Source organism: Rhizobiaceae bacterium (assembly GCA_023953845.1).
Classification (GTDB): domain Bacteria; phylum Pseudomonadota; class Alphaproteobacteria; order Rhizobiales; family Rhizobiaceae; genus Arvimicrobium.
Window position 1 is genome coordinate 2,610,172 of the sequence record JAMLJC010000001.1, and the last position, 57,671, is coordinate 2,667,842.

Below are 57,671 nucleotides of genomic sequence, written 5' to 3' on the forward strand. Positions count from 1 at the left end.
CGTCGCGAACTTGCGGCAGGCCTTCACGAGCAGATCGCCGATAGAGCGGTCTTCGAGCGGGCCGATCTCGGCGGCGAGCCCTTTCGGATAGTTCTTCAGCCACGGCTTGTCGGCGCTGCGCAGCGGCGCGAGCCCTTCCGGCGCGGTCGCCTTCGGCATGGCGACCGCCGCAGCCTTCGCCTTCGACGCATCGGATGACGGAGCGGTTACGGCGGCAACTTCCTTCGCGGGCGTTTCCTGCCGCGGAGCCGGTTTCGGTTTTGGCGCTGCCTTGGGTCTCGTAGCCACCTTCGCCTTTGCTGGCGCCTTCGATGTGGCTGTGGTCTTCGGCTGGGCTGTAGGCTTCGACTTGGTCGGCGCCTTTGAGGCGGCTGTCGTTGGCTTGGTGGTCGTCGTCAGCTTGGGGGAGGCTTGCGGTTTCGCGGGCCTGGCGGCCGCGGGTTTTGACGTCGGCGCTTTTGGCGGCTTGGCCGCCGCCGGGGCCGACACTGCTGCCTTCGCCGCCGGCTTCCTTTTCGGCGCTTCCGCCTTTCCTGTGGCGCCGGCCTTGGGCGCGGCAGCGTTCGCCTTCGCGGCGGCTGTCTTCGCGCCCGCTGACGCTTTCTTCGCCTTCTCCGGGCTGGATTTGGCCATTTTCGCCTCCCTGTCAGCGGTGCGTTCCACCTCTCGCGCCGGCTATGCCGGCTGCCCGCACCTGAATGTATATGTATGGTGTGAAGCTGCGTGAGGCGCAAGTCGCGGCGGAATCGCTCCGCCATCGAGCCCTTTTGCCGGAGATCCGGGAAGTTTGAAGATTTCCGAAATGCACCCGCCGGCCGCAACAAACGACCTGTCGGCAGTGCACTGTTGGAATAAAGTTGCGGTTCGCTAACGTAAACTATGCGGGGAGTTCCAAAGCGCTTGGAACTTTGCTTATATGCGCCCTTCTCGAGCCTAAGAGGGGCTTCGAAAACGCATAGGGAGTGCTCAAGAATGAAAAAATTCACTTTCGCCGCCGCGTTGCTGGCAGCGACGATGCTGAGCGGCGTGGCGAGCGCGAAGACGTTCGTCTATTGCTCGGAGGCTTCGCCGGAAGGCTTCGACCCCGCCCTGTACACCGCCGGCACCACTTTCGACGCGTCGGCGCATCCGGTCTACAGCCGTCTGCTCGAATTCAAGAAAGGCACCACCGAGACCGAGCCGGGCCTCGCCGAAAGCTACGAGGTGTCGGATGACGGCCTCCAGTACACCTTCAAGCTGCGCAAGGGCGTCAAGTTCCAGACCACCGATTTCTTCACGCCGACGCGGGAATTCAACGCCGACGACGTCGTCTTCTCGTTCGAGCGCCAGTGGAAGGAGGACAATGCCTGGAACAAGTATGTCGAAGGCGCGTCTTGGGAATACTTCGCCGGCATGGGCATGCCCGAACTGCTCGACAAGATCGAGAAGGTCGACGACTACACGGTGAAGTTCACGCTGAAGCGCAAGGAAGCGCCGTTCCTCGCCAACATCGCCATGTCGTTCGCCTCGATCGTGTCGAAGGAATATGCCGACAAGCTGCAGGCCGACGGCAAGATGAACGAGCTGAACCAGAAGCCGGTCGGCACGGGTCCGTTCACCTTCGTCGGCTACCAGCAGGACGCCGTCATCCGCTACAAGAAGAACGCGGACTTCTGGGGCGAGGCGCCGAAGATCGATGACCTCGTCTTCGCCATCACGACTGACGCCTCGGTGCGTTTTCAGAAGCTGAAGGCTGGCGAGTGCCACCTGATGCCGTATCCGAACGCGGCCGACGTCGAGGCCATGAAGGCCGATCCGGCGCTCAAGGTCTCCGAGCAGGAAGGCCTGAACGTCGCCTATCTCGCCTACAACACGACCCAGGCGCCTTTCGACAAGGTCGAGGTGCGCAAGGCTCTGAACATGGCGATCAACAAGCAGGCGATCGTCGACGCCGTGTTCCAGGGCGCGGCTTCCGTCGCCAAGAACCCGATCCCGCCGACCATGTGGTCCTACAACGACGCCATCGAGGACGACAAGTACGACCCCGAAGCGTCCAAGAAGATGCTGGAAGAGGCCGGCGTCAAGGATCTGGCGATGAAGGTCTGGGCGATGCCGGTGGCGCGTCCATACATGCTGAACGCCCGCCGCGCGGCCGAACTCATCCAGTCGGACTTCGAGAAGGTCGGCGTCAAGGTCGAGATCGTGTCCTATGAATGGGCCGAGTATCTCGACAAGTCCAAGGCCAAGGACCGCGACGGCGCGGTGATGCTTGGCTGGACCGGCGACAACGGCGATCCGGACAACTTCCTCGACACCCTGCTCGGTTGCGACGCCGTCGGCGGCAACAACCGCGCCCAGTGGTGCAACCAGGAGTTCGACGATCTGGTGACCAAGGCCAAGGAAGCGACCGACCAGGCCGAGCGCACCAAGCTCTACGAAGAGGCGCAGGTGGTGTTCAAGCGCGAGGCGCCGTGGGCCACCATCGACCATTCGCTGGCTATCGTTCCGATGCGCAAGGAAGTCGAGGGCTTCGTCCAGAGCCCGCTCGGCGACTTCACCTTCGGCACCGTCGACATCAAGGAATGATGTCGAGGCCATAGACGGGAAGGGGCGTTCGCGGCGCGGACGCCCCTTTTTGCTACTTCTTGTTTGCCGGCCGGGGAGGCCGGCCGCGGCGTGGCCTCGTTATCGTCGAGGTTCTGACCCCAGGGGCTCAAAACATGTTTCGCTTCCTGCTTGGAAGGCTGGCGGTCCTCATTCCGACCTTCATCGGCGTGTCGATCATCGCGTTCTCCTTCATCCGCCTTTTGCCGGGCGATCCGGTCGCGCTGCTCTCCGGCGAACGGGTCATGTCGCCGGAGCGGCATGCGGAGATCAGCCACGCGCTCGGCTTCGACCGGCCGATCATCATCCAGTACCTCGACTATCTCTGGGGCGTGCTTCACGGTGATTTCGGCACGTCGATCTCGACCAAGGATTCGGTGCTGAGGCAGTTCATGGAACTGTTTCCGGCGACGCTGGAACTGTCGCTCTGCGCCATCATCTTCGCCGTCGTTCTCGGCATTCCGGCCGGCGTGCTCGCCGCCGTCAAGCGCGGCTCCCTCATCGACCAGATCGTCATGGGCACGGCGCTGATCGGCTTCTCCATGCCGATCTTCTGGTGGGGCCTGCTTCTCATCATTTTGTTCTCGGGCATCCTGCAGTGGACGCCTGTCTCGGGCCGCATCTCGCTGATGTACTTCTTCCCGTCGGTCACCGGCTTCATGCTGGTCGACTCGCTCCTGTCGGGGCAGGCGGGTGCGTTCAAATCGGCCTTCAGCCATCTGATCCTGCCGACGATCGTGCTCGGCACCATTCCGCTTGCGGTGATTGCGCGCCAGACCCGCTCGGCAATGCTGGAGGTGCTGTCGGAGGACTACGTCCGCACGGCGCGCGCCAAGGGGCTTTCGACATTTCGCGTCGTCGGCGTCCATGCGCTGCGCAACGCCATGATCCCCGTCGTCACCACCATCGGCCTTCAGGTCGGCGTGATGCTTGCCGGGGCGATCCTGACGGAATCGATCTTTTCTTGGCCGGGCATCGGCAAGTGGATGGTGGATTCGGTCTTCCGGCGAGACTATCCCGTGATCCAGGGCGGCCTGCTCATCATCGCCGGCCTTATCATGCTGGTGAACCTGATCGTGGACCTGCTCTACGGTCTCATCAATCCGCGCATCAGGCACTAGGAGGCGAGTGTGGCACAGGTTGCGAACGCGCCCGTTTCCGTCGATCCGTCGCGTCGCGCGCGGTTTGCGGAGTTCTGGTACTATTTCTCGGAAAACCGGGGAGCCGTCATGGGCTTCTGGTTCTTCGTCTTCCTCGTCGTTGTGGCGATTTTCGCGCCGCTCATCGCGCCGCATGCGCCGAACGCGCAATACCGCGATGCCGTGCTGGTGCCGCCCTTCTGGCAGGAGGGCGGGCGGGCGGCTTATCTTCTGGGCACCGACGCCGTCGGCCGCGACATCCTCTCGCGGCTGATTTACGGCACCCGCTTCTCGCTCTTCATCGGCGTCATCGTCACCACCATCTCGCTGGTCGGCGGCATCGTGATCGGCGTCATCGCCGGCTATTTCCGCGGCTGGGTCGACACGGTGATCATGCGCCTGATGGACATCATCCTGGCGTTCCCGTCTCTGCTTCTGGCGCTGGTGCTGGTCGCCGTGCTCGGCCCCGGTCTCACCAATGCGATGATCGCCATCGCGCTCGTCTTCCAGCCGCATTTCGTGCGCCTGACCCGCGCCGCCGTCATGGCCGAGAAGACGCGCGATTACGTCGTGGCGGCGAAGGTCGCGGGCGCCGGCAATCTCAGGCTGATGTTCAGGACCATCCTGCCGAACTGCATGGCGCCGCTGATCGTGCAGGCGACGCTGTCCTTCTCCAACGCCATCCTCGATGCCGCGGCGCTCGGCTTCCTCGGCATGGGCGCGCAGCCGCCGACGCCGGAGTGGGGCACCATGCTCGCCGAGGCGCGGGAATTCATCCTGCGCGCATGGTGGGTGGTGACGCTGCCCGGCCTCGCCATCCTGATCACCGTCCTGGCGATCAACCTGATGGGTGACGGCCTGCGCGACGCCCTCGATCCGAAGCTGAAGAGGTCGTGACCATGGCTCTCCTGGAAATCGAAAATCTCGTCGTCGAGTTCCAGACCGCGACCGGCCCCTTCCGCGCGGTCGACGGCGTCTCGCTCAAGGTGCACGAGCGGGAGGTGCTCGCCATCGTCGGCGAATCCGGCTCGGGCAAGTCGGTGTCGATGCTGGCGGTGATGGGCCTTCTGCCCTGGACGGCGAAGGTGACCGCCGACAGGATGAGCTTCAACGGCCGCGACCTCCTGAAGATGCCGCCGGCGGACCGGCGCAGGATCATCGGCAAGGATATCGCCATGATCTTCCAGGAGCCTGTCGCCAGCCTCAATCCGTGTTTCACCGTCGGCTTCCAGATTGAGGAGGTGCTGCGCGTGCATATGGGCATGGACCGCGCCCGGCGTCGCGCCCGCGCCATCGAGCTGTTCACCGCCGTCGGCATTCCGAACCCGGCCGAGCGCCTGTCGTCCTTTCCGCACCAGATGTCCGGCGGCCAGTGCCAGCGCGTCATGATCGCCATCGCGATTGCCTGCAATCCGAAGCTGCTGATAGCCGACGAGCCGACGACCGCGCTCGACGTAACCATCCAGAAGCAGATCCTCGACCTCTTGATGAAATTGCAGACCGAGCACGGCATGGGGCTCATCATGATCACCCACAATATGGGCGTGGTGGCCGAGACTGCCGATCGCGTCATCGTGCAGTACAAGGGGCGCAAGATGGAGGAGGCGGACGTGCTTTCCCTGTTCGAGAACCCGAAGAGCAACTACACTCGCGCGCTGCTCTCGGCGCTTCCCGACAATGCGGTCGGCGACCGCCTGCCGACCATCGATTCCTTCCTGCTCGAAGCCGACGCCGCTGCCGTCGTCACGCCTGCCATGGAGCCGCCGCTATGAGCACGACAGTCCTCGAAGGGAAGAATCTCGTCCGCGACTACCACGTCCCGGGCGGCCTCTTCCGGCCGGCCAAAACGATCCACGCAGTCAAGGGCGTCAGCTTCTCGGTGGAGAAGGGCAGGACGCTGGCCATCGTCGGAGAAAGCGGCTGCGGCAAATCCACGCTCGCCCGCATCATCACGTTGATCGACCCGGCGACCTCCGGCGACCTGTTCATCGACGGCAGGAAGGTCGACATCGCCAGGGACCCGATGACGCCCGAAATGCGTCGCAAGGTGCAGATCGTCTTCCAGAACCCCTACGGCTCGCTCAACCCGCGCCAGAAGATCGGCGACGTTCTGGCCGAGCCGCTCATCATCAACACCGACACCCCCGCCGACGAGCGGCGGGACCGCGCCATGGCCATGCTGAAGAAGGTCGGCCTCCAGGAGGTTCACTTCAACCGCTATCCGCACATGTTCTCCGGCGGCCAGCGCCAGCGCATCGCGATCGCCCGCGCCCTGATGCTCAATCCGAGCCTGCTGGTGCTGGACGAGCCGGTCTCGGCGCTCGACCTCTCCGTGCAGGCGCAGGTGCTGAACCTGCTCGCCGATCTGCAGGACGAGTTCCAGCTTACCTACGTCTTCATCAGCCACGACCTTTCGGTGGTGCGCTACATCGCCGACGAGGTGATGGTGATGTATTTCGGCGAGGCGGTGGAATACGGCTCGCGCGACGCGGTATTTTCCGACCCGCAGCACAGCTATACGAAGACCCTCTTCGCCGCCACCCCCCGCGCCGATGTGGAATCGATCCGCGCGAGGCTTGCCCGCAAACGCGCCGCGTAGAGCCCGAGATTCGACATAAGCAAACAGTAGGAGCAGTTCGGTCGATTCGGTGGAAATCGGGACCGCTCTGGCGTCGGCCGGGCCGGCCCATGGACTCCACGACGTGGTTGTGCCAGCCTCCCCGTCTCCGTTAGAATTGAGGAGGGAACGCGCTCATGGGTATCGAAAGTCTCATCATATTTCTTATCGTCGGCGCTGTGGCGGGCTGGCTCGCGGGCCTGCTGGTCAAGGGCTACGGCTTCGGACTGATCGGCAACATCGTCGTCGGTATCGTGGGCGCCTTCATCGCTGGCTGGCTGTTCCCGGTGATCGGCATTCAGCTTGGCTCGGGAATCGTCGCAGCCATCATCCACTCGACCATCGGCGCGGTGATCCTGCTGGTGCTGCTGAGGGTGGTGAAGCAGGCCTGACCCGCACGGGACCGTTCTCGGCGTCGCGAGGGGCATTGCCGGCGAAGCCGCGAAGAATTGTTAGCCCGCGCTTGGGAGACATCCGTCTCTGCCGAGACGCTATCCACAAATCGCTGTCGTCGCTATAGGCTGCGACCCCTTGGAACGGTGCGGCGGGAGTTTTGGCGCCGGAGCTTCTGGAGGACCATGTGAAAAAGATACTTAACGACCCCTACGCCTATGCCGAGGAGACGTTGCAAGGGCTCTGCCGCGCCTATCCGCAATATTACCGGCTGGCGCCGGACACGACGCGCGTCATCACGCGCCCCGACGGCCCGGTCCAGGGCAAGGTGGGCATTGTTTCCGGCGGCGGCTCGGGACATTTGCCCATCTTCACCGGCTATGTCGGGCCGGGCTTCCTCGACGCGGTCGCCTGCGGTGACGTCTTCGCTTCGCCCTCCGCCGACGAGATGGCGACGGCCATGCGCTCAGCCAATGGAGGCGCAGGCGTGCTGCGTCTCTACGGCAATTATGGCGGCGACATCATGAATTTCGACATGGCCGGCGATTTCGTCGAGATGGACGGCATCGAGGCCACCACCGTGCTGCTTGCGGACGATGTCGCCAGCGCTTCGCTCGCCGAGCGTGAGAAGCGTCGCGGGGTTGCCGGCATGGTGCTCACCTTCAAGATCGCCGGCGCGGCCGCCGATGCCGGGCTCGACCTTTCAGGCGTCACGTCGGTCGCGCAGAAGGCCGCCGACGGCTGCCGCACAATGGGCGTCGCGCTTTCGTCCTGCACCGTGCCGCAGGCGGGCAAGCCGACCTTCAGCATCGGCGACGACGAAATGGAGATCGGCATGGGCATCCATGGCGAGCCGGGCGTGAAGCGTGGCAAGCTGCGTCCCGCCAACGAGATCGCCGATGCGCTGCTCGATCCCATCCTGGCCGACCTGTCCCTGCCGCGCGGCGAGCGCGTCACGGTGCTGGTGAACAGCCTCGGCGCGACGCCGGTCGAGGAACTCTTCATTCTCTTCAACCGCGTCGCGGACCGGCTGGAGGATGCTGGCATCTCCATCGCCCATCCGCTGGTCGGCCGCTATGCCACGTCGATGGAGATGGCGGGCGCCTCGCTCACGCTGCTGCCGCTCGACGGCGAGCTGGAAAAATACCTGACCGCGCCGGCGGCCTGCGCCTTCTGGAAGGTCTGACAATGGCGATGACGACGGCGTCGCTGCGCCATGCCATCGGGCGCAATCTGGCGGCACTGGAAACGGAAGCCGAGCATCTGACCAGCCTCGACGGCCAGATCGGCGATGGCGACCTTGGCATCACGCTGTTGAAGGCGTTCCGCGAGCTGGACCGCATCAAGGATACGCTGCCCGAGGACATCGGCGCGGCGTTGATGCAATGCGCCGGAGCGGTATCGCGTGTGTCGAGTTCGAGCTTCGGCACGCTGCTGGCCACCTGCCTCATGACGGTGGCGAAGCAGACCAAGGGACATACGTCTGCTCCCTGGTCGGATGTGCCGGACTTTCTCGAGAAATCCGTGAACGCCATGATGCTGCGCGGCAAGGCCAACCTCGGCGACAAGACGGTGATGGATGCTGTCATCGCTGCCTCGAAATCCGCGGCCGGCGGGGACGATCCCGCCGAACTGCTCGCCGCGGCGAAAGCCGGTGTCGATGCCGCGATGGTCGAGTTCCGCGACAAGCCGAACAGGATCGGCCGTGCCCGCATCTTCGCCGAGCGGACCGTCGGCATGGACGATCCCGGCATGGTCGCCTTCAAGGTGATGGTCGACGCGCTCTGAGGCTGTTGCCCCTTCGTTCCGCTGCCCCTGGAGCATTTCCAGCAAAAGTGTGAAACGGTTTTGTGTCCGGAAATGCGGTTAAAACAAAGAGATAGAGCGGTTCCGCCGATTCCGTAAAAACCGGAGCCGCTCTGGGAAAGCGGCAGTATGGAGGGAAAGATGGTTCAGCAACCCGGTGGCATCTTTGATCTGACCGGCCGCAAGGCGCTCGTCACCGGCGCCAGCCGTGGCATCGGGCAGGCGCTCGCCGAGGCGCTTGCTTCCGCCGGCGCGGAGGTGGCGCTGACGGCGCGTGATGTCGCATCCCTCGAAGAAACGGTGTCCCGCATCGAAGCGTCTGGCGGCAAGGCGTTCGCCCATGCGCTCGACGTTCGCGACAGCACGGCCTGCGGCAAGACGATCGAGGCGGCGGCGGCGGAAATGGGCGGCCTCGACATCCTCGTCAACAATGCCGGCTACGAGGAGGTCCGCCCGTCGCTGGAGGTGGACGAGGCGCTCTGGGAGCGCATCGTCGACACCAATCTGAAGGGCGCTTTCTTCTGCGCGCAGGCCGCCGCCCGCGTGATGGCGAAAGGGGGCCGGGGCTCCATCGTCAATCTCTGCTCGCTGACCTCCTATGTCGGCATCCCGACCGCCGTTCCATACGGCTCGTCCAAGACCGGCCTGCTCGGCATGACCCGCGCGCTCGCCGCCGAATGGGCGCCGCTCGGCATCCGCGTCAACGCCATTGCGCCCGGCTACTTCCGCACCGCCATGACCGAGGGCTTCTATGCCGACGCCGGCTGGGAGCAGGCGATGCTCGGCAAGATCCCGCAAAAGCGCTTCGGCAGGATGGACGATCTGGCAGGGCCGGTGCTGTTTCTCGCCAGCGACGCTTCGGCGTATGTTACAGGCCATTGCATTCCGGTCGATGGCGGCATCCTCGCATCGATTTGAATACCGCAGCCGGGTTGTCACCTCAACTTGTACATGCTTGTATATACGAGTTTAGCGATCTGTGTTCATGCCCGCCACCGCCAGAGCATCATCGTCTGACCGACAAGAGGGACCGGAAGGCACGCCGGCCGTCTCGGTGCGCGATGTCAGCATGGTGTATGACGGCTTTCATGCCGTCCGCGACGCCTCTTTCGATCTGCCCAGGGGCCGCTTCCTCACCATCCTCGGGCCGTCCGGCTCCGGCAAGACCACTCTCCTGCGCCTGATCGCCGGCTTCCTGCGGCCGACGCGCGGAGAGATCTTCATCGGCGGCGAGGCGGTGAGCGCGGTGCCGGCGCACAGGCGCTCGATCGGCATGGTGTTCCAGCGTCTTGCGCTGTTCCCGCATATGACGGCGGCGGAGAATGTCGCCTTTCCGCTGAAGATGCGCCGCGCCGATGCCCGCACCATACCGGATCGGGTCGCGCATTATCTGGACCTCGTGAAGCTAGGCGGTCTTGGCGGCCGTCGTCCGCACGAACTGTCCGGCGGCCAGCAGCAGCGCGTGGCGATCGCACGCGCGCTGGTGTTCGAGCCCGACCTCCTGCTTCTCGACGAGCCGCTGGCCGCGCTCGACCGCAAGCTGCGCGAGGAGATGCAGCTCGAATTCCGCCGTATCCAGCGCGAACTGGGCGTGACCACCATCAACGTCACGCACGATCAGCGCGAAGCGCTCGTCGTCTCGGACGAGGTGATCGTCATGGATGGCGGCGAGATCCGCCAGAACGCCTCGCCCGTCGACACCTATCGCAGCCCGGCGACCGCCTTCGTCGCGAACTTCATCGGCGTCACCAACTTCATCGCCGGCAAGGTTCGCTCGGCCGATGGACAGCGCGTGGTCCTGGAGCGGGATGGCCGTGAAATCCGGGGCTGTGCCGCGCAGGTCGGCGACCTTTCCGTAGGCGGCACGGCCTATGGCGCGATCCGCGCCGAGCAGGTCAGGATCGCCGCCGCCGGCGCGCCGCTTGCAGGCCTCGACACCATTGTCGATGGCGCCGTCGCCGACGTCATTTTCGAAGGCGACCGCGTCGTCTACGAGATTGCCGCGCCGGCCGCCGGCGAAACGATGCTGCGCGTTTTCGATCACGATCCTGCCGGCCACAATCAGTTCGAGCCGGGCAGCAGCGTGCAGCTCGGCTGGAATGAAAGCGATGTTCTTGTGTTCAGTGCCATACCGGACGGCATCAGGATCCGGGCAACCAGAGGAGAATGACAATGAGTGAGGCGAAGTTTCCATCGATCATCATGCGCCGTCGCAGCTTCCTGCAGGGCGCGGCCGCCATTGGCGGCGCAGCCGGCCTGTCGACGCTCGGCATGTCCCGCGCCTTCGCGCAGGAGCCTGCCAAACCCGCCGAGATCATCGTGCGCGCCTGGGGCGGCAGCTGGGTGGACAGCCTGAAGGCCGGTGTGTCGGATACGTTCACTGCCAAGACCGGCATCGCGGTGCGTCACGACCTGACCGAGGACAACGAGATCCAGCCCAAGGTGTGGGCCGCCGTGGCGCAGGGCCGCGTGCCGCCGATCCACATCAACTGGGACACCACGACCAACGCCACCAAGTCGGCGCTGCGCGGCGTCACCGAGGACCTGTCGGACCTGTCGAACCTCAAGGACACCACCGATCTCGCCAAGCCGGTCGGGCTCGACGGCTATCCGATCGTCAACACCTACGGTTACGTCTACGTGTTGGCCTATCGCCCGGAGGCGTTCCCGAACGGTGCGCCGACATCGTGGAAGGATCTGCTCGATCCGAAATACAAGGGGCGGCTCGCCTTCTACAATGACGGCATCGGCTTCCACTTCCCGGCGCAGGTGGCCGGCGGCGGCAAGCTTGAGGACATTCCGGGCAACATGCAGCCGGCCTGGGATTTCATCGCCAAGATGAAGGAGCAGCAGCCGCTGCTCGGCGAGGACCCGGATTTCACCACCTGGTTCCAGAAGGGCGAGATCGACGCCGCCTGCACCATTTCGACCAACGCCCGCGAAGCCAAGAAGAACGGCATCGACATCAAGTGGGTGGTGCCGGAAGAGGGCTGCAAGTTCGACACGGACGGCCTCTGGATTCCGAAGGGTTTGCCGGAAAACGAGCTCTACTGGGCCAAGGAATACATCAATCACGCCCTGACCAGGGAGGCCCAGCAGGTCTGGCTCGACGGTCTTGGCCTTCCGGGCGTCGTGCCGGGCGTCAACCCGCCGGCCGATCTCGTCGGCGATCCCTCCTATCCGACCAAGGAAGAGGACTTCAAGCACCTGATCCGCATCTCCTCGAAGGTGCAGGTGGAGAACGAGAGCGAGTGGTTCTCGAAGTTCAAGTCGATCATGCAGGGGTGAGGAGCGGTCGGCCGGAGGCCGATCGATCGACAACGATTTGTCGATCGAAGCGACGAACGCCCGGAGCGATAGCGAAGGGCAGGGCGGTCGGCTCACTTTGCCGTAACAGCGAAGTGAGCCGTCGCAAGCGCTGAGCACCGGTTGTTGGAATGGTCGGACCTGCAGATTGATGCGCACATCCCGAACCGCCTATCCACTGAGCTGGCGCGTCATGGATGCGGCCGAAGCGGTCGCGGCCGCGCTGTGGCCGGCGCGGTTCGGGCCGGCCATTCCGTATCTGCTGCTTGCGCCGGCCATCCTGCTCGTCGGCCTGCTCGTGCTGGGGCTGGTCCAGATCGGCGATTCGAGCCTGCGGACGCTGGATACCTCCACCTTCCTGCAGTCGGATTACTGGACGCTCGCCAACTACCGGAAGGCGCTGACGGAATCGCTCTTCCGCACCGTCGCAACGCGCAGCCTGATCGGAGCGCTGATCGTGACGGCCGTGACGCTGATGCTGGCCTTCCCTTATGCCTATCTGATGGTCCGCACGCCGTCCGCCGTGCTGCGCAAGGTGCTGCTCATCGCGCTGTTCCTGCCCTTCTTCATTGGCCAGGTGGTGCGCGCCTATGGCTGGCTCATCATCCTCGGCAATCAGGGCATGGTGAACGAGGCGCTCGGCCTCGTCGGCGTGCCGCCCATGCGGCTTCTCTACAACTACTCGGCTGTGCTGTTCGGCCTCGTGCAATACATGCTGCCCTTCGCCGTGCTGATGCTGGCGCCGGCCATGACCGCCATTCCCGAAGAGCTGGAATCGGCCGCGCAATCGCTCGGCGCGAACTGGATCCGCACCTTCCGCCATGTCGTGCTGCCGCTGGCCCGTCCGGGCCTCGTCGGCGCGGGGCTGGTGGTGCTGACGCTGTCGCTCACCGATTTCGCGATGCCGGCCATCCTCGGCGGCGGCTCGCAGGATTTCATCGCCAACGCCATATACGACCAGTTCTTCCGAACCTCGGATCAGGGCCTCGGCTCGACGCTCGCTTTGCTGCTCGTCGCTGTCGGCTCGCTGCTCGTCGGCATCGTCTTCACGCTGTTCGGCGCCGGCACGCTGGCGATGGGGAGGGCGCGCCGATGACCGCGCCGCTCTCCAAGACCATTTTCCTCTGGACGGTCGTCGTCTGCGTGCTGGTCATCCTGTCCGCGCCGACCGTCGTCGTGCTCGGCGCCTCCTTCACCGCCGGCAACATCATCGCCTTCCCGCCGGAAGGGCTTTCCCTGCAATGGTATTCCAAGATCGCCGGCGCGCGCGACCTCTGGAGCGCCTTTCTGCGCTCGCTCTATGTCGCCACGGTCTGCACGATCATCGCCGTCCCGGTCGGCACGCTCGCCGGCATCGCGCTGGCGAAATATGCGGTGCGCTTCGAGAAGACGATCCAGATCTACCTGCTTCTGCCCTTCACCATTCCGCTGATCGGCTCGGGTATCGGCCTGATGCTGATCTTCGGCGAGGCGCGGCTTCTCGGCCAGCTCTGGCCGGTCGGCGTCGCCTGCTGCGTCATCAACCTGCCTTTCATGATCTGGGCTGTCATGGCGAGCGCGTCCGGCCTTGATTCCGATCTCGAACTCGCCGCCGCCAATTGCGGCGCGCCGCCGCTCTCGACCTTCCTGCATGTGACGCTGCCGGCGGTGGTGCCCGGCGTCATCAGCGGCGCGCTTTTGATGTTCATCCTCGCGCTGAACGAGTTCCTGGTCAGCCTGTTGCTGGTCGATGCGCGCATCGTCACCCTGCCGGTCCAGATCTACAATTCGATCCGCTCCATCATCACGCCCGACCTCGCGGCCATCTCGGTGGTCTTCATCGCAAGCGCGGCCATCGCCGTGCTGCTGCTCGACCGGCTGGTCGGCCTCGAAATTTTTCTCAAGTCGAAGTGATCCCGATGTCTGAAGTCTCCTTCCACGAACTCGCGAAACTCGATGATGCGGCCCGCGCGGCGCTCCTGCGCCGTTCCGAGACGGATCTGTCGTCCTTCACGGAAAAGGTTGTTCCGATCGTCGAGGCGGTGCGCAACGAGGGTGATGCCGCGCTGCTGCGTTTCGGCCGCGATCTCGACAGGGCCGACCTGAAGGAAGGCAGCCTGAAGGCGACCGAAGCAGAGTTCGACCGCGCCTTCGATCTGGTCGACAGGGAGGTAGTGGAGGCGATCCGCTTCGGCATCGAGAACATCCGCCATTTCCACGAGGAGCAGAAGCCGGAAGCCATGTGGCTGAAGGAGATGCGCCCCGGCGCCTTCGCCGGCGACCGCTTCACGCCGATAAAATCGGTGGCGCTGTACATCCCGCGCGGCAAGGGCGCGTTTCCGTCCGTGACCATGATGACCGCCGTGCCGGCCGTCGTCGCGGGCGTGCCGGACCTTGCCATCCTGACCCCGCCGGCGCCGGACGGCTCGGTCGATGCGGCGACGCTGGTGGCGGCCCGCATCGCCGGTGTCGAGACGGTCTACAAGGTCGGTGGCGCGCAGGCCGTCGCGGCTGCCGCCTACGGCACGGAAACGGTGAAGAAGGCGCTGAAGATCGTCGGCCCCGGCAGCCCGTGGGTCGTCGCGGCCAAGCGGCTGCTTGCCGGCGTCATCGATCCCGGCCTGCCCGCCGGCCCGTCGGAGGCCGTCATCTTCGCCGACGACACGGTGAAGGGCGGGCTGGCCGCGCTCGATCTCCTGATCGAGGCCGAGCATGGGCCGGATTCCTCCGCCTATCTCGTCACCCACAGCCGCCGCGTCGCCGGGGAGGCGCTGGCCGCCCTGCCGGAGCACTGGTCGCGCATGACCGAGCAGCGCGTCGCCTTCTCGCGCGCCGTGCTGACCGGCAGCTATGGCGGCATCGTGCTGACGGGTTCGGTTGAAGAGAGCTATGCCTTCGTCAACGATTACGCGCCGGAGCATCTGGAAATCCTCTCCACCGATCCGTTCGCGCATCTCGGTCGCATCACCGAGGCGGCCGAGATCCTGCTCGGGCCGCACACGCCGGTGTCGATCGCCAATTTCGGCCTTGGTCCGAACGCCGTCCTGCCGACCAGCCGCTGGGCGCGCACCTGGGGGCCGCTTTCGGTAACGGATTTCGTCAAGCGCGCCTCCATCGGCTACGTGACGCAATCGGCCTATCCGGAATTCGCGAAGCATGCCTGGACGCTGGCGCGCTACGAGGGCTTTTCCTCGCACGAACATGCCGTATCCGACGTGCGCAAGGCCTGGCTCTGAGCCGGCGCGATGAAGGCGGCGAGGCTCTACGCGGTGGGTGATCTCAGGGTCGAGGACATCGATCCGCCCGGCCCGCCCGTGCCCGGCTGGGTCGGCCTCAGCGTCACCGCCGCTGGCATCTGCGGTTCCGACCTGCACAATTTCCGCACCGGCCAGTGGATCAGCCGTTCGCCCTCCGTCGCCGGGCATGAATTCGCGGGTATCGTCACGGAGATCGGCGACGGCGTGGAAGGCTTCGCCGTCGGCGACGCGGTGGTGGCGGATTCGCGCTTCTGGTGCGGCGAATGCGCCAATTGCCGTGCGGACCGGCCGAACATCTGCGAAAAGCTCGGCTTCGTCGGCGAGGTCTGCGACGGCGGCTTTGCCGAGCGCACCGTGCTGCCGGCGCGGCTGCTCGTCAGGCACGAGCCGTCGCTCGATCCCGCCATCGCCGCGATGGCAGAACCTCTGGCGGTCGCGCTCCACGCTGTCCGCAAGCTCGCAGCACCGGCCGGCGAGCCGATCCTCGTCGTCGGATGCGGGCCGATCGGCGGCCTGGCGGCGCTGCTTCTGTCGCACCGGCATGACGGCCCGCTTTTGGTGGCGGACCGCAACGCCGCCCGCGCGTCTCTTGTCGCGGACGTTTCGGGTGCATCGAGCGTCGATCTCGGCCCGGATTGCGTCGCGGCTGTGCTCGGCGGCAGGCCGCTGCGCTACGCCCTCGATGCGACCGGCGCGGGAGCCGTGGTCAAGGCCGCTCTCGGCCTGATGGCCGGCGGCAGCTTGCTGGCGTTGGTCGGCATCAGCCATGCCCCGCTCGATCTCGATCTCAACATCCTTGTCGAGCGCGAGATTTCGCTCGTCGGCTGCCACGCCTTCATCGATGAGCTGCCGGAAGCGGTCGCCATGCTGCCCGGCCTCGCGCCGCAACTGCAAAGGCTGATCGAAGCCGAAATCGCCATCGACGACATACCCGCCGCCTATGCCCGCCTTCTCGACGGAAAGGCGGAGGGTCTCAAGACCATCATACGCGTCCCGAGGCCGGCTTCATGAGCGGCGCGGACCGCCAGAACGGCCGGCCCGCTCCGCTGCCCAGCTCGGCCGGGCCGCTCTACGAGAAGGTCAAGGATTACGTCCTCGACAATATCAGCAGCGGCAAATGGGACCGTGAGCGCAAGCTTCCCTCGGAGAACGAACTCGTCGCCTCCCTCGGTGTGTCCCGCATGACCGTGAACCGCGCCTTGCGGGAACTGACGTCGGAGGGGCACCTGTTGCGAATCCAGGGCGTCGGCACCTTCGTCGCCCCGCCGCGCCCGCAATCGACGCTGATCGAGATCAACAACATCGCGACCGAGATCAGGGGGCGCGGCTCGCGCTATGCCGCCCGCGTCATCGTGCTGGAAACGATCACGCCGTCCGCCGAGCTCGTCGCCGCCTTCGAGTTCGCCGGCATCCAGCCGGTCGGCCATTCGATCATCGTGCATCACGAGAACGACGTGCCGGTGCAGCTGGAGGAACGTTTCGTCAATTCCACGCTGGTCCCCGACTACGACAAGCAGGACTTCGAGGCGGTCACCACCTATGACTATCTGCAGAAGAGCACGCCGTTGACCGAGATCGAGCATGTCATCTCGGCCGTCGCCGTGGACCCGCAGACGGCAGGCCTGCTGCATCTCGATCCCGGCGAGCCCTGCCTCCATCTCTATCGCCGCACCTGGACCGGCAGCGCGGTGGCGACCGTGAACCGCCTCATCTACGCCGGCAGCCGCTATTCGCTCGGCAGCCGCTACGCGCCGGCTACCACCGGTTGAACGCGCACGGCGCGTTGCAGGAAGGATACCATCCGCCGGTTCGACGCACCGTAAAGTGAATTTGAGTGTCAATTGTACTTGATGGCGCGCGGTCAGTGCTGCAATGGTCGCCGCACACGAGGAGAATTGAATCATGGCGATAGTACGCGCCCATGTCGGGCTGGATTTCCTGGGTGGCATCCAGTTGGGTTCCAATGTCAGCATACAGTCCGCGACGACGACTGAGCTTGCGGTGAGCGATGGAACGTCCGTCATCAGGATAACGGGAACTGGCTTCGCATTTAGCGCTTCCGGCGTCACCGGCGGTACGGTGAAGGGGTTGAGCATCGCCAGCAGCGGTACGCCGATCCTTGACGTTACCGGACTGAGCGTACCGCTCAAGGATGCGGCCGCCTTTCTCATGGCCGGAAACGGCGAGGGCTTGCTCGCCGCGATGTTCGGTGGCGCCGACGAGGTTTTCGGTTCCAACGAGGACGACATCCTGGCGTCCTTCGGCGGCGATGATCTTTTCCGTCCCGGCAAGGGCGACGACACCTTCGATGGCGGTGGCGGCACCGATACGGTGGTGTTGACGGGCTCCCTGCTCGATTACGACATCACCCTGCTGGCCACCGGCGGCATCGAGATCGTCAACACCGTCGATCCGTCCGAGGGCAAGAAGCTGCTCACCAATGTCGAGGTCGTCCGGTTCGGCGACGCCTCCGAATACGATCTGGCGGCGCTCGCCGCCGAAGGCTGGCAGAAGCATGTCGCGGACGTGGAACTGGTCGCCTCGACCTACCAGTTCTTCACCGACCGCGTTCCGACCGCGGGCGGCTTCGGGTATCTGATCGATTCCGCCCAGAATCCGAACGATCTCAACGATCCCTATTACGAGCAGTTCAACCGAGAGAACCGCTACATCAACTTCGCCAGCAATCTCGGCACGGAAGGCGAGGGCGCTGCGGCATTCGACGCGAAGTTCGGCGCGCTGGATTTCGAGGCCACGGTCAAGGCGGCCTATCTCGAAATCATGGGCAAGGCGCTCACCGGCGGCGCGCTTAACTTCTTCCTCAATGCCGAGGGCTTCTACGAGGCGGTGGCGGAACAGCGCGTCGTCCGTCCCGGCGTCGATCTCGCCGAGGCGACAAAGATCGTGGCCATCGGCTCGATCCTCAACGAGGCGCTGAAGGGTGGAACCGGCGTCTATGCCGAGGCGGTCGCGGATCTCGTTTTCGACGTGCGGCCCGACGGTCAGTCGACGCTTCTGGGCGAGGATCTCTTCGCAATCGCCTGACGGGCGTTACCCGGGGCTGGCCGCGCCTTCACGGATGGCGCGGTCCGCATCTCAGGGGATGAATTCGAGCACTTCGACCCGTTCGACCGGGCGCGACAGCGCCAGGGCCGTTATATGATCTTTGCCGATATCGACGGTGCGGAGAAACCAGTCGCGGGTAATGCCGTCGTGGCTTCGATGCGGAATCGGCACGCTTTCCGGGCATGACATCGGCACCGGCGTCCCCAGCGCCTCCGCGATGCCGTCGCCGGCGGCTTTCGCTATCGCTTCCTTCCGCGTCCATGCCGTGAGGAATGCGGCCAGTCCATCGTCATGCGGTGCCGCCGCGATCGCCGCCGCCTCGGCGGCGGGAAAGAAGCGCACCGCAAGGTCGAGGAAATCCACCTTCTGATGGGCGACCTCGACATCGATCCCGATTTCGAGATCGCGACCAACCGCGACCAGCGACAGATCGATGGCGTGCGAGATGCTGAAGGCCGTTGCCGGACGGCCTCTCTGCGACGGCTTGCCTTCGGCTGAATACACGAACTCCAGTTCTTTGGCCTTGCCGCCCGTGCGTGCCGCAAGGATGCGCCTCAGCGCGCGCCGTGTCGCGATGAAAGCATCGCGCCGGCCCGGCAGTGCAAACCGGCGCGCCCGCGCCGCCTCGTCTGCCGACAGCCCATCCTCATCGTCCGGCAACCCCGATGGATGGCGAACGATCCAGACGGAGACGCTGTCAGCATTGGACCGAGGTTCCATCGCTCCCGGCCCATCGCTCCCGAAGCGTCAGGCCGCGCCGTCGAGACGCGACTCCGCGGACGCCTCTCCGTTCAGCCCGCCGGTTCCGCGCACATACCAGCTCGTGCGCGGCGCTTCGCCGTTGAGAGCCTTGGCCAGATGCCTCGCCACCTTGTTCACGTGCGGCTCGAAGCCCATCAGGAAGTGATTGCACTTGATCCGGATGTTGTAGATGCCGGCCGTGGTATAGGGACCCCAGTTGTAATCCCAGTTCCCCAGTTTCTCGAGCGCGCGGAAATGCAGGATCGGCGCCTTGATGACGCCCGCTCTGTAGCGGCTGAAGATGACAACGCAGTTCGAGAACACCGCCATCTTTCGCTGCATGTCCTCGGGCGTATAGCCCTTCGGCACGACGCCGAAGCGCTGGAAATTCTCCATCACGTCGCTCCAGGTGAGCTGCTCGACCTGCGACCCCGTCGTCTCGACTCCGAAATGGCCGCCCAGCACGCGGATCTGTGCGGTGAGACCGTCAAGCAGAAGGTCGTCCGTCATCTCGAAATCTTCGGCATGCTGACCGCTGAGATCTGGCGCGACGCTGTCCATGAAAGCCAGCACGCCGACTTCCTGCCCCGCTTCCTCGATCTGCCGCGCCATCTCGAAGGCGAGGCCGCCGCCGAAGGACCAGCCGATCAGGTTGTATGGCCCGGAAGGATAGGCCGTGATCATGGCCTTCACATAGACACGCGCCATTTCCTCGACGGACGTGGCGAGCGGTTCGCCCGGCGCCAGCCCGGAAGCCTCGAAACCGTACACCGTCTGCTCCGGCCCCATGGCGTTGGCAAGCCGCATGTAGCCGACGGCGTCGCCATTGCCGGGATGGCAGCAGAAGAGCGGGTTCAGACCGTTGCCGACCTGCAGCGGCACCAGCGGCTGGTATCCCGAACCGCGTGTATCGCTGTCGATCTCGGCTGCGAGCTTCGCCACCGTCGAGGACTCGAACAGCGAACGGACCGGGATCTGGATGCCCAGCCGTTCGCGCAAGCGCGACACGAGCTGAACCGCGAGCAGCGAATGCAGTCCCAGCTCGAAGAAATCGTCATCCGCGCCGATGCGGTCGAGCGCCATCGATTCGCAGAGCAGTTCCGCCAGGGCCTTTTCCGTCGCCGTTTCCGGCTCGCGATAGGCTTTCGGCGCGGCAAGCCGTTCCGCCGCGCCTGTATCGCGCGCGGCTTCCATCACCGCATCGACGCCGGCCAGGGAACCTGCGATCTCCACCCAGCCATCGCCGTTCACATACCGTTCCGGCAGGATGCCCGGCGCTGCCCCGTCCTCCGGCACGTCCGGAAGATCGGCCGTCTCCGGATTGAAGGCGCAGGCTGCTGCCGCTTCCTGCGTCAGGACATGGAGTTCCGCCTGGTCGTCTGCCTCGCGCAGTCCGCCGAGCGTCGCGAGGAACTGCCGCACCGGCAGGTTGCGCTGCGTCACCCGAACCGGGATATCCACGGTCGCGGCGCCGAGTTCGCCTGCGGCTCGGCCCAGCGCCGCGATCATCCCGTGTTCGACGCCGCGCCCCAACACCCGACAGCTCATCAGCAGCGTATCGACCTCGAGACGCAATCCGTCCTTGTGCGCGGCGATGAGGCCGACGATGCCGTAGTCGCCGAACTTGTCCTGCACGGATACGGAAAAGACGGCATTGCCGGATGTCCGCCGCCGGGCGTTGAGGTCGGCGATCGTCAGTTTGCTGCCGTTGATGTTGAACTGGTTGGTGCGTTCGGTGAGCTGCGCCAGACGCGCCAGTTCGGCGTCCGAAGGCTTCTCGATCGCGATCTTCAGTCCAAGGCCTTCGATGAAGCCCTTGAAGTCAGCGGCGGCCTCGCGCGCCTTGCTGCGCTGGGCATTCTGCCTGTAGCTCTCGACGCGCTTCTGGTCCTCTCTGGTCGAGGCGCGGACGTCGAGCGGCCACAGATGGTCGAACCGCACGGTGCCGGGCGGGCAGGGGATCGCCAGCGCTTGCGGGCAATTGGCCTCGATTTCGCCGATCTCGATGGGATTGTCGTCGAGCATCACGAAACTGTCGAGGCCGAGGTTGAGCTCTGCCGCAAGGCTGCGCAGATTGTCCGACTTCGGCTTCCAGTTGATGCGATGCGCGACGATGTGCTCCGCCTTCAGCACCATGTCTGGCCGCCGCTCGAAGACCGCGAGCACGTCCGCCTCGATATTCTTGCTCACCAGACAGATCAGCACGCCGCTCTTCGCGGCTTCCACCAGCCGGCGCTGGAGCGCCAGATGCTCTTCGCCGAGGCGGATGCCCTCGACGCCGTCCTCGCCGACCACGCCGTCCCACAAGGTGTTGTCGCAGTCGGCGGCGATGACCTTGATCGGCGCGCGCAGGAGAAGGTGTAGACGGCGCGCGGCCATTGTCGCCTGCGCGGCGAAAGCGGCTGTGGTGTAGGGCAGGTGGCCGAGCTTGTCGCCGGCCGCGTCATACTCGGTTTCGACCGGATAGAGATCGCGCCATTCCGCATAGGTGACCAGATCGACGCCGCCGACGGACACGAGCCTGTCGCGGAGATGGGCGAGCGCCTCCTGCTGCGCCGCCGCCCGCTCGCCGCCGGCATCCCATTCCGGCGAAGGCGGACAGATCACGACGAGGTGCGGCACGGGCGAGGCGGCAATGGCCTTCGACAGCGCGGCGGCGAGTTCGGACGCGATCTGCATCAGAAAGCGGCGGTCCTCCGCCTCGTCGGTCTCATGGCCGATCTTCACCGGGCGCTCGCGCAGCCAGTCCTCGATGCGCACGAGGACGACGTTCGCGCCCTGCCGGTTGCGACGCGTGGGGCTCGTCGGGTCCATCAGCTCCTGAAAGATCTGGTTGTAGTCGGCGAGGGAGACCTTCGCATCCAGGCCGAGCTTTCCGAGCCAGAATTTCAGCGGCGCAACGATCGGATCGGCGGTAAAGCCGGTGAGAAGCCGGATATGCGCCTTCTCAGTGGAGCGGTCGGGCGCGTTCGCCGGGACGGCGGCGATCGTGTCGCGAGCGCCGAGCGCCGGCACGATGGCTGCCAGCGAAGCGGACGGATCGTCGACGAAGGCCCGCAGGATGCGGCCGAACTCCGCCGCCATCCCTTCAGCCTGCTCCTGCGTCAAATAATTGTGATTGAAGGCGAACTCGAGCGTGAACGGCCTGCCTTCGTTGATCTCGGAAATGTAGATCGCCAGCGGATTGGCGTCCGGGCCGCGGATCGGGATGAAGCGCAGCGCCTCGGAACCGATCTCCACGTGGAAGTCCACGACTTCCAGCGGCATGTAGGAGATCATCACGTCGAACACGTTCTGACGCCGCTTCTGCACCAGACCCACCGCGCGGCAGACGTCGTCTATCGGTGCGCGGTAATGCAGATAGTCGCGTCCCAGCGATTCCGTGATCGCCGACACCAGCGCGGGCACGGACTGCGTCGGCTCCATATCCAAACGGAGCGGCAGCACGCTGCTGAACAGGCCGATCGTCGAGCGCGCGTCTTTCCCGCGCCCCGGCACCGCGACGCCAAGCACGATGTCCCTGCGCCCGCTGACGGAAGCGAGAAGCATCGCGACAAGCGCCGAAAGCGTGTTGCCAACCCGCAGCTTCGTTTCGGCGCAATGCTGAAGCAGGCGCTTGTAGTCGCCCGCATCCGCCTCCAGCGTCACGACGCCGGGACGCCCGTCCGCGGAGAAGGAGTCCGTACGCGGCGCGAACAGCGCCTCCGGCAGATCGGCCAGACGCTGCTTCCAGTAGTCGATGTCGCGCCGGAAGCGCGGCGAATCGCAATAGGCGGCGTCTTCCGCGCGGAACGGAAGGTACGAACTCGCTGGCCGCGCCAGGCCGCTCGCCGTTTCCAGCGTGTCGTAGGTTTCGGCGATGTCCTTGAGCAGGTGCGACAGCCCGATCGCGTCGAGGATGATATGGTGCATCCGGACGACGAAGTAGGAACGCTGCGCGCCGGTTCTGAGGATCAGGATCTGGAACAGCGGGCTGCGATCCAGCGAGAACGGCTGCGTGAAGAGGTTCCGGATGAAGGCGAGGGCGGCCTTGTCCGGGTTTTTCTCCCTCGACAGATCGACCGCCTCCACCGGCGCTTGTATCGCCGGCTCGATGCGCTGGCGCGGATGCCGGGCGTCGATGCGCAGCCTCAGGCCGTCGTGACGCTCCGTGACGTCGCGCACCGCGGCGCGCAGCCGCTCGATATCGATCGCCTGCCTGACCTCGGCATAGACCCCGGCCTGGAAATTGGTGACGCTGCCGCTCGTCTGAAGGTCGAGCCAGATCGAGCGCTGGCGGGTGGTGAGATCGAACCAGTCGAGATAGGTCGTATCGTGCATCTCAGCGCCCCCGGTCTAGGTCGTGCGCTCGATGCGATGGCAACTCACCGCCAGCGCACCGCACCCGCACCCGCCGCATTCGCCTTCAGCCGGGACACCGGTCCCGAAATGCTGTATTCCCATACCTGCCCTCTAGCCCCGCATAGCCGAGTTTTCGACGTGTCGAATCGAATGGTTTGTGTTTTACTTTACACTGCCACCGATGGTCGATCCGAGGCCCACATATGGACAATCTTCTCGCGCATCGGTAACGCGAGTTTGACACTAGGAGATTTGTCTGTGGTGGAACCTGTACGTCAACCGCGTATAGGCTCCCGGTGTGCGGCGAGCAAGGCAAAATGATGCTCTCGCGGCCAATTACTCTTGACGATCAGTTGAACGCGCCAGTGGATATTGAACCAAACCGAACAGAACGGCTCCTGCCGCTCGAGGACGGCGCGACGCGCCGGCTTGAGCCGGACGTGCCTCAGCCGCCCGCCGGAGGAGGTGTTTCGGACGTCCGCCGCAGGCGGCGGCTGGTCTATCTGCTCGCCTTCTGTGTCGCCGCGCTGCTGTTCAGCGCGACCGTGCCCGATCCGGGCGCGAAGGTGGACGGGCGCGGCGATCGCGTCGCCAGCGCGACCGGCAAGGTCGAGACGGCTCCGTCCGAAAACGCGCCGGCCGCGATGCCGCCTGCGGCGGATCAGGGCATTCCCGTGACGGTGGCGCAGGTTAGCCGGCAGGATGTGGCAATCTATCGCACCGGTCTCGGTTCGGTTCAGGCTTTCAACACCGTCGCCGTGACCTCGCGGGTCGACGGGCAGCTGGAGTCCATCGCATTCGAGGAGGGGCAGGAGGTCAGGACGGGCGACATTCTGGCGAAGATCGACGACCGACTCTATCAGGCGGTCGTGCGGCAGAAGGAGGCTCAGCTGCGCGCCGCCACCGCGCTGGTGAACAGTTCCAGAACCGATCTGGAACGCATGGCGACGCTTCTCAACAAGGATGTAGGGTCACGACAGGCTTACGAAGCGCAGCTTGCGCTGGTGGAGCAGAACGAGGCCCAGAAGGACGCCGCCGCCGCCGATCTCGAAAATGCGAAGCTTCAGGTGGAGTACGCCACCATCCGTTCGCCGATCGACGGCCGCGTGGGCTTCAGGCAGATCGATGTCGGCAACATGATCCGCTCGATCGAGCGCACCGCCATCGCCATCGTCACGCAGGTCGAGCCGATCAACGTCGTTTTCACGCTGCCGCAGGAGGATCTGCTCGCCGTCGGAGCCCAGCTGGCCGACGGCAAGGCGCTGACCGTGACGGCGCTGGCGCGCGACGGCCGGCTCGATCTCGGCAGCGGCACCCTGTCCACCATCGACAATCAGGTCGATGCCGCCACCGGCACCTTCAAGCTGAAGGCCCGCTTCGAGAACGAGCAGAAGACGCTGTGGCCGGGCGAGTTCGTCACCGTCAGGCTGATGGTCGAGCGTCAGGACGATGCGCTCGTCGTCCCCGCCCAGGCGGTTCAACGCAGCCAGAAGGGTGCTTACGTCTATGTCGTATCCGCCGAACACACGGCGGAGATGCGGGAGATCGAGGTCGGGCTGATCCAGGACGGGCTGGCGATCATCAAGGCGGGTCTCCGGGACGGCGAGCAGGTTGTGGTGGACGGCCAGTTCAAGCTGGAGCCGGGAAGCCGCATCGCCATCTCGCCCCCGCCTGCCGCCACCGCGTCGGAAGACGCGGCCGCATTGCCGCCGGGCTGACGCCGTTGAACATGTCCGCGCCCTTCATCAGCCGGCCGATCGCGACGTCACTGCTGACCTTCGGCATTCTCCTGCTCGGCGTGCTCGGCTATCGGTTGCTGCCGGTCGCGGCCCTGCCGGCCGTCGATTTTCCCACCATCGAGGTCATCACGACGCTCCCCGGCGCCAGCCCGGAAGTGGTTGCCTCCTCGGTCACCGCGCCTCTGGAAAGCGAGGTCGGGCAGATTCCCGGCCTGCTGACGATGAGTTCGGTGAGTTCCTTCGGCCGCAGCACGATCACACTGCGCTTCTCGCTCAACCGCAACATCGATTCTGCCGCGCAGGACGTGCAGTCGGCGATCAGCGCAGCCACTGGCCTGCTTCCGAAGGATCTGCCCAGTCCTCCCACCTACAGCAAGATCAACCCCGCCGACGCGCCGATCGCCGTGCTTGCCCTGACGTCGGAAGCGCTGCCGCTCTACAAGGTGCATGACTTCGCCTCGACCGTGCTGGTGCCGAAGCTGTCGCAGCTCGACGGCGTCGGCCTCGCCTCCATCGAAGGCGGCCAGAAGCGCGCGGTGCGCATCCAGATCCTGCCCGGCGCGCTGGCGGCCCTCGGCATCGGCCTGGAGGACGTGCGCGCGGCGATCCAGGCGATCAACGTCAACGCGCCGAAGGGCAACATCGACGGCAAGCGCCAGTCCTATTCGATCGCCGCCAACGACCAGCTTCTCTCGGCGGAATTGTACGCCGACGCGATCCTCACCTATCGCGACGGCGCGCCGATCCGCCTGCGCGACATCGGCACCGCCGTGGACGGGGTCGAGGACGCCCGCCTTGCCGGCTGGTACGGCGACAAGCCGGCCATCCTCGTCGAGATACGCCGCCAGCCGGGCTCCAACATCATCGAGACGGTCGATCGCGTGAACGACATTCTGCCTTCGCTGCGGTCGGCCCTTCCGCCGGCGATCCGGCTCGACATGCTGAGCGACCGCACCGAGACGATCCGCGCCTCGGTGCACGAGGTGCAGTTCACCTTTGTCCTGACCATCGCGCTCGTCGTGGCGGTGATCTTCGTCTACATCCGCGACGTGCTCGCGACCGTCATCCCGAGCGTCGTCCTGCCGCTGTCGCTGGTGACGACCTTCGGCGTCATGTATCTTTGCGGCTACAGCCTGAACAATCTCTCGCTGATGGCGCTGACGATCGCGGCCGGCTTCGTCGTCGACGACGCCATCATCATGATCGAGAACATCGCGCGACACCGGGAGCGCGGCCTGCCGCCTGTCCAGGCGGCGCTCAAGGGCGCCAGCGAGATCGGCTTCACCGTTGTCTCCCTGACGGTCTCGCTGGTCGCAGTGTTCCTGCCGCTGCTCCTGATGGGCGGCGTCGTCGGCCGCCTGTTCCGCGAATTCGCCGTGACGCTCAGCGTCGCGGTCATCATCTCGGCGATCATCTCGCTCACGCTGACGCCGATGATGTGCGCCCAGCTCATGACCGACGGCAAGCGCCGCGGCACGCAGCTGATGCCGTGGCTGGACAGCTTCTTCGACGTCCAGTACCGCTTCTACGAACGCACGCTCGCGGTCACGCTCCGCCACCCGGCGATGATGCTGATGCTGACGCTCGCCGCCCTTGCGACGACCGTCTACCTCTACGTCGTGATGCCGAAGGGTTTTCTGCCGCAGCAGGACACCGGCATCATCATCGGTGTTACCGACGCCTCCGCCGACATGTCCTTCCAGGGTATGGTGGACCGGCAGCGCAGGATCGTCGACATCGTCGGCCGCGATCCGGACATCGCTAGCGTCGCCAGCTTCGTCGGCGCGGGCACCGTCAACTCCACCCCCAACAGCGGTCAGCTCTCGATCACGCTGAAGCCGCGCGACGAGCGTTCCGCCAGCGCCGACGAGGTGATACGCCGCCTGCGCGAGGCGACCCGGTCGCTGCCGGACGTCACGCTGTTCGCCCAGACCGTGCAGGACATCCAGCTCGATCCGCATGTCAGCCGCACGCAGTATCAATACGTGCTGCAGGACACGGATTTCGAGGAGCTGACGGTCTGGGTGCCGCAGCTTGTCGCCGCGCTGAGCAAGCGGCACGAACTGCGCGACGTCGCCTCCGACCTCCAGTCGGGCGGTTTGCAGACGAGCCTGACCATCAACCGCGACAAGGCGGCGATCCTCGGCGTCTCGGTCGAGGCGATCGACGACCTGCTCTACAATGCCTTCGGCCAGCGGCAGATCTCCACGATCTTCACGCAGCTCGACCAGTACCGCGTCATCCTCGAGGTCGATCCGCGCTACCAGACCGACCAGTCGGCGCTGGACGCGCTCTTCGTCAAGAGTTCCGCCGGTCGTCTCGTGCCGCTCAGCGCGCTGGTCGACATCCGCAACGACACCGCGCCGCTGTCGATCAACCGGCTCGGGCGCTTCCCGGTGGTGACGATCTCCTTCAACCTGGCGCCCGATGTCTCGCTCGGGCAGGCGGTCGACGCCATTGCGGACGCGGAGCGGGACATCGGCCTGCCGCCGGCGATCGCCACCAGCTTCGCCGGCACCGCCGCCGAGTTCCAGTCGTCGCTGCAGGACCTGCCTGTCCTCATCATCGCGGCGATCGTGGTGATGTATATCGTGCTCGGCGTGCTCTACGAGAGCTACATCCACCCGATCACCATCCTGTCGACGCTGCCTTCGGCCGGCGTCGGCGCGCTGCTGGCGCTCTACTGGTTGGGCTATGAGTTGAACATCCTGTCGATTATCGGCCTCATCCTGCTCATCGGCATCGTCAAGAAGAACGCGATCATGATGATCAACTTCGCCCTCGACGCGGAGCGCAACGAGGGCATGACCGTCGAGCGGTCGATCCATCAGGCCTGCCTGCTGCGCTTCCGCCCGATCATGATGACGACGATGGCCGCCATCTTCGGCGCGCTGCCGCTGGCGCTCGGCGGCGGCTCGGGTTCCGAGTTGCGCAATCCGATGGGCGTCGCCATTGTCGGCGGCCTCGTCCTGTCGCAGTTCCTGACGCTCTACAGCACCCCGGTCGTCTATATCCTGCTGAGCCGCCTGCGGCGGTGGGACCGCCGCCCCGCGCGGCAGGTCGCGGGCGTGCCAAAGCCCGGCCTGCCGCCGGCATGAGCGTCATCGACTTCACCGTCCGCCGCGTCGTCGCCTGCACGCTGGTGGCGGCGGGCATCTTCCTGCTCGGCTGCGTCGCCTATTCGCGCATGGTCGTCGCCTCGTTCCCGGCCATCGACCTTCCCACCATCGTCATCACCGCCGCCCTGCCGGGCGCCGATCCGGAGACGATGGCCTCCACAGTCGCGACGCCGCTCGAAAGGCGGCTCGGCAGGCTGGCGGGCGTGACCGAGATATCCTCGATCAACGGTTCCGGCCTCACCCAGATCAACGTCCAGTTCAATCTCAGCCGGGACATGGACGGCGCGGCGGTGGACGTGCAGTCCGCCATCAGCGCCGCCTCCAGCGAACTGCCGAAGGAAATGCCGTCGGCGCCGATCTACCGCAAGTTCAACCCGGTCGTGGCGCCGATCGTGCTGATCGCCGTCACCTCCGACACGCTGCCGCTGTCGACCCTCTACACCTATGCCGACACGGTGATCCGGCAGCGCCTTTCCGAAGTGGACGGCGTCGCCTCCGTCTCCATCCAGGGCGCGTCGAAGCCGGCCATCCGCATCGACGTCAACTCCGAGGCAATGGCGGCGATGGGGCTGGGCATCGCCGACGTCCAGTCCGCCGTCGCTGCGAACAGCCAGTTGCGGCCGGTCGGCAATCTCAGCGGCCCGCGCCAGTGGTCGAGCCTCGCCATCGACGACCAGTTGAGCACGGCGGAGGATTACCGATCCCTCATCGTGCGCGTGGCGGACGGCGTGCCGGTCCGCCTGCGGGACTTCGCCACCGTCGAGGAGGATATCTCCAACGACCGCATCGACGGCCGTTTCAACGGGCGGCAGGCGCTGTTCGTCTTCGTCCAGCGCAAGGCCGGCGCCAACATCGTCGAGACCGTCGAGGCGGTGAAGGAGAAGTTGCCGGGCATCGAGCGCTGGCTGCCGTCCACGGTCGACCTCACCATGGTCATTGACCGCGCCGACGAGATCCAGGACACGCTGAACGAGGTCAAGGAGCTGTTCATCCTCACCTGCGTGCTGGTGGTCATCCTCGTCCTGATCTTCCTGCGCGATCCGCGCGCCACGATCATTGCCGGCATATCGATCCCGCTTTCGCTGGCCGGCACGTTCATCGTCATGCAGCTTTGCGGCTACAGCCTCGACCTCATTTCGCTGGTGGCGCTGATGCTCGCCATCGGCTTCGTCGTGGACGACGCCATCGTCATTCTCGAAAACATCGTGCGGCTGCGCGAGGAAGGCCACAGCGGCGAGGAGGTGGCGCGGGAAGGCGCGAAGCAGCTCAGCTTCACCGTGATTTCCATCACGCTGTCGCTGATCGCCGCCTTCGCGCCGTTCTTCTTCTTCCCGGGCGTCATCGGCGCGCTGCTGAGGGAATTCGCCGTCACCATCTGCACGGCCATCGCGGTGTCGGCGGTGATCTCGCTGACGCTCACGCCGGCGCTCGCGGCCCGGTTCCTCAGCGATGCGCGGGAGTCGTCCCCGTCAAGGCTGGCGATACTTGCCGAGCGTGGCTTTGCCGGCATGCAGCGGCTCTATATCCGCAGCCTGCGGAGCATCCTCCGCTACCAGAAATCGATGCTGGCGTTCACTTTCGCGCTGACCGTCGCCACCTTCTGGATGTTCGGCGTGGTGCCCAAGGGTTTTCTGCCGCCCCAGGATTCCGGCACCATCATCGGCCGCGTCGAAGGCGCGCCCGACGTCTCCTTCGAGACGATGAGCGGCCAGATGCGGGCAGTCGCGGAACGGCTCCGGGCCGATCCCGCCGTCAACACGGTCAGCACGCTGATCGGGGGGAGCGGTCCGAACGGCGTCAGAACCGGACATTTCTTCGCCACGCTTCTGCCGGTCGGCACGCGCGACAATGTCGCGCAGGTCATCGCGCGGCTGCGGGATTCCGTGGCGAGCCTGCCGGGAACCAGCGTCTACATGGTGCCGATCGAGGACGTGAATGTCGGAGCCCGCGAAGGCAAGGGCGAGTACCAGTACACGCTTCTCGGCGACAACTGGCCCATTCTGGAAAAAGCCGCCGCCGATCTGCTCGCCAGGCTGCGCACGCTGCCGGAATTGCGCGACGTCAGCTCCGACCACGACGCGCGCGGCCTGCGCGTACAGCTCGACATCGACCGCGACAAGGCGGCAAAGCTCGGCGTGTCTCCGGCTGCGGTCGATCAGGCGCTTTACGCGGCGTTCGGTCAAGGTCAGATCGGCATCATCTATGACGAAACCGAGCAGCGGCAGGTCATACTCGGCATCGAGACGTTCGGCCGCGCCGAGCTCGACAGCCTGGACCGCATCTACGTCAAGGCGCTGGACGGCTCGCAGATACCGCTGCGCGCCATCGCGGCGGAGACGCAGGGGCCGGCGGCGATCACCATTCCGCATCATGGCGAGTTCCCGTCCGTCACCTTCGCCTTCAACCTTGCGCCCGACTCCTCGCTCGGCACCGCCGTCGGCGCCATCAACACGCTGGTCAGCCGCGCCGGCCTGCCGGAAGGCGTTCGCGGCAGCTTCGCCGGCAAGGCCGGTGAATTCCAGCAGTTCTCCGGCCTTGAAGGCATCCTTCTGGTCGGCGCGCTCGTCGCCATCTACATCGTGCTCGGCGTGCTCTACGAAAGCTATCTGCATCCGTTCACGATCCTGTCCACGCTGCCGTCGGCGGGATTGGGAGCCTTGATTGCGCTCTGGATCGGCGGCCTCGACCTCTCGCTCTTCGGCTTCATCGGCATCATCCTGCTCATCGGCATCGTCAAGAAAAACGCCATCCTCGTGGTGGACGTGGCGCTGAAAACCAGCCGCACCGATCACGTGGACCCGTTCGAGGCCGTCATTCACGCTTGCGAACTGCGCCTGCGCCCGATCCTCATGACGAACGCCATCGCGATCTTCAGCGCCTTGCCGTTGCTTTTCGCCTCGGGCGCGAGCGCGGCCGTCCGCCAGCCGCTGGGCGCGAGCGTGGTCGGCGGGCTCATCCTTTCGCAGTTGCTGACGCTCTATTCGACGCCCGCGATCTACTTGCTGATGGACCGGCTCGGAAAACGCATCGCGCGGCTGCGTCGCAGGCGGGGCGACGTTGCGGAGTCTGGAACGTTTCCGGTTAGAACCGTTTCCGGCCAACCATGAAAGGCTCCAAGGTTTGATCACTCTGCCGGAGCGGCTTCGATCAGTTCGACCAGCGTCAGCGTCGATGAGATCATGAAGATGATGCGCCGCATGCCGAAGGCGCGGGCCGGCGCCGGCGGCGCCACGGGCGTGAATTTTCGCTGCTTGAAGGCTTCGACGGCCGCGTCGAAATCCCTGACTTCATAGGCGGTATGGTAGAACTTGCTGCCGCGCCGCAGCACGCCTTGCACCGGCGAATCGGGCGTTGCCGGCTCGATCAGTTCAAAGCGCGGCCCGCCGCCCACGAAGAATTGCAGCCGCACCTTCTGGATCGGGTCCTCGAACACCTCGCCTTCGGCCCGGTAGCCGAGCGCCGCGAGATCCTCCACCTCGGAGGAGATCCGCGCGCAGGCGATGCCGATGTGGTGAAACTGCAATCCGTCGATCAAGGAAAGGCCCCGTGGCGTGACTAAGGTCGACGATCGCAGCGCGGGGAGCACGGCGACCGGGTTGTACAGCAGAGTTATGAGTTAGCCTGGCTTTCGTCAACGGGCAGGGTGGCGAAGACGAGATGTCGGAGCTATTCCGGCAAAGCGCGCAGCGTCTCTACACCATCGAATGCGTGTGGCGTGCGAAGAATGCGTCGACGGCCTCGAACATCCGGCTTCGATGGATGTCGCGTTCCTGCGGCAGGTCGTGCAGGGCATCGTCGATCGCGACGAATTCAGCGCCCGGCAGGCGTTTCGCATAGGCCGCGATCGCCGGGGTCGAGACGATCTCGTCCTTTGCTGCCCCGATGAAGAGGGTCGGCGTGCGGAATGCCGCGCGAAAGCTGTCCTTGTTGACCGCGTCTACCGCCCCTACCACGCTTCGCAGATAGCCGATCGTCGGGCCTCCGATGGCGAGATGCGGGAAGTTTTCCGCGAGTTCTTCCGTGCGCTCGAAGCGGGTGCGATCGCCCGTCAGCCTGTTTCCCTCGAATGGTCGCCTCCGCCGCCGGCCGTTCGAGGTATAGAGCGAGCCGAGCCCCGCTGTGGAAAGGATGCCGGCGGCAAGCTTGGCTGCTTTCAGGCCCATCGTCGGCTGCATGAGCACCGGCGCGACATGCGCCATGGCCAGCAGGCGGTGCCGCAGCGCGGGCTCGGCAAGCAGGCCGGCCAGCGCCCCCGCCGAATGGCCGAACATATGGAAGGGACCGCTCAGGCGACGGGCGACGATCCCGTCCATGAACGCCGCGAGATCCTTCACATAATCGTCGAAACTGCGGACAAAATGCTTCTGCGGGTGGTCGAGACCGCGTTGCGAGCCGCCCTGGCCACGCAGGTCCGGCATTGCGACGTCGTAGCCGAGGCCGGTGAACGTGCCGATCGCCTCGTAGTATTTTTCGATGAAGGAAAGACGGCCCGCCAGAATGAGGACCGTGCCCCGGCATGGGCTCCTGGACGTGGGGAAAAGCCCGTAGCGGAGCCGCGTTCCGTCCGGCGCGGAAAAGTATCCGCCTTCCGCGCCTGCGGGAATCGGGTTGTAAGGGGTGTCGCCAAGTATCGGACCTGTCGCCGCCTCGTCGGATTCCATCGAAAGCACCTCGCGGGACGGTATCGAATTCCGGCTCCGATGCGGACCGGAACCCGAGCCATGCCGTCATACCCGCTGCTTCCGCGCGCCATGACACCATTGCGAACGCCTCTGTTGGACGCCGTGATCCGCATCGTCAAGACGTCGGAGGGCGCGGATGACACGATCCGGCCGCATCGTGACGGCCGGCCAGTTGACGCGCCCTCATCCGGCGTGCACCGCTTGCCGTCATGAACGTTGCGTGTCCTGCCTGAAGCCGTGATCCAGCCCGCGCATCAGAACGAGTTGCCGGAAGCGGGCGGCAAGCCCCGCAGGCAGCGGCAATGGATGCCGAAATTCTGGAACGGCATGACCGTCTCGGCATGGCTGCGGCTGCTCGTGAAGAACCGTTTCCGGCTCGGCTGGCAGTATTGGTACATGGTGCCGGCGGTAACGGCCTACGGCCTGTTCCACTCCCTCACGCGCATCGAGCAATGGCTGCTCGCCGGCCACCGGATCAGGAACAGGCTCGACCATCCGCCGCTTTTCGTGCTCGGGCACTGGCGCACGGGCACGACCCTCTTGCATGAGCTTCTGGTGCTCGACCAGCGGCATACCAGCCCCAACACCTATGAGTGCTTCGCGCCGGCGCATTTCATGCTGACGGAAGGGACCGGCGTTCCGCTCCTTTCGTTCCTCGTGCCGTCGCGGCGTCCGATGGACAACATGCCGGCCGGGTGGAGACGGCCGCAGGAAGACGAGTTCGCCCTCTGCAATCTCGGCCTGCCGTCGCCCTATCTCACCATCGCCTTTCCGAACGAGCCGCCGCAGAACCCCGAATATCTGACGCTGGAAGATGTGCCGTCAGATGATCTGCGGCGCTGGAAGCGCACTTTCCTCCGCTTCCTCGTGGAAGTCGAGTGCATGGCGCGCAGGCGAAAGCGGGTGGTGCTCAAGTCGCCTCCCCACACGGCCCGCGTCAAGGTGCTGCTGGAGATGTTCCCCGACGCGAAGTTCGTCCATATCGTCCGCGATCCATTCGTCGTGTTTCCGTCGACCGTTCATTTATGGAAGACGCTCTATGCGAGGCAGGGTCTGCAAAAACCGATCTTTGCCGGGCTCGAAGACTACGTGTTCGACAATCTGGACAGGATGTATGCCCGCTTCGAGCAGGATCGCGCGCTGATCCCCGCCGGAAACCTGACCGAACTCCGCTACGAGGATCTTGTCGCCGATCCGCTCGGCGCGATGCGGCGTGTCTACGAGGAACTGAACCTCGGCGGGTTCGATGCCGTCCGTCCGGCGCTCGAAACCTTCCTCGACGGTGCGCGCGGCTACGAGACCAACAGATATGCCGAGCTTTCGCAGGACCTGCGACGGCGCATCGGGGAGCGCTGGCGTTCCTATGCCGAGACGTACGGATACACACCCGCCGAAACGGATTGAACAGTGTTCAACGGAGGCTGAACACTGTTCAAAAGACGCCGTTCACCTCTGCGTCCGGAACTTTCAAGGGTTCGCCGCCGTTGTCTTCCGTTGCACGGAGGGTCGCGCCATGGTTGCCGCGAGGGCGAACTGGAAGGGGTTCATCAAGCTCGGAGAACTGGCCTGCTCGGTCGGGCTCTACACGGCCGTCTCGTCTTCCGAGCGCATCAGCTTCAACACCGTCAACCGCAAGACCGGCAACCGCGTCCAGCGCGAATTCGTGGACAGCGAGACCGGAGATATCGTCGAGCGCGAGGATCAGGTGAAAGGCTACGAGACGGAGAACGGCGCTTACGTCGTGCTCGAGCCCGAAGAGGTCGCGGCGGCGATTCCCGAGAGCGACAAAACGCTGTCGATCGAGGCGTTTATCCCCTGCGGGGAGATCGACGACGTCTATTTCGACAAGCCCTATTATCTGGTGCCGGACAAGCAGGGGGCGGAAGCGTTTTTCCTCATCCGCGACGGGATGAAGAAAGCGGGAGTTGCCGCGCTCGCCCGAACCGTGCTGTTCCGGCGATTGCGCACGGTGCTGCTGAGACCGCAGGGCAGGGGCCTCGTCGCCAGCACGCTGAATTTCGATTACGAGGTACGCTCGTCGGAGGAGGCGTTCGAGGACGTGCCGGATCTGAAGATCAAGGGCGAGATGCTCGATTTGGCCAAGCACATCATCGGCACCAAGGCCGGCGCGTTCGATCCGAAATCCTTCGACGACCGCTACGAGACGGCGGTGACCGAACTGGTGAAGGCCAAGATCGAGGGGCGCAAGATCCCGAAGAAGAAGGCGGCGAAGCCGAAGGTGCCGAAGGACCTGCTGCAGGCACTGCGCGAAAGCGCCGAGATGACGGGCGGTGCCGATTCCCGGCGCAAGCGCGGCACGGCGAAGTCCGCCGCCGCCAAATCGTCCCGGAGCGCTCCGCGCGACACGCGCCAGCGTCGAGCCGGCTAGGGGCCCGCCATGGCGCTGCATCCTTACTGGAAGGGCTATCTGAAGCTTTCGCTGGTGACCTGCCCGGTCGAGATGACGCCGGCGACGTCGGAGAGCGAGAAGGTGCGCTTCCACACGCTGAACCGCGAGACGCACAACCGCGTGCAGAGCCGCTATGTGGATTCCGTCACCGGCCGCGAGGTGGCGCAGGAGCAGCAGGCGAAGGGCTATCCGCGCGGCGAGGGCGAATACCTGATCCTGGAGGACGACGAACTCGAGAACGTCGCGCTGGAAAGCACGCGGACCATCGATATCGACGTCTTCGCCGAACGCGATTCCATCGACTGGATCTGGCTCGACACGCCCTATTATCTCGTCCCGAGCGACGAGGTGGGGGAAGAGGCTTTCGCCGTGATCCGCGACGCAATGGCCGCCGAGCGCCGGGTGGGCATCTCCCGGCTGGTGATCACGCGGCGCGAGCGCGCGGTGATGCTGGAGCCGCGCGGCAAGGGCATCGTGCTGTGGACCCTGCGCTTCGGCGACGAGGTGCGCGACGCCGACAGCTATTTCGAGGGGCTGGAGGAGGGCAGGGCGGATGCCGGGACGATGCCGCTCATCCAGCAACTCATCAAGAAGCGGACGCGGCACTGGAGCGCGGAACTCGTCCGCGATCCGGTACAGGAAAAGCTGCTCGACATCATCGAGGCGAAACGGAAGAAGACGGGCAAGCCGAAACGCGAGAAGCGCGCGGAGACGCCGCAGCCCAGCAACGTCATCAACATCATGGACGCGCTGAAGAAATCGGTTGCGGCGGAAAGCCGGCGCGGCAAGCGCTGATTGGAAATAAATTCGCCTACGGATAGCTGCGCACCATTCAGCCAGCCTCGACTACCGCTTCCCTGGACAGTGGTTCCAGCTCGAAACCGGCCTCCACTACAACTGGCACAGGCACTTCGACCCCTCGATCGGTCGTTACCTCCAGCCTGACCCTCTCGGCATGCCAGACGGCCCATCACGATACGCTTACGTCACAAACTCACCACTGATGTTTACTGATCCGGAGGGGCTACAGAGCAAGCGATCGATCCCCTTTACATGTGAGGTATGTGGGGCTCCCCATGGCGGAGTTAATTGCAAAGAGATATGTTACCAGTGCTGGGACAAGGGATTTCGACCTCAGGAGATATTGCCCCCTGTTAAGAAGTAAAAGATAGCGGATATCGATCTAGATATGGGTTATGTCGCCACCGAGATATGTGATGAAACTGGTTCGTGGCTCACGGATTTCGCCATTGATTACCAATTAGTTAAAGCTAATGAAGGAGATATTATATTTTTGTCGAGCGAGGATGAGAAGCAAAGATACGGGCTAGATAACTATCCAATTGAAAATAAGAGAGTTTTAATTCGAAAGCTATCGATGATAGAACAATCAGTTTCCTACATGGTTCACACGAACAGAGAATTAATATTAATGCTTCAGGGAAGAAAACCTTTTGCGGTGTTTTTTTCAATTAGGGGAGAGAATTATAACGTTTTTAACGGTCAGAATTTTTACAAGTATAAAAAATTAATAAAGTATAAAAAAGTTCAGATAGAAGATAAAATCTATCATTTCAAATATTTAGAAAAAGAGTATTGGAGGATATCAGCATTTATTCTTGTTGAGAAAATTCGATCTTACCTCGGAAATTCTGTTAGCCTTGAAGCTGCCGAGGGAGAATTATTGGGGTATTCAAGAGAAGAGAATATTCAATTTATTAATAATTTTTATATGAGATATGTAGTGCAGCAGGGGAATTGACGCTCATTCGTAATGCGGTGCGATCGAGCAGGTCTGCACAGCCCCCAATGCGCTCACTCCGCCTGCCGACCTCATCCTGTGGACGGCCTACACGCCGTTCGGGCCGCGTCTGGCGACCGCTTTCGCCAACGACCTGCGCGAGGGTCACGAATACGACCTCGACGGCCGCATCACCTCCTATGTGGTCGAGGATTCCGCGCTCGGCCAGGACATCGTCCGGCGCACGCTGACAACGATAGGGTACGCTAATGCCCGGCAAAATGTTTGGGGTGAGAACCCAGACGGATCATGGACGAACCATGGTCCCGCCGGAGACTATACAGGTTCTGGAAGGCCTGGAGGGAGAGATAGATGGCGGTGAAGGATCGCAACATCGGAGAGATTTTTTTCACTATCCAACTAAGCTTTACGCATTCACATATTGGAGTCGATGAGCTTACTCGTAGGATTGGAATAGAGCCAGACAGGGCATGGAACGTAGGAGAAGAGCGAACAACACCAGTCGGCAGACGGATATCTGGTGTATTTGATAAAACCTATTGGTCAGTGTCGAGGACCGTATTTGGAAAGCGCCATTTTTTTAACGAAGTTCTCTTTGAGCTGGATAAACTGGGAAACATTGATTTCTTTAGATGGTTTCGCCAAAATGGAGGAGAGGCATCTGTAATAATTGGCCTCTCTGGCGCGGAGAATATCGGTGATGTAATCAAGCCAGAGAACCTAAATCGGCTTGCCGAATTGGGTTTCTCGTTAGGAATAGAGGTCTTTCCTAATCTTGCGCCTTAAATCATAGTCTTAGCCTAATTTCCTCGCGCTCCTTCCAGTCGGATGCCGCCGGCAACGTCACGGACGACGATCTCGTCTCGCCCGCCACGACGAAAGACTACACCTACAACGCCGCCGGCCAGCTCGCCTCGGCCTCGGTCAACAGCACCGCCGCAGGCGCCTACGTCTACGACTACCTGTCGCGCCTCGTCGAGCGCGCCGCCAATGCCGTCACGTTCCACCGTGTCCACGATCTCGACGGCAACGTCATTGCCGAATACGACGACATCGGCGCGCTGCTCACCGAATATATCTGGGTCGACGGCCGCCCCGTCGCCACGATCGCCGATGCCGGCACCACGCCAACCCTCTACTACGTGCTGACCGACCACCTCGAGCGGCCCATCATGATGGTCGACGAGTTCCGCGACCCCGTCTGGCAGGCCTCGTACCTGCCCTTCGGCGAAGCCCGCACCCTCGCCGGCTCGACTATCGCTTCCCTGGACAGTGGTTCCAGCTCGAAACCGGCCTCCACTACAACTGGCACAGACACTTCGATCCCTCGATCGGTCGTTACCTCCAGCTTGACCCTCTCGGCATGCCAGACGGCCCATCACGATACGCCTACGTCACAAACTCACCACTCATGTATGTCGATCCAAGCGGACGAGCATATGCGCCCTGCTACTCTCAACCCATTGGCTCTCCCAAGAGTTGTGATCCCTTTGGAGGAGGTATTGGTGGAGCCGGCGGTATGGCCGCAGGCGGTGGCGCCATCGGTATCGGCGCGATCCGCAAGGGAATTTGGGATTGGTTATTCGGTGGACCGGGCGCACTCAACAACGATGCCGCAGACAATGGCGATGGCCAGGCACAGCCAGGTGATGGTACTGGTACTGGAGCAGGCGATGATGCAGGGGGCTACTCCGAAAGCGGAAACGAAGGGGGCGGCGCAGCTCAAGACGGCGGCGATCCAGACGAAGAAGAACATAAACCGGGCATTAGGCGCATACACGGCGAGGACGCGCTCAAATCTGGAAACAAATCAAGTTACGACTATTGGAGTCGAAAATCGACTGAGGAGATTGTCGAATCGCTCCGACCGGGGAGTGAGGAACCGTTGACGGTCAAGCCTGATGGACGTATTTTTCAAGGCAATACGCGGACTCTTATTTTAGAAGAGCGAGTATATGACATTAATTCACTTCCAAGAGAAATAATACCATGATGGAAGAACAGTGGGCTTCGGAGTTGAACCGATTTCGAAAAAAGCAAATTGAGGAAAAATATTTATGGATTAGTGTACTAATTCACCAGATTTCTATGCTAGCAAGAGATACTTACGAGGTTGGCTCGATCGGAGTCAAAGATCCAGAAAAGCTTCGCAGATTTAATGAGCTTGTACATCGCGTTGCTACCTTTCAAAAAGAGATTGCGTCCGGTAAAAAGGATGGAATTCCAGACCAGGCAATTTTCGCGATGGTTGAAGATGAACTTGGAAAATTAGGCGTAAGGACGGATTTCCTTCTTGGCAGACTTCCATAAACGCCTCTGTTGTGCCTGGCGACCGCTTTCGCCAACGACCTGCGCGAGGGTCGCGAATATGACCTCGACGGCCGCATCACCTCCTATGCGGTCGAGGATTCCGCGCCCGGAGATGGGTGGGAGTGGAAAGGTAGACCGGGCTCCCAACCCGGGGTGAAATTTATGAGTTTGAACTTCAATAATATTGATTAGTTCATATATTTATCTATAGTGGAACGGAATAATATTTAGATAATTGGAGAGAAAGACATAAAATCTCAGTTGAGGAAGTGATAGTTTGGATGTGGCGTCTTTGTTCACCCTGCGTAGTGACAGCAATTTTACTTACCGGTTGCAGCGCCACGCCGACAAAGGATCTTTTTTCAGACCTTGTAGATGGCATGCATACGCAGAGCTCTCCCACCGCCATGATCGTGCTCTACCCCAGCCGCTTGATCGCCGCCGTCAGTGGCCGTTCGCCGTCGTCATAGCCGCTCCACGGTTTTGCCTTTTCGAGCAGGGCCGCCGCCGTGCGCAGCGTGAATCGCTTCGGATCGAGGTCCTTCTTCACCTGATCCCACTCGAGCGGCATCGAGACCGTGGCGCCCGGCCGCGCGCGCGGCGAGAGCGGCGCGACCGCCGTCGATTTGGTGTCGTTGCGCAGATAGTCGAGGAAGATGCGGCCGCCGCGCAGCGCCTTGGTCATCCTGGTCAGGTAGCGATCCGGCCGGTCTTCCGCCATCGCCATGCAGACTTCGTGGGCGAATGCCTTGGCGGCCGGCCAGTCCGGCGTCTTGCGTTTCTCGTCCGCCAGCGGCGTCACCACATGCAGGCCCTTGCCGCCGGTCGTCTTGCAGAAGGCGACGAGCCCCAGCGCTTCCAGCCGCTCGCGCATTTCGAGAGCCGCCTCGACGACACTGGAAAACGCGACGTTCTCGCCCGGATCGAGATCGAAGACGAGGCGTCCCGGCACGTCGGGCCTGTCGGGCCGGCAGTTCCACGGATGCAGTTCGAGGCCGCCCGATTGCGCGATCGCCGCCAGCCCTTCCAGACGGTCCACCTGCAGATAGGGCTTCTTGTCGCCGCTGATCTTCACCTGGCTGATGAGGTTCGACGCGCCGGGCATGGCGTGCCGCTGGAAGAACTTTTCGCCGTCGATGCCGTCCGGCGCGCGCAGGATGGAGCAGGGCCGTCCCTTGATATGCGGCAGCATCCATGCGCCGATCGTCTCGAAATAGCGGGCAAGGTCCTCCTTCGTCACCGGTTCGCCGTCGCCCGCATCCGGCCATAGCGGCTTGTCGGGATTGGAGAGAAGAACACCCATCACCTTCGCCTTCGCGCCTCGCCGGTCGGCCGGTTTCGCCGTCTTCCGCACCGGTTCCGCCGCCTCGACATTTTCGGGCTCCGCGGGCTCTTCCGCCTGCACTTCGCGCGCCGGCTTGTCCTCGCGAAGACCTTTGTAGGAAGCCTGCCTCACGATGCCGCCCGTCGTCCAGCCCTCGAATTCGATCTCGGCCACGAGTTCCGGCTTCACCCAGTGCACGCCTGCCGCCTTTTTGGGCGCGCCGATGCCGGTGAAGGGAGATTTTTCCGCCTCCAGCGCCTTCAGTCTGGGGAAAAGCACATCAACCTTCGCCTTCCCGTAGCCGGTGCCGACACGGCCGACATAGACGAAGTGCCTGCCGCGATTGACGCCGACCAGCAGCGAGCGGAATTTTCCGGCGGTGGTCGAATAGCCGCCGATCACCACTTCCTCGCCGCCGCGGCATTTCGATTTCACCCATGTATCGGTGCGCCCCGACACATAGGGAGCGTCGGCGCGCTTCGACACGATGCCTTCCAGCGAAAGGCGGCAGGCGGAACGCAGCACGGCGTCGCCGCCGGTCTCGAAATGGTCGGTGAAGCGGATATGCGGGTTCTCGCCCGCCGCATCCATGAGTTGCTTCAGCCGGCTTTTCCGCTCGGTCAGCGGCAAGGAGCGCAGATCCTCGCCGCCGTCGAACATCAGATCGAAGGCGAAATAGACGAGGTCGCCGGTATCGCCCTCGGACAGCGCGGCCTGCAACGCCGCGAAATCCGGCGCGCCGTTCTGGTCGAGCGCGCAGATTTCGCCGTCGATAACGGCATCCGGGAGGCTTTCGGCGGCCTCCGCGATGCGCGGGAAACGCGCCGTCCAGTCGAGGCCCTTCCGCGTCTTCAACGTCGCCGCGCCGTCCGCGACCCGCATCTGGACGCGGTAGCCGTCGAACTTGATCTCGTGCACCCAGCCCTTTGCGTCCGGGGGCCGGGCGACGCGCTGGCAAAGCTGCGGCGCGATGAAATCCGGCATGTCGGACGCCTTGCCGTTTCGGGAAGTCTTCCGTGCCGCGCGCTTCGGCGCGCCGCGCTCGCGTTCATCGGCGGCGAGGCCGCTGTTGCTGTCCCACACGGCGTCGGCCGTGACGGCCGCGCTGTCCAGCATGAAGGGTTTTGGCTTGCGGCCCTTGCCGGCGGCGATCTCCTCCATCTTCCGGCCCGAGGCGACCGAGGTCGCATTCTTCTGCAATACGGCCTCGCCGTTCTTCTCCACGGCGAATTCGTCCCGATGCTTGATCAGCAGCCAGTTGGTGCGCTTGCCGCCGTCGCGGTCGTTCGCCATGCGCACCAGCACGAAGCTGCCCTTCAGACGCTTGCCGTCCAGCGTGAATTTGAGGTCGCCCTTGGCCAGGGCCTTTTCCGGCGTGTCGCGGCCTTCCGGCTCCCAGAAGCCGCGATCCCAGAGCATCACCGTGCCGCCGCCATACTGGCCCTTGGGGATGGTGCCTTCGAAATCGCCGTAGTCGAGCGGGTGGTCCTCCACCTCGACGGCGAGGCGCTTGTCATGCGGATCGAGCGAGGGGCCGCGCGTCACCGCCCATGACTTGAACACGCCGTCGAGTTCGAGCCGCAGATCGTAATGCAGCCGGGTCGCGTCGTGCTTCTGGATGACGAAGCGCAATCGATTGGAACGCTTGACGTCGGCGGCGCCGCTCGGCTCCTGCGTCTTCTCGAAATCGCGTTTGGACCTGTAGCGCTCAAGGCTGTCGTTCTGCATCGATCTCGGACTCGCACACTGCCGGACCAAGGAGAATGCCCGCAACGGCGAGATGTTCCGGCAACCGCCGCCGCCGGCGCAGGCTGTTGTGATCCGCGGGCGGCTCCGATGCGTAGACGTAGCAGGTATCGAGGAATGTTCCATGCCGTGCAGGAGATGGATTCTGCTTGTTTTGTGCCTTGGCTTTTCCGGCACTGCTTCGACGCAGCCGCTCGATCCGCTCGGCGTGTGGGCACGTTCCGACGGCAATGCGCGGGTGCGGATCACGCGCTGCGGCGTCTCGTTTTGCGCAACGAATGTCTGGATCGGCGATACAAGCCGTGGCGAGGAGGTGGGCGACATGCTGATCATGACGCTGAAGCCGCAATCGGGCTCGACGCTGGCCGGTAAGGCCTATGATCCTAAACGCAAACTCACCTATTCGATGACGCTGCGCATCGCCAGGGACAGGCTGACGTCGCGCGGCTGTATCGCGGGTGGCCTTGTCTGCAGGAATGTGAGCTGGACGCCGGCGAAACCCTGAGAGGCGGGATGGGAAGCGACGCCCCTGCCATAATTCTTTTCAGGCGCGATCTTCGCGTGGCGGACAATCGCGCCCTTGCTGCGGCCGTCGGCACGGGCAGGCCGGCGCTGCCGCTTTTCGTGCTGGACGAGGAGATTGCCGGCGCAAGACCGTCCGGCGCGGCCAGTCGATGGTGGCTCCACCAGTCGCTCGCCGCGCTGGGAGAGAGGCTGGGCGTCCTCGGCTCGGGATTGGTGATCGGGCGCGGCGAAACGGCCAAGGTGCTCGCCGGGGTGATCGACCGGTCGGGCGCCGGCGCGGTCTTCTGGAACAGGCGCTATCATCCTGCCGAGGCTGCCGTCGACGCCGCGCTGAAGAAGTCGCTGCGCGCCCGCGGACTGATCGCAGAGAGCTTTGACGGCATGCTGCTGCACGAACCGTCTCTCGTGAAAACCCGTTCCGGCGGTTTCTACAAGGTCTACACGCCGTTCTGGAAGGCACTCGCCGCCGGTTCCGAGCCGCGCGATCCGGTGGACGCGCCGGACTCGATCAGCGGCTGCAGCGCGCGCGTCGCCTCCGTGCCGCTGGAAGAATTGAAGCTCCTGCCGCGCAAGCCGGACTGGTCGGACGGTCTGGCCGAACGCTGGACACCCGGCGAGGAGGGCGGACGCAGGGCGCTCGCCGGCTTTCTGCGCCACCGCATCGAAGACTACGCCGAGGCCCGCGACCTTCCTGGCAGACCGGGCACATCGATGCTCTCGCCGCATCTCGCCTTCGGCGAAATCACGCCGTTTCAGGTGATGGCCGCGCTGACGCGCAGCCGGATGGCCGACCGGAACCCGGCGGATGCCGAGCGCTTCCGCAAGGAGATCGTCTGGCGCGAGTTCAGCTATCATCTGCTGTTCCATAATCCGGATTTCCACCGCGAGAATTTCCGGCGCGAATTCGACGGACTCGAATGGCGCAGGGATGCCGAAGAACTCCGCCGCTGGCAGCGCGGCCTGACCGGTTATCCCATCGTCGACGCCGGCATGCGCGAATTGTGGCGGACGGGCTGGATGCATAACCGCGTGCGCATGATCGTCGCGTCGTTCCTCGTCAAGCATCTGGGTATCGACTGGCGCGAGGGCGAGGCGTGGTTCTGGGACACGCTGGTCGATGCCGACGCGGCCAACAACCCGGTGAACTGGCAGTGGGTGGCGGGAACTGGCGCGGACGCCGCGCCCTATTTCCGCATCTTCAATCCCGTGCTTCAGGGAGAGAAATTCGATCCGTCGGGCGATTATGTACGCCGCTATGTGCCGGAGCTGGAGAAGGTCCCGGACCGCTACATCCACCGGCCGTGGGATGCGCCGGCAAGGGTGCTTGCGGACAGCGGCGTCAGCCTGGGCGACATCTATCCGCGCCCGATCGTGGACCATGATGCCGCCCGCCGGCGGGCACTGGCTGCCTTCGCCGCCATCCGTGGCGGCGGCAACGATGACGAAACGGGGAGAACCAAGCGATGAAATATGCAATCGCCTATGTCAGCACGATGGCCGTTTTCCTCGCGATCGATGGCGTGTGGCTCACGGCCATGGCCTCGCGCCTCTACCGGCGGCATATCGGCGATCTGCTGGCGGACGCCTTCAATCCCGCTCCGGCGGTGCTTTTCTATCTGATCTATGCCGTTGGCATCGTCGTCTTCGCCGTCGTTCCGGCACTGGGCAACGGCCGGTGGGTGACTGCGCTCACTCATGGCGCCCTGCTGGGCTTCGTCGCCTACGCGGCCTACGATCTGACGAACCACGCCACGCTTCGTGGCTGGCCGGTCGTCATCACCGTCATCGACATCTGCTGGGGCACGCTCCTGACGGCGGTGGCGGCTGCGGCAGGCTTTCTCGTCGCGCGTTATTTTTTCCCGGAAGGCTGATCGCGTTTCCTGTCGACGCCAAGCGCAATCGCGGCTCACCCCCCGATGAACGGCTGAAGCATGCGGCCGAAGAAGCCGCGCAGCCGCATGTTGCCCTCCAGCGCGGCGATGCAGATGCATTCGCCATCCCTGTCCACGACCGGCTGATGCTCGACCTCGGCATCGGCCTCGTCCATGTCGCCCGGCATGTAGCGCCCGCGCTCGTCCGTAAAGGAGCCAGTCAGCACCTGCGTGTATTCGCGCCCGGAATGCGTGTGCTCGGGCAGCTTCCGTCCGGCCGCGACCTTGAGCAGCATCACGTTCGCATTCGGATCACCGGGCACGCTTACCCGGCTCCAGCGGATGCCCGGTCCGATCCAGCGCCATGGCCCGACGCCACATCCGTCCAGCGCTTCCGGCAGCCTGATACCGAGCCCGGCGCGCGGCGGAACGGCGGCCGCACCGCCACCGGGGCGCATGTCGGGGGAATCGATCCGGCGCATCGCCGTGTCGAAGGCGTCCTCGGCCATTTCGGCCGGTGCGGTTGCCTCGAGAACGGCCCCCCCCGCCGCCTCCAGTTCGGCGACGCGCGCGGCGCAGGCGGCGCAGCCGCCGACATGCACGGCGACGACGATGCGGGGGCCGGCTTCCAGCATGCCGGTTGCGAAACGAAGAAGCGTCTCGTCGCCGGGGTGATGGGTCACATTCATTTCAGGTCTTCCAGAATCTGGCGAAGGCGGCCGAAGGCCAGCCTCACGCGCGATTTCACGGTGCCGAGCGGTATCCCCAGCTCGCTGGCGATTTCCGATTGCGGCTTCTCGCCGAAGAACGACAGCCTGACGACTTCCGCCTGATCGTGAGGAAGCATCGCCAGCGCGCGCCTGACACGCTCCTCCCGCTCCGCTGTCAGCATGATAGCTTCGCCCGTTTCCGGCGCTTCCGGCTCCTCGGATGGGTCGGGCGTGGCCGGCAGCGCGAGCGGCCGGCTCTCGCGGCGGAGACGATCGATGCGCAGATTGCGCGCGATCGTGAAGATCCATGTCGACACGCCGGCCTTGCCCGCGTCGAAATACGCCGCCTTGCGCCAGACTGCGAGCATCGTTTCCTGCGCGAGTTCCTCGGCCGCCGGAGCCGGCATTCCGCCCTTCATCATGAAGGCCTTCACACGCGGCGCATAGAAACCGAACAGGGCCGCGAAGGCCGTCCGGTCCTGCGTGGCGGCGACCGCCCGTAGAAGGCGTGCGCTCTCGGCGGGTGAGAGCACGCTTTCCGGCGCACGCATCATCGCCGCCATGAAACCCTCCGGCCGGAAGGTCGCGGCAACGACATGATCGATGGACAGGCGTGCGGACGCATTCATGCTCCCAGTACGCAAATCGCCTTGAACCGGATCACAGGCCCGGCACCGGATCGCTGGCCGGACGGTGATCCGGCGCGAAGGCGACCGCGTAAAAGCCATCACTAATGGACGTGAGCGCAACGTTCCATGCCAAACTTGAGGGTGAGTAATGGCGGTCGCCGATATGCACGGACACGCGGGACGACCTCTCGACATAGCGGTGGTCGGCAGCGGTATTTCCGGCCTTTCCGCGGCGTGGCTTCTCTCGGCGGTACACAGGGTCACGGTCTTCGAGGCGGCCGGCCGGATCGGCGGCCACAGCAATACGGTCGATGTGGCGGGCACACCCGTCGATACAGGCTTCATCGTCTACAACGAGGCGACCTATCCTAACCTGACCGCGCTGTTCAAACATCTCGACGTGCCGACGAAGCCGTCCGACATGTCCTTCGCCGTATCGCTCGACGGCGGAAGGCTGGAATATTCCGGCACGGGTATCGGCGGTTTGCTCGCCCAGCCCGCCAACCTCGTGCGACCGCGCTTCTGGCGCATGCTCGGCGAGTTGCTGCGCTTCTATCGCGAGGCGCCCGGCGATATCGGGGCGGCCGGTCATATGAGCCTCGATGACTATCTGGACAGCCGGGGCTACCGCGCCGCCTTCCGCGAGGACCATCTCTATCCAATGGCCGCCGCGATCTGGTCGACGCCGGCCGCCGACGTCGGCAGGTATCCAGCGGCGTCCTTCATCCGTTTCTGCGACAATCACGGCCTGCTGAAGCTTGGCGACCGGCCGGTGTGGCGCACGGTTGACGGCGGCAGCCGCGAATATGTGAAACGGCTGACGGCACGCTTCGCGCATCGCATCCTTTCGGGTTGCGGCGCGAAATCCGTCCGCAGGACCGGCGGCTACGTCGAGATCGCTGACATGCGCGGAACGATACGCCGCTTCGACCATGTCGTGATCGCCACCCACGCCGATCAGGCGCTGCGCATGCTTTCCGATGCCGACAGTGAGGAAAGGCAATTGCTCGGCAGTTTCCGCTACAGCGCCAACGAAGCTGTCCTGCATTCCGACGCCGCGCTCATGCCCGCGCGTCGACGCGCCTGGTCGAGCTGGAACTATCTCACGGAAACGGCGGGCGAGAATCGGAAACTCTCCATCACTTATTGGATGAACAGGCTGCAATCACTACCGGCCGATGCGCCGCTTTTCGTGACGCTGAATCCCCTCAGGCAGCCACGGGAAGTCCTGGTGAAACGGAGAGAAACTTACGAGCACCCGCTTTTCGACGTTGCCGCGATGGCCGCTCAGAAACGCCTCTGGTCGCTTCAGGGCGGCCGCAACGCATGGTTCTGCGGCGCTTACTTCGGCGCGGGCTTCCATGAGGACGGGCTGCAATCCGGTCTCGCCGTGGCGGAGGCGCTGGGTGGTGTCAGGCGGCCGTGGAAGGTCGTGGACGAGTCCGGCCGTATCCAGGTCCACGACATTCCGCGAAACCGCGAACTGGCGGCCGCTTGATGAACGCGATCCTTTCAGCGATCTATCCGGGGACCGTGATGCACCAGCGCGTGCGCCCGCGCCGGCATCGTCTCACCTATCGCATGTTCTGGCTGCTCCTCGATCTGGACGAGATCGATGCGCTGTCGGGCAGCCTGCGCCTCTTTTCGCGCAACCGGTTCAATCTGTTCAGCTTCTTCGATCGTGATCATGGCGGTGGCGCGTCGCTTCGTGCCCATGTCGACGGCCATCTCGCCAGAGCCGGTCTGGAAACCGGGGGCATGGTTCAGTTGCTGTCGATGCCCCGTATCCTCGGCTACGTCTTCAACCCGCTCAGCATCTACTTCTGCCGCCGTCGCGACGGCGCGTTGCAGGCGATGCTCTATGAGGTCAACAACACTTTCGGCGAGCGCCACAGCTATCTGATCCCGATCGAGGGGGATGCGGGCGAAACGATACAGCAGGCCTGCGAGAAGCGTTTCCACGTATCGCCTTTCATGGCGATGGACATCGCCTATCGCTTCCGGATCGGCATGCCGGGCCAAAGGCTCTCGGTCCACATCACCGGCAGCGATGCCGAAGGTCCGATGATCGTCGCCGCCTTTTCTGGCCGGCGCGAGGCGCTGTCGGACGGAGCGTTGGCGCGAACCTTCCTGTCCCACCCGCTGCTGACGCTGAAGGTCGTCGGCGGCATACACTGGGAGGCCCTGCGCCTTTGGCTCAAGGGCATCCGACTGCGTCCGCATCCGTCCGCTCCGGATGCAGCCGTGACCTATGTGTCCGCGCGCCGGAGCATCCGCCGGGAGGTCCATCGCGATGTCGTCTGAGATCGAAAGCCGCACCGACGGCTGCCGCCCGCTGCGCAGCATCCTGGCAGCATCTCTTCTGCGCCGGCTGCTGAATTGTGTCGAACATGGCCGTCTCGTCGTGCGCACGCCGGAAGGCGTTACCCTGGAGCGCCAGTCCGGCCGGCCGGGACCTGAAGGCGTGCTGGTTCTGCACAGATGGCGCGCGATAAGACGGATGCTGGCCGGCGGCGACGTGGCCTTCGCCGAGGCCTATGTGGAGGGCGAGTGGTCGACGCCGGACCTCGTCGCCTTGCTGGAACTGGCGGCGGTGAACATTGACGGCATAGACCGAGCGGCCGGCAGCACGCCGGTGCGCTTCCTGCACAGGCTGAGGCACATGCTGAGGGCAAACAGCCGGCGGGGCAGCCGCCGCAACATCGCCTTTCACTACGATCTCGGCAATGATTTCTACCGGCTGTGGCTCGACCCGGGCATGCTCTATTCCTCGGCTCTCTACGAAAAGCCGACCGACACGCTGGAAGAGGGGCAGGAAAACAAGCTGCGGCGCATCGCCGAATTGCTCGAACTGTCGCCCGGACAGAGCGTGTTGGAGATCGGTTGCGGTTGGGGGGCGCTTGCGGCGCGCATGGCAAGAGCCGGCGCGCTCGTGAAAGGCATAACCCTGTCGGCCGAACAACTCGCGCACGCGCGGACGCTGGGCGAGAAAAACGGTCTGTCGGAAAGCATGCGGTTCGAACTCGAGGACTATCGCGACACGGACGGCTCCTTCGACCGCGTCGTCTCGATCGAGATGTTCGAGGCCGTCGGCGAGCAATACTGGCCGACCTATTTCGATACACTGCGGCGACTGCTGAAAGGGGACGGCCATGCCGTGCTGCAGATCATATCGATCCATGAAAGCCGTTTCGACGGCTACCGGCGAGGCGCGGACTTCATCCAGCGCCATATCTTTCCGGGAGGCATGCTGCCGACCGGGACGATCATCCGGCGGCTGGCGCAGGAGCACGGGTTCTCGCTCGTGTCCGCGGAAAATTTCGGCAGAAGCTATGCCCGGACGCTGGCGGAGTGGCACAAACGGTTCCAGCGCAACTGGCCCGCGATCCAGCGCCTCGGCTTCGATCAGCGCTTCCGCCGCCTCTGGGAATATTACCTCGCCTATTGCGAGGCGGGTTTCCGCGCCGGTACGATCGATGTCGGGCTCTATGTGCTGAAGCCCGAAGCGGAGTACGATTGAGCATAGGCATCAACCTTCCAGCGCATCACAGGCTGAGGAAATGGCCGCGTCAGACACTGCCTGACGTGCTGCGCCAACCGTTGCTTGCGCTGTATTCCCCACGTTCATAGATCGCGTTGGCTCTCCCCACCAGGAGGTCATCGACCTTGCCGATGGCCGCTGCATCCTTGTCGGCATAGGGCATGGCGTGCAGCACATACCGCATGGCGTTGAGCCGCGCCCGCTTCTTGTCGTTCGACTTGATGACCGTCCACGGCGAATCGGCCGTATCGGTGTGGAAGAACATGGCTTCCTTGGCCTGCGTGTAGGCATCCCACTTGTCGAGCGAGGCGAGGTCGACCGGAGAAAGCTTCCACTGTTTCAGCGGATGCACCTTGCGCTCCTTGAAGCGCCGGCCCTGCTCCTCCCTGCTGACGGAGAACCAGAACTTTATCAGGTGAATTCCGCTGCGTGTCAGGTTGCGCTCGAACTCCGGCACCTCGCGGAGAAACTCGCGGTATTCCTCGTCGCTGCAGAAGCCCATCACGCGTTCAACGCCGGCCCGGTTATACCAACTGCGGTCGAACAGCACGATCTCTCCCATGGTCGGAAGGTGCTGGACATAACGCTGGAAATACCACTGCCCACGCTCCACCTCGTTCGGCTTTTCGAGCGCGACGACGCGCGCGCCGCGGGGATTGAGATGTTCCATGAATCGCTTGATGGCCCCGCCTTTTCCGGCGGCGTCGCGTCCTTCGAACAGGATGATGAGGCGTTGCCGGGCTTCCTTCACCCACGCCTGCATCTTGAGAAGCTCGGCCTGGAGCGCGAACTTCTCACGTTCGTAGTCGCGCCGAAGCATTCTGTATCTGTAAGGATAGCCGCCATCGCGCCAGTCTTCGGCGAGTTCATTGTTGTTCCTGGGCGGCTTGCCTGTCGGCTTCGGCAAGCCGAGGACCTGTCTGATCAGCCCGGCGTCGTCCGGCGATGCTCCTTCGATGATCGCGTGGATGCCTTCCTCCGCGTCGACCGCGGTCCTGACGGCTATGTTCGAAATGGCTGCGAGTTCCGTTTCCTGCGCAGCAACCGTTCTCTCGTCCGCTAAACCCGTCTGGACGGCCTGCGTCGTGTCTCCGGTGGCGTGTCCGATTTCCGGGAGCGTTTGCGCGCGGTCGTTGCTGGGCATCGGGATTCGATCTCCTCATATCGGGTCTGCCGGGTGAGCAGATCATTTCGTCGGCGCATCAGACGATGCGGCGGTGCGAAGGGCATTGATCCGCGTGGGGAGTCCGCCGCCGCATCCGGGCAAAGAGCGTCAGCGCGAAAACCACATGCCTACTATGTCGAAGAGCCGCAGTTTCGAGTTGATCGAAATCAAGCTTCGTGCGGTACCGACCCTCAGCCGTAGTGGAACCGGGGCTTTGGTCCGGTACCGGTGAAGGCGACGCCGACGCGCTCGCGGCTGCGCCACCGCAGTTCGCATCTGTAGGCGATCTGGTCGGCCGGGACATAGAGCGTGAAGGTCGGCGGGAGCGCGATTTCCGGGTGCACCTTCAATTCTGCGCCACCCTCGTGCTGATTGCGCACGACGCAGGCTATCTCGGAGGTTTTCGTGTCGATGATTATCGTCGCGCCCTTCAATACGCGGCGCCTGCGCTCTCGTCGCTGTTCATCGCTAGGCATCGGTAGGCGCTGCAGAGAAATTGCGTTCAGACCAATCTGCTTCACGCGGATGTTTTTGCGCCGTGAAGGATGACGTCTTTCCCGAATGGATCTTTCATGCTCGATCTCCGTCGCTGAGCGGAAGGCGCTGAATGAGACGCCCCCTGACCCGCTCCCCGCCGGTGCCTGCGCCTGTCGCGTCCCCGGTTATTCATCCGAGCTTGCGCTAGCCTGAAATGGCGTCGCCCCGCTGCCAGCCCGCGCGGCCCCAGTTGCGGATGCGCATGCGCAGTGCGATCCATCGCGCCGGGAGAGGCGACAGGACGAAACTGGCAACGACGACCGCCGGAAGAAGGTAAGTGAGGTGCGGCTGGAGAGCCGAGATCGAAAGAACTGTAATAGCGCCGATGCCGAAAAGGACGGCGTTGGTCATCAGGCTGCATGCGATTGTGAGCCAGGTGTCGGTGCTGAACATCGGGCAGCGCTCCGTGGGTTCCATCTATCGAACGCGCATGTTGCCGGGGGGTTCCCGACCGAATGCCGCGATGGCGTAGACGCCATCACGCAAGGCAGGCTCTACTCCGTCGGTGTCGCCACCATCTGCAACGCAGCGGGATGGACCTCGTCGTCCAGGCTCCACATGACGCGGTGCGGAGATCGGGCGAGGCGCTCCAGTTCGTCGAACACCGAGGTCGACGGCAACCCCTCGCCCTCGAGTTCCGGCGGGACCTTCCAGCCCGGATCGACGCCTTCCATGTTCGGAAGCTCGTGCGCGATGCCCTTGTGGCAGTCGATGCAGGTCGCTTCTCCTGAAAGCAGGTAGCGCGTATGGATCGTGGCGGCGCGCTCGGTCTGCTTGGACAGATCCATCGCCACCGAAGAATGGCAGTTCCGGCATTCAAGGCTGTCGTTCGCCTTCAGCCGGGCCCATTCGTGCTGCGCCAGCTCCAGCCTGTGGTCGAGGAACTTCCGGCGCGTGTTGATGGTGCCGAAGATCTTGCCCCACACTTCCTTCGAGGCCTGCATCTTCCTTGCGATCTTGTCGGTCCATTCGTGCGGGACGTGGCAGTCTGGACATGACGCCCTGACGCCGGAACGGTTCGAGAAGTGGACGGTGCGCGTCAGCTCCTCATAGACGTTGGATTCCATCTCGTGGCAGGAAATGCAGAACTGCTCGGTGTTCGTGAGTTCCAGGGCGGTGTTGAACGCGCCCCAGAAAATCACGCCGCCGACGAAGCCGCCGAGCGTCAGGAAACCCAGACTGAGCGTCGCGGCGGGCGTCGCGAGAATGTGCCACGCCCAGAGAGCCGCGGCCTTCAGGCGCGGCCACATCTATTGATCTCCCGCGTGGCCGACGCCCAGCTTGCTCATGTCGGTGAATGTATTGCCGACGAGCGGCGCGGTGTCGGCCTGCGGCACGTGGCAGGCCGTGCAGAAGTAGCGACGCGGCGAGACGTCGGCGAGCATCTGGCCCTCGCGGGTGATGTAGTGCGTGACGCTGATCATGGGCGCGCCCGACCCTTGCGTGAACTCGCGCTTGTGGCACGACAGGCAGCGGTTCGTGTTGACGGAAAGCTGATAGCCCTCGATCGAATGCGGAATGATAGGCGGCTGGTCGGGATAGGCGCGCATCTGGCGGATGTCGTCTATCGTCCATTTCGGCGTCGGATCGGCCGGAAGTTCGTCCATGGGCTGCGTCGCTCCGGTGAGCGGCGGGACGATGGACGACGTCATCTGGGCCAATGCGGCGGTGCCGAGCGCGACGAAAAGCCCGGCGGCGAAGATGATGCGCGCCTGGCGCGTCAGACGGGCGTGACCTTGACCGCGCATTTCTTGAAATCCGTCTGCTTGGAGATGGGATCGGTCGCGTCGAGCGTGACCTTGTTGATGAGCTTGCTGGCGTCGAACCACGGCACGAACACCACGCCGCGAGGCATGCGGTTGCGCCCCCTTGTCTCGACCCTGACCCTGATCTCGCCGCGCCGCGAGGCGACGCGGACTTCCGCCCCCTGATTGATGCCGCGCCGTCGCGCGTCGTCGGCGTTCATGAAGCAGACCGCGCCGGGGAACGCCTTGTAAAGTTCGGGAACGCGCATGGTCATCGAGCCGGAGTGCCAGTGCTCCAGCACGCGTCCGGTCACCAGCCAGACGTCGTAGTCGTCATCGGGAGATTCCGCCGGCGGCTCGTAGGGCACGGCGAGGATCACCGCCTTGCCATCCGGCCGCCCGTAGAACTTCACGCCCTCGCCGGGTTTCACATAAGGATCGAGCCCTTCGCGATAGCGCCACTTGGTCTCCTTGCCGTCGACGACCGGCCAGCGCAGGCCGCGAACCTGATGATAGACTTCATAGGGCGCTAGATCGTGGCCGTGGCCGCGGCCGAACTCGGCATATTCCTCGAACATGCCCTTCTGGAGATAGAAGCCGAAGGCACGCGATTCGTGGTTCTCGTACTCCGCGTCGAGATCGGCGAGCGGGAAGCGGTCGACCTTGCCGTTGCGGAACAGCACATCGAACAGCGTCTTGCCCTTGTATCCGGGATTGGCGTTCAGGATGTCCGCGGGCCAGACGTCTTCCGTCACGAAGCGCTTCGAGAACTCCACGAGCTGCCAGAGGTCCGAGCGCGCCTCGCCCGGCGCGTTGACGAGCTGATGCCAGACATGCGTGCGCCGCTCGGCATTGCCGTAGGCTCCTTCCTTTTCCACCCACATGGCCGCCGGCAGGATCACGTCCGCCGAGAGCGCGGTGACGGTCGGATAGGCGTCGGACACGACGACGAAATTGTCGGGATTGCGGTAGCCGGGATAGGTCTCGTTGCTGTTGTTCGGCGCAGCCTGGACGTTGTTGTTGACCTGGACCCAGTAGAAATTGAGCTTGCCGTCATGCAGCATCCGGTCCTGCTGCACGGCGTGGAAGCCTGGCTTGTCCGGCAAAAGGCCGTGCGGCAGCCGCCAGATTTCCTCGGCGTGCTCCCGGTGCTCGGGATTGGTCACGACCATGTCGGCCGGCAGCCGATGGGCGAAGGTGCCGACCTCGCGCGCCGTGCCGCAGGCCGACGGCTGGCCAGTCAGCGAGAAGGGGCTGTTGCCCGGCTCGGAAATCTTTCCGGTCAGAAGATGCAGATTGTAGACCATCTGGTTGGCCCACACCCCCCGGACGTGCTGGTTGAATCCCATCGTCCAGAGCGACATCACCTTGATGTCGGGGTTTGCGTAAAGCTCGGCAAGCTCCTCGAGGAATTCCGGCTCGACGCCGGACAGTTCCGAAACGGAATCCAGCGTGTAGTCCGAGACCATCGTCTTGAATGCTTCGAAGTCGATCGGCTCCGTCTTTCCGGGATCGGCCGCGCCCTTCGCCGCCATCTCGACGGGATTGTCGGGCCGCAGCCCGTAACCGATATCCGTCGCCCCGCTCATGAACACCGCATGGTCGCGCACGAAGGCTTCGTTCACCCGGCCGGTCTGGATGATGTGATTGGCGATGTAGTTCAGGATCGCGAGGTCGGTGCCCGGCTTGAAGACCACCGGAATGTCGGCGAGGTCCATGGACCGATGCGTGAACGTCGACAGCACCGCGCAGCGGACATGCGGATGCCCGAGCCTGCGGTCGGCCACCCGCGTCCAGAGGATGGGGTGCATCTCCGCCATGTTCGAGCCCCAGAGCACGAAGGCGTCGGCATGCTCGAAGTCGTCGTAGCAGCCCATCGGCTCGTCCATGCCGAAGGTCCGCATGAAGGCCACGGCGGCCGACGCCATGCAGTGGCGGGCATTGGGATCGAGATTGTTCGACCGGAAGCCGCCGCGCATCAGCTTCGTGGCGGCGTAGCCCTCGAAGATCGTCCATTGGCCCGAGCCGAACATGCCGACGGCTTCGGGGCCTTTTTCCCGAAGCACGGCCTTGCACTTCTCGGCCATCAGGTTGAAGGCCTCGTCCCATGAAACGGGTTCGAACTCGCCGTCCTTGTCGTAGACGCCGCCGCGCTTGCGCATCAGGGGCGTGGTCAGGCGATCCTCGCCATACATGATCTTGGAGAGGAAATAGCCCTTCACGCAGTTGAGGCCGCGGTTGACCTCCGCCTGCATGTCGCCATGCGTGGCGACGACATGGCCGTCCTTCACGCCGACCATCACCCCGCAGCCGGTGCCGCAGAAGCGGCATGGCGCCTTCGACCATTTGATCTCCAGCGCCTCGACGCCGCCGGGAACGGGCTGGGCGGCCGCGGGCAGGGCGATCCCCGCCGAAGCCGCCGCGAGCGACGCCGCATGCGCCTTCAGGAGATCGCGGCGGTTGATGGATGCCTTCACGTCTCTACGTCCTCCCCTTCGTCGATGTGCTCGAAGACCATGTTGGCGGATATGACGCCGTCCATCGCCGAGATGCCGGTCAGCGTTTCGCCGAGCATGCCGCTGGTCGGCCCCTCGATCGTGATGACGATCCGGCTGCCTTCTTCCGCGTGCACCTCCACGCCGGGGATGGCGGCGAGAAGCCTGCCGATCTCTTCGCGGCGCGCGGGAAGCGCGACCACGACGGCGCTCGAAATATGGTTTCGTGAAATGGCGAGACCGCCCGTGAGCAGCGACCTGCGCGTCAATGCCGGTCTATCGCGCATCGGCTCACCCTCCCGGCGGGCCCGGCGGCCCGTAGACGATCTGGTACATCCAGACGAGGAAACCGTATCCGCCGACGACGCCAACCGCGACGACGGGCCAGATGCCGAAAGCGAGCAGAAGAAAGGCCAGAAGCTCCTGTCGCCGCGTTTTCGCGCGCGAAGGAGCGGGGTCCGCAAGCGCGTGTTGGCTGTCCTGGGTCATGACTCCTCATGTGCCTTGGACCGGCCGGACGCACCAAGCGTCACGCCGTAGGAGAAGCTAGCGTCTCGGGTGATGTTTTCAATAGATTTTTTGAGGCCTGTCGCAGGCGCGGCAGCAACGTGCAGATCGGCCATCAGGAAAGCGCGGACCTCCGGCGCCCTCATCTTTCGAGCAAACCGAAAACTTTTTTGCGTCGGCGGCGTTAGGCTCGAAATCAACAGGGACAGCGAGCATGCCCAATCGTTCCAGCAGGGGTGCGGCAGAAAAAGAGGCTGCGAAGCAGCGGAAGATCCAGCGCGGAGTCGATGCGAAAGATGCTGCCGGCGACAGGCCGAAAAAGCCCGACCAGAAAAAGTCCGGCGCCATGCAGGCCGGGGCGCGGCGCTATCCGGAGCCGCCTTTCCCGAAGCAGCATCACCCGAAACCGGGTCACGAGTCCGAAATCGAGCCGGCGCCGCTCTACGACGCTCCATTCTACAAGGGCTCCGAAAAGCTGAAAGGCATGGTGGCGCTGATCACCGGCGGCGATTCCGGTATCGGCCGCGCCGTGGCCGTGCTGTTCGCCCGGGAAGGCGCGGACGTCGCCATCTCATATCTCAGCGAGCACAGCGACGCGGAAACCACGAAGAAAGCCGTGGTAGCCGAAGGCGTGCGCTGCATCCTCATACCGGGCGACGTGTCGGAGGCCGATCATTGCGCCAAGGCGGTAGAGGAGACGGTGGCGAAGCTCGGCGCGCTGGACATCCTCGTCAACAATGCCGCGTTCCAGATCCATTCGGCGAAGTTCGAGGACCTGACCGACGAGCATTTCGACACGACGCTGAAGACCAATCTCTACGGCTATTTCCATATGGCGAAGGCTGCGGTGGCGCATATGAAACCCGGAGCCTCGATCATCAACACCGGCTCGATCACCGGCATCGACGGCAGCAAGGAACTGGTCGACTACTCCATGACCAAGGGCGGAATCCACGCCTTCACGCGCGCGCTTTCGGGGAACCTGATCGAGAAGGGAATCCGCGTGAACGCGGTCGCGCCCGGACCTGTCTGGACGCCGCTCAACCCCTCGGACAAGGAGGCGGAAGACGTCTCGCAGTTCGGCGCCAAGACGCCGATGAAGCGGCCGGCCCAGCCGGAGGAAATCGCGCCCGCCTATGTGTTCCTGGCCTCGCCGCAGTGCTCCAGCTACATCACCGGCGAAATCCTTCCGATCATCGGCGGATATTGACGCCCGTTCGCTCTGTTCAATCGAAGGCGGGGAAAGGCGGAAGCGCGATGGCAGACGGCGTCCCATCAACGGGTTCGGAAAGGTATGATCTCAGCCACGTCTCGCCGGAGAATGTCGGCCTCGAACTGACGCCGCCGGAGCTTCTCAAGATCCGCAGACGAAGGCGCGGCTCGAAATTCGCCTATCTGGACGAACGAGGGAACCGTATCCGGAACGAGAAGACGCTCTCCCGCATAGCGGCGCTCGCCATTCCTCCCGCCTACCGCAACGTGCGCATAAGCGCCAACCCGAAGGCGCATCTCCAGGCGATCGGCCGCGACGAGGCCGGCCGCGAGCAGCGCCGTTTTCATACGGACTGGGAGAAGGTGCGCGAAACCCGGAAGGCCGCGCGGCTCTGCGAACTGGTCACCGCGCTC

Annotated in this window: 52 protein-coding genes (2 of these 52 only partly in view); 36 read left to right on the plus strand and 16 right to left on the minus strand. The window is 64.1% G+C overall.

The features are described 5' to 3' along the window. Positions 1-159, minus strand: the beginning of a protein-coding gene (locus tag M9955_12645) for a long-chain fatty acid--CoA ligase (GenBank protein ID MCO5082489.1). Its footprint begins 1,554 nt before the window's first position; 159 of the gene's 1,713 nt are visible here — the first part of the coding sequence; its start codon is at positions 157-159; its stop codon lies beyond the left edge, outside the window. Between the two features lie 154 nt (positions 160-313). Here M9955_12645 and M9955_12650 point away from each other — a divergent pair, with 154 nt between their 5' ends. The 18 genes from M9955_12650 (at position 314) to M9955_12735 (ending at position 18,125) form a co-directional block, all read left to right on the plus strand. Then, a complete protein-coding gene (locus M9955_12650) occupies positions 314-727 on the plus strand; it encodes a hypothetical protein (GenBank protein MCO5082490.1) in 414 nt (137 codons plus the stop codon). A 245-nt stretch (positions 728-972) separates the two neighbouring features. Beyond that, complete coding sequence (locus M9955_12655) at positions 973-2,565, plus strand: ABC transporter substrate-binding protein (protein ID MCO5082491.1); 1,593 nt, start codon at positions 973-975, stop codon at positions 2,563-2,565. Positions 2,566-2,699: 134 nt separating this feature from the next. After that, entirely contained in the window at positions 2,700-3,704 is a 1,005-nt protein-coding gene (locus tag M9955_12660) for an ABC transporter permease subunit (protein MCO5082492.1), read from the plus strand. 9 nt (positions 3,705-3,713) lie between these two features. Beyond that, a complete protein-coding gene (locus tag M9955_12665; protein ID MCO5082493.1) occupies positions 3,714-4,619 on the plus strand; it encodes an ABC transporter permease subunit in 906 nt (301 codons plus the stop codon). A 2-nt stretch (positions 4,620-4,621) separates the two neighbouring features. After that, the gene (locus M9955_12670) at positions 4,622-5,494 is read left to right on the plus strand and encodes an ABC transporter ATP-binding protein (protein ID MCO5082494.1); all 873 of its coding nucleotides are present in this window, start codon (positions 4,622-4,624) and stop codon (positions 5,492-5,494) included. Further along, positions 5,491-6,321 (plus strand): dipeptide ABC transporter ATP-binding protein, encoded by an 831-nt coding sequence (locus M9955_12675; GenBank protein ID MCO5082495.1) that lies wholly within the window; start codon positions 5,491-5,493, stop codon positions 6,319-6,321. The genes M9955_12670 and M9955_12675 overlap by 4 nt, the downstream gene beginning before the upstream one ends. Before the next feature lie 155 nt (positions 6,322-6,476). Beyond that, positions 6,477-6,731 (plus strand): GlsB/YeaQ/YmgE family stress response membrane protein, encoded by a 255-nt coding sequence (locus M9955_12680; protein ID MCO5082496.1) that lies wholly within the window; start codon positions 6,477-6,479, stop codon positions 6,729-6,731. 188 nt (positions 6,732-6,919) lie between these two features. Continuing rightward, complete coding sequence (locus M9955_12685; protein MCO5082497.1) at positions 6,920-7,918, plus strand: dihydroxyacetone kinase subunit DhaK; 999 nt, start codon at positions 6,920-6,922, stop codon at positions 7,916-7,918. Between the two features lie 2 nt (positions 7,919-7,920). Continuing rightward, positions 7,921-8,520 (plus strand): dihydroxyacetone kinase subunit L, encoded by a 600-nt coding sequence (locus M9955_12690; GenBank protein MCO5082498.1) that lies wholly within the window; start codon positions 7,921-7,923, stop codon positions 8,518-8,520. A gap of 159 nt (positions 8,521-8,679) precedes the next feature. After that, positions 8,680-9,456 (plus strand): glucose 1-dehydrogenase, encoded by a 777-nt coding sequence (locus M9955_12695; protein ID MCO5082499.1) that lies wholly within the window; start codon positions 8,680-8,682, stop codon positions 9,454-9,456. Between the two features lie 67 nt (positions 9,457-9,523). Then, a complete protein-coding gene (locus M9955_12700; protein ID MCO5082500.1) occupies positions 9,524-10,708 on the plus strand; it encodes an ABC transporter ATP-binding protein in 1,185 nt (394 codons plus the stop codon). A gap of 2 nt (positions 10,709-10,710) precedes the next feature. Next, the gene (locus M9955_12705; protein ID MCO5082501.1) at positions 10,711-11,826 is read left to right on the plus strand and encodes a PotD/PotF family extracellular solute-binding protein; all 1,116 of its coding nucleotides are present in this window, start codon (positions 10,711-10,713) and stop codon (positions 11,824-11,826) included. Between the two features lie 169 nt (positions 11,827-11,995). After that, the gene (locus M9955_12710; protein ID MCO5082502.1) at positions 11,996-12,940 is read left to right on the plus strand and encodes an ABC transporter permease; all 945 of its coding nucleotides are present in this window, start codon (positions 11,996-11,998) and stop codon (positions 12,938-12,940) included. Further along, complete coding sequence (locus M9955_12715; GenBank protein ID MCO5082503.1) at positions 12,937-13,737, plus strand: ABC transporter permease; 801 nt, start codon at positions 12,937-12,939, stop codon at positions 13,735-13,737. The genes M9955_12710 and M9955_12715 overlap by 4 nt, the downstream gene beginning before the upstream one ends. 5 nt (positions 13,738-13,742) lie before the next feature. After that, a complete protein-coding gene (gene hisD / locus M9955_12720; protein MCO5082504.1) occupies positions 13,743-15,059 on the plus strand; it encodes a histidinol dehydrogenase in 1,317 nt (438 codons plus the stop codon). Between the two features lie 9 nt (positions 15,060-15,068). Continuing rightward, a complete protein-coding gene (locus M9955_12725) occupies positions 15,069-16,091 on the plus strand; it encodes an alcohol dehydrogenase catalytic domain-containing protein (GenBank protein ID MCO5082505.1) in 1,023 nt (340 codons plus the stop codon). Beyond that, positions 16,088-16,849, plus strand: coding sequence for a histidine utilization repressor (gene hutC, locus M9955_12730; protein ID MCO5082506.1), 762 nt, complete (start codon positions 16,088-16,090; stop codon positions 16,847-16,849). Before M9955_12725 ends, hutC begins: the two co-directional genes overlap by 4 nt. A 133-nt stretch (positions 16,850-16,982) precedes the next feature. Further along, complete coding sequence (locus M9955_12735) at positions 16,983-18,125, plus strand: hypothetical protein (GenBank protein ID MCO5082507.1); 1,143 nt, start codon at positions 16,983-16,985, stop codon at positions 18,123-18,125. A 51-nt stretch (positions 18,126-18,176) separates the two neighbouring features. Here M9955_12735 and M9955_12740 read toward each other — a convergent pair whose 3' ends face one another. Both M9955_12740 and M9955_12745 read right to left on the minus strand, forming a co-directional pair. Next, on the minus strand, positions 18,177-18,866 hold the full coding sequence (locus M9955_12740; GenBank protein ID MCO5082508.1) for a 4'-phosphopantetheinyl transferase superfamily protein: 690 nt from the start codon (positions 18,864-18,866) through the stop codon (positions 18,177-18,179). A gap of 27 nt (positions 18,867-18,893) precedes the next feature. Next, positions 18,894-23,207 carry an HAD-IIIC family phosphatase gene (locus tag M9955_12745; GenBank protein ID MCO5082509.1) on the minus strand — a complete coding sequence of 1,438 codons (4,314 nt, stop codon included), beginning with the start codon at positions 23,205-23,207 and terminating at the stop codon, positions 18,894-18,896. A 386-nt stretch (positions 23,208-23,593) separates the two neighbouring features. Between M9955_12745 and M9955_12750 the strand changes: the two genes are divergently transcribed. Genes M9955_12750 through M9955_12760 form a run of 3 tightly spaced genes read left to right on the plus strand, consistent with a single transcriptional unit; the run spans position 23,594 to position 31,193 of the window. Further along, positions 23,594-24,946 carry an efflux RND transporter periplasmic adaptor subunit gene (locus M9955_12750; protein MCO5082510.1) on the plus strand — a complete coding sequence of 451 codons (1,353 nt, stop codon included), beginning with the start codon at positions 23,594-23,596 and terminating at the stop codon, positions 24,944-24,946. Between the two features lie 5 nt (positions 24,947-24,951). Then, on the plus strand, positions 24,952-28,065 hold the full coding sequence (locus M9955_12755; protein MCO5082511.1) for an efflux RND transporter permease subunit: 3,114 nt from the start codon (positions 24,952-24,954) through the stop codon (positions 28,063-28,065). Next, positions 28,062-31,193, plus strand: a complete 3,132-nt coding sequence (locus M9955_12760) for an efflux RND transporter permease subunit (protein ID MCO5082512.1) — start codon at positions 28,062-28,064, stop codon at positions 31,191-31,193. The genes M9955_12755 and M9955_12760 overlap by 4 nt, the downstream gene beginning before the upstream one ends. Positions 31,194-31,210: 17 nt before the next feature. On the opposite strand, the gene M9955_12765 is transcribed toward M9955_12760, so the two are convergent. Beyond that, complete coding sequence (locus M9955_12765; protein MCO5082513.1) at positions 31,211-31,621, minus strand: VOC family protein; 411 nt, start codon at positions 31,619-31,621, stop codon at positions 31,211-31,213. 157 nt (positions 31,622-31,778) lie between these two features. Beyond that, positions 31,779-32,747, minus strand: a complete 969-nt coding sequence (locus tag M9955_12770; protein ID MCO5082514.1) for an alpha/beta hydrolase — start codon at positions 32,745-32,747, stop codon at positions 31,779-31,781. A 237-nt stretch (positions 32,748-32,984) separates the two neighbouring features. On the opposite strand from M9955_12770, the gene M9955_12775 reads away from it, so the two are divergent. From M9955_12775 to M9955_12805, 7 genes are all read left to right on the plus strand, one after another. Then, the gene (locus tag M9955_12775; protein ID MCO5082515.1) at positions 32,985-34,172 is read left to right on the plus strand and encodes a sulfotransferase; all 1,188 of its coding nucleotides are present in this window, start codon (positions 32,985-32,987) and stop codon (positions 34,170-34,172) included. Between the two features lie 109 nt (positions 34,173-34,281). Beyond that, the gene (locus M9955_12780; protein MCO5082516.1) at positions 34,282-35,157 is read left to right on the plus strand and encodes a Ku protein; all 876 of its coding nucleotides are present in this window, start codon (positions 34,282-34,284) and stop codon (positions 35,155-35,157) included. 9 nt (positions 35,158-35,166) lie between these two features. Beyond that, entirely contained in the window at positions 35,167-35,973 is an 807-nt protein-coding gene (locus M9955_12785) for a Ku protein (GenBank protein MCO5082517.1), read from the plus strand. A gap of 394 nt (positions 35,974-36,367) precedes the next feature. Beyond that, positions 36,368-36,940, plus strand: a complete 573-nt coding sequence (locus M9955_12790) for a hypothetical protein (protein MCO5082518.1) — start codon at positions 36,368-36,370, stop codon at positions 36,938-36,940. Positions 36,941-37,291: 351 nt separating this feature from the next. After that, positions 37,292-37,726 (plus strand): DUF4279 domain-containing protein, encoded by a 435-nt coding sequence (locus tag M9955_12795; GenBank protein MCO5082519.1) that lies wholly within the window; start codon positions 37,292-37,294, stop codon positions 37,724-37,726. A 733-nt stretch (positions 37,727-38,459) separates the two neighbouring features. After that, a complete protein-coding gene (locus M9955_12800) occupies positions 38,460-38,933 on the plus strand; it encodes a hypothetical protein (GenBank protein MCO5082520.1) in 474 nt (157 codons plus the stop codon). Continuing rightward, the gene (locus M9955_12805; GenBank protein MCO5082521.1) at positions 38,930-39,250 is read left to right on the plus strand and encodes a hypothetical protein; all 321 of its coding nucleotides are present in this window, start codon (positions 38,930-38,932) and stop codon (positions 39,248-39,250) included. The genes M9955_12800 and M9955_12805 overlap by 4 nt, the downstream gene beginning before the upstream one ends. Positions 39,251-39,668: 418 nt before the next feature. Here the strand turns inward: M9955_12805 and ligD are convergent, their stop codons facing one another. Beyond that, on the minus strand, positions 39,669-42,302 hold the full coding sequence (gene ligD / locus M9955_12810; protein MCO5082522.1) for a DNA ligase D: 2,634 nt from the start codon (positions 42,300-42,302) through the stop codon (positions 39,669-39,671). Positions 42,303-42,444: 142 nt separating this feature from the next. On the opposite strand from ligD, the gene M9955_12815 reads away from it, so the two are divergent. The 3 genes from M9955_12815 to M9955_12825 are packed head-to-tail and all read left to right on the plus strand — an operon-like array spanning position 42,445 to position 44,716. Further along, a complete protein-coding gene (locus M9955_12815) occupies positions 42,445-42,825 on the plus strand; it encodes a DUF2147 domain-containing protein (GenBank protein MCO5082523.1) in 381 nt (126 codons plus the stop codon). Positions 42,826-42,833: 8 nt separating this feature from the next. Beyond that, the gene (locus tag M9955_12820; protein ID MCO5082524.1) at positions 42,834-44,312 is read left to right on the plus strand and encodes a DNA photolyase family protein; all 1,479 of its coding nucleotides are present in this window, start codon (positions 42,834-42,836) and stop codon (positions 44,310-44,312) included. Next, positions 44,309-44,716 carry a DUF2177 family protein gene (locus M9955_12825; GenBank protein ID MCO5082525.1) on the plus strand — a complete coding sequence of 136 codons (408 nt, stop codon included), beginning with the start codon at positions 44,309-44,311 and terminating at the stop codon, positions 44,714-44,716. Before M9955_12820 ends, M9955_12825 begins: the two co-directional genes overlap by 4 nt. Before the next feature lie 35 nt (positions 44,717-44,751). On the opposite strand, the gene M9955_12830 is transcribed toward M9955_12825, so the two are convergent. Together M9955_12830 and M9955_12835 are read right to left on the minus strand one after the other, a co-directional pair. Next, positions 44,752-45,405, minus strand: a complete 654-nt coding sequence (locus M9955_12830; GenBank protein MCO5082526.1) for a ChrR family anti-sigma-E factor — start codon at positions 45,403-45,405, stop codon at positions 44,752-44,754. After that, entirely contained in the window at positions 45,402-45,980 is a 579-nt protein-coding gene (locus M9955_12835) for a sigma-70 family RNA polymerase sigma factor (protein MCO5082527.1), read from the minus strand. The genes M9955_12830 and M9955_12835 overlap by 4 nt, the downstream gene beginning before the upstream one ends. A 223-nt stretch (positions 45,981-46,203) precedes the next feature. Between M9955_12835 and M9955_12840 the strand changes: the two genes are divergently transcribed. The 3 genes from M9955_12840 to M9955_12850 are packed head-to-tail and all read left to right on the plus strand — an operon-like array spanning position 46,204 to position 49,575. Then, positions 46,204-47,553, plus strand: coding sequence for an NAD(P)/FAD-dependent oxidoreductase (locus M9955_12840; GenBank protein ID MCO5082528.1), 1,350 nt, complete (start codon positions 46,204-46,206; stop codon positions 47,551-47,553). After that, positions 47,553-48,359 (plus strand): DUF1365 family protein, encoded by an 807-nt coding sequence (locus M9955_12845; protein MCO5082529.1) that lies wholly within the window; start codon positions 47,553-47,555, stop codon positions 48,357-48,359. The genes M9955_12840 and M9955_12845 overlap by 1 nt, the downstream gene beginning before the upstream one ends. Then, entirely contained in the window at positions 48,349-49,575 is a 1,227-nt protein-coding gene (locus tag M9955_12850; protein ID MCO5082530.1) for a cyclopropane-fatty-acyl-phospholipid synthase family protein, read from the plus strand. Before M9955_12845 ends, M9955_12850 begins: the two co-directional genes overlap by 11 nt. A 49-nt stretch (positions 49,576-49,624) precedes the next feature. Here M9955_12850 and ppk2 read toward each other — a convergent pair whose 3' ends face one another. The 8 genes from ppk2 to napE form a co-directional block, all read right to left on the minus strand. After that, positions 49,625-50,740 carry a polyphosphate kinase 2 gene (ppk2, locus tag M9955_12855; GenBank protein MCO5082531.1) on the minus strand — a complete coding sequence of 372 codons (1,116 nt, stop codon included), beginning with the start codon at positions 50,738-50,740 and terminating at the stop codon, positions 49,625-49,627. A 212-nt stretch (positions 50,741-50,952) separates the two neighbouring features. Then, positions 50,953-51,237, minus strand: a complete 285-nt coding sequence (locus tag M9955_12860; GenBank protein ID MCO5082532.1) for a PilZ domain-containing protein — start codon at positions 51,235-51,237, stop codon at positions 50,953-50,955. Positions 51,238-51,442: 205 nt separating this feature from the next. Beyond that, positions 51,443-51,691, minus strand: a complete 249-nt coding sequence (locus M9955_12865) for a hypothetical protein (GenBank protein ID MCO5082533.1) — start codon at positions 51,689-51,691, stop codon at positions 51,443-51,445. 101 nt (positions 51,692-51,792) lie between these two features. Next, the gene (locus M9955_12870; protein MCO5082534.1) at positions 51,793-52,548 is read right to left on the minus strand and encodes a cytochrome c3 family protein; all 756 of its coding nucleotides are present in this window, start codon (positions 52,546-52,548) and stop codon (positions 51,793-51,795) included. After that, positions 52,549-52,950: a nitrate reductase cytochrome c-type subunit gene (locus M9955_12875; GenBank protein MCO5082535.1), complete on the minus strand. Its 402-nt coding sequence runs from the start codon at positions 52,948-52,950 to the stop codon at positions 52,549-52,551. Between the two features lie 68 nt (positions 52,951-53,018). Next, positions 53,019-55,520: a periplasmic nitrate reductase subunit alpha gene (napA, locus tag M9955_12880; GenBank protein MCO5082536.1), complete on the minus strand. Its 2,502-nt coding sequence runs from the start codon at positions 55,518-55,520 to the stop codon at positions 53,019-53,021. After that, positions 55,517-55,825 (minus strand): chaperone NapD, encoded by a 309-nt coding sequence (locus M9955_12885; GenBank protein ID MCO5082537.1) that lies wholly within the window; start codon positions 55,823-55,825, stop codon positions 55,517-55,519. The genes napA and M9955_12885 overlap by 4 nt, the downstream gene beginning before the upstream one ends. A gap of 4 nt (positions 55,826-55,829) precedes the next feature. After that, entirely contained in the window at positions 55,830-56,027 is a 198-nt protein-coding gene (napE, locus tag M9955_12890) for a periplasmic nitrate reductase, NapE protein (protein ID MCO5082538.1), read from the minus strand. A 232-nt stretch (positions 56,028-56,259) separates the two neighbouring features. On the opposite strand from napE, the gene M9955_12895 reads away from it, so the two are divergent. Continuing rightward, positions 56,260-57,255, plus strand: coding sequence for an SDR family oxidoreductase (locus M9955_12895; GenBank protein ID MCO5082539.1), 996 nt, complete (start codon positions 56,260-56,262; stop codon positions 57,253-57,255). A 47-nt stretch (positions 57,256-57,302) separates the two neighbouring features. Next, positions 57,303-57,671 carry the beginning of a DNA topoisomerase IB gene (locus M9955_12900; protein ID MCO5082540.1) on the plus strand. It continues 702 nt past the right edge of the window, so 369 of the gene's 1,071 nt are visible here — the first part of the coding sequence; the start codon lies at positions 57,303-57,305; its stop codon lies off the right edge, out of view.

Excerpts from the sequence above, each read along its gene's own strand:
- M9955_12865 (MCO5082533.1), bottom strand. The coding sequence starts at position 51,691 with ATGTTCAGCACCGACACCTGGCTCACAATCGCATGCAGCCTGATGACC.
- M9955_12830 (MCO5082526.1), bottom strand. The coding sequence starts at position 45,405 with ATGAATGTGACCCATCACCCCGGCGACGAGACGCTTCTTCGTTTCGCA.
- ligD (MCO5082522.1), bottom strand. The coding sequence starts at position 42,302 with ATGCAGAACGACAGCCTTGAGCGCTACAGGTCCAAACGCGATTTCGAG.
- M9955_12785 (MCO5082517.1), top strand. The coding sequence starts at position 35,167 with ATGGCGCTGCATCCTTACTGGAAGGGCTATCTGAAGCTTTCGCTGGTG.
- M9955_12670 (MCO5082494.1), top strand. The coding sequence starts at position 4,622 with ATGGCTCTCCTGGAAATCGAAAATCTCGTCGTCGAGTTCCAGACCGCG.
- M9955_12700 (MCO5082500.1), top strand. The coding sequence starts at position 9,524 with ATGCCCGCCACCGCCAGAGCATCATCGTCTGACCGACAAGAGGGACCG.
- ppk2 (MCO5082531.1), bottom strand. The coding sequence starts at position 50,740 with ATGCCCAGCAACGACCGCGCGCAAACGCTCCCGGAAATCGGACACGCC.
- M9955_12680 (MCO5082496.1), top strand. The coding sequence starts at position 6,477 with ATGGGTATCGAAAGTCTCATCATATTTCTTATCGTCGGCGCTGTGGCG.
- M9955_12710 (MCO5082502.1), top strand. The coding sequence starts at position 11,996 with ATGCGCACATCCCGAACCGCCTATCCACTGAGCTGGCGCGTCATGGAT.
- M9955_12655 (MCO5082491.1), top strand. The coding sequence starts at position 973 with ATGAAAAAATTCACTTTCGCCGCCGCGTTGCTGGCAGCGACGATGCTG.
- M9955_12825 (MCO5082525.1), top strand. The coding sequence starts at position 44,309 with ATGAAATATGCAATCGCCTATGTCAGCACGATGGCCGTTTTCCTCGCG.
- hisD (MCO5082504.1), top strand. The coding sequence starts at position 13,743 with ATGTCTGAAGTCTCCTTCCACGAACTCGCGAAACTCGATGATGCGGCC.
- M9955_12715 (MCO5082503.1), top strand. The coding sequence starts at position 12,937 with ATGACCGCGCCGCTCTCCAAGACCATTTTCCTCTGGACGGTCGTCGTC.
- M9955_12895 (MCO5082539.1), top strand. The coding sequence starts at position 56,260 with ATGCCCAATCGTTCCAGCAGGGGTGCGGCAGAAAAAGAGGCTGCGAAG.
- M9955_12760 (MCO5082512.1), top strand. The coding sequence starts at position 28,062 with ATGAGCGTCATCGACTTCACCGTCCGCCGCGTCGTCGCCTGCACGCTG.
- M9955_12870 (MCO5082534.1), bottom strand. The coding sequence starts at position 52,548 with ATGTGGCCGCGCCTGAAGGCCGCGGCTCTCTGGGCGTGGCACATTCTC.
- M9955_12795 (MCO5082519.1), top strand. The coding sequence starts at position 37,292 with ATGGCGGTGAAGGATCGCAACATCGGAGAGATTTTTTTCACTATCCAA.
- M9955_12845 (MCO5082529.1), top strand. The coding sequence starts at position 47,553 with ATGAACGCGATCCTTTCAGCGATCTATCCGGGGACCGTGATGCACCAG.
- M9955_12885 (MCO5082537.1), bottom strand. The coding sequence starts at position 55,825 with ATGCGCGATAGACCGGCATTGACGCGCAGGTCGCTGCTCACGGGCGGT.
- hutC (MCO5082506.1), top strand. The coding sequence starts at position 16,088 with ATGAGCGGCGCGGACCGCCAGAACGGCCGGCCCGCTCCGCTGCCCAGC.
- M9955_12780 (MCO5082516.1), top strand. The coding sequence starts at position 34,282 with ATGGTTGCCGCGAGGGCGAACTGGAAGGGGTTCATCAAGCTCGGAGAA.
- M9955_12815 (MCO5082523.1), top strand. The coding sequence starts at position 42,445 with ATGCCGTGCAGGAGATGGATTCTGCTTGTTTTGTGCCTTGGCTTTTCC.
- M9955_12675 (MCO5082495.1), top strand. The coding sequence starts at position 5,491 with ATGAGCACGACAGTCCTCGAAGGGAAGAATCTCGTCCGCGACTACCAC.
- M9955_12660 (MCO5082492.1), top strand. The coding sequence starts at position 2,700 with ATGTTTCGCTTCCTGCTTGGAAGGCTGGCGGTCCTCATTCCGACCTTC.
- M9955_12805 (MCO5082521.1), top strand. The coding sequence starts at position 38,930 with ATGATGGAAGAACAGTGGGCTTCGGAGTTGAACCGATTTCGAAAAAAG.
- M9955_12790 (MCO5082518.1), top strand. The coding sequence starts at position 36,368 with ATGGGTTATGTCGCCACCGAGATATGTGATGAAACTGGTTCGTGGCTC.
- M9955_12770 (MCO5082514.1), bottom strand. The coding sequence starts at position 32,747 with ATGGAATCCGACGAGGCGGCGACAGGTCCGATACTTGGCGACACCCCT.
- M9955_12725 (MCO5082505.1), top strand. The coding sequence starts at position 15,069 with ATGAAGGCGGCGAGGCTCTACGCGGTGGGTGATCTCAGGGTCGAGGAC.
- napE (MCO5082538.1), bottom strand. The coding sequence starts at position 56,027 with ATGACCCAGGACAGCCAACACGCGCTTGCGGACCCCGCTCCTTCGCGC.
- M9955_12735 (MCO5082507.1), top strand. The coding sequence starts at position 16,983 with ATGGCGATAGTACGCGCCCATGTCGGGCTGGATTTCCTGGGTGGCATC.
- M9955_12850 (MCO5082530.1), top strand. The coding sequence starts at position 48,349 with ATGTCGTCTGAGATCGAAAGCCGCACCGACGGCTGCCGCCCGCTGCGC.
- M9955_12745 (MCO5082509.1), bottom strand. The coding sequence starts at position 23,207 with ATGCACGATACGACCTATCTCGACTGGTTCGATCTCACCACCCGCCAG.
- M9955_12820 (MCO5082524.1), top strand. The coding sequence starts at position 42,834 with ATGGGAAGCGACGCCCCTGCCATAATTCTTTTCAGGCGCGATCTTCGC.
- M9955_12860 (MCO5082532.1), bottom strand. The coding sequence starts at position 51,237 with ATGCCTAGCGATGAACAGCGACGAGAGCGCAGGCGCCGCGTATTGAAG.
- M9955_12835 (MCO5082527.1), bottom strand. The coding sequence starts at position 45,980 with ATGATGCGTGCGCCGGAAAGCGTGCTCTCACCCGCCGAGAGCGCACGC.
- M9955_12690 (MCO5082498.1), top strand. The coding sequence starts at position 7,921 with ATGGCGATGACGACGGCGTCGCTGCGCCATGCCATCGGGCGCAATCTG.
- M9955_12695 (MCO5082499.1), top strand. The coding sequence starts at position 8,680 with ATGGTTCAGCAACCCGGTGGCATCTTTGATCTGACCGGCCGCAAGGCG.
- M9955_12840 (MCO5082528.1), top strand. The coding sequence starts at position 46,204 with ATGGCGGTCGCCGATATGCACGGACACGCGGGACGACCTCTCGACATA.
- M9955_12800 (MCO5082520.1), top strand. The coding sequence starts at position 38,460 with ATGGCCGCAGGCGGTGGCGCCATCGGTATCGGCGCGATCCGCAAGGGA.
- M9955_12740 (MCO5082508.1), bottom strand. The coding sequence starts at position 18,866 with ATGGAACCTCGGTCCAATGCTGACAGCGTCTCCGTCTGGATCGTTCGC.
- M9955_12705 (MCO5082501.1), top strand. The coding sequence starts at position 10,711 with ATGAGTGAGGCGAAGTTTCCATCGATCATCATGCGCCGTCGCAGCTTC.
- M9955_12875 (MCO5082535.1), bottom strand. The coding sequence starts at position 52,950 with ATGACGTCGTCCATCGTCCCGCCGCTCACCGGAGCGACGCAGCCCATG.